The sequence below is a fragment of the Acidovorax sp. GW458-11-26-14-TSB4 genome (assembly GCF_059423865.1).
In genome coordinates, this window is record NZ_JBWKYR010000021.1 from 1 (window position 1) to 57,222 (window position 57,222).

The window sequence follows — 57,222 nt, forward strand, 5'->3', positions numbered from 1 at the left end:
CCTTCTCTTTGGTGACTTTCTCTTGGCGGCCCAAGAGAAAGTTACTGCGCCGCCGGGCGCACATCCCGGCTCCCGCCCTCAACCCACAGCAGAAGCCACCATAAGCCAGACTATCAGCCCAAACCACCAACAGCCATGTACTGCTCCCGCCAAGGCTCAAACGGCAAGGTATCCGCCGCCTCAATGGCCTTCTGCGCAGCCACGGAGTCATGCGCCATCTGCTCATACCGCGCCTGCTGCACATCGCTCCAGGGCAAGGCCAGCAAGGTGGCCTGCGCCTTGGCCGACTGCTGGAAGGCAAAGCGCTCGAAACTGCTCTCATGGTCCTGCACCATGCTGGCCAGCACCCGCGCCGAGGGTGTGCGCTCCGGCGCGTCCATCAGCGCACGCGCATCGCGCAGGGCATCACTGTAGTCCGTGGTGCCATGCGTGGCATCCAGCGCGGCAGCCAGTGGCACGCACTCGGCCAGCACCTCGGCGCCCCAGGTGGTCAGCGCCACATCCTTGCCATTGCGCTGCAGCTGCAGGCCCGGCTCGCGGCCGCGCTCGGCCGTGAGGTGCTGGTTCTGCTTGAGCTCAGCGATCTCTTCAGGCGTATCGGGCGGGCTGTCGGACAGCAGGCAGTGCAGCAGGAACACGTCCAGCAGGCGCATGGTCTGCGCCGTGATGCCCACGGTGACGAACGGGTCCAGGTCCATCAGCCGCACCTCGACATACTCCACCCCGCGCTCGCGCAGCGCATGCAGCGGCCGCTCGCCGGTCTTCACCGTGCGCTTGGGGCGGATGGTGCCGTAGAACTCGTTCTCGATCTGCAGCAGGCTGGTACCGAGCTGGTTGTAGTCGCCGCCGGGGTTGCGCACGCCCACGGTCTCGTACGCCGGGTAGGGCCGGGTCAATGCTTCGTGCAGCGAGTTGGCGTACCCCTGGAGGCCGTTGTAGCTCACGGCCAGCGTGGCCTGGGCGTCGCTCTGGTAACCGAGGCGGCCCATGCGCAGCGAGGTGGCGTGCGGCAGGTACATGGCCTGGCCCTTGTCGCCCAGGGCCTGCAGGCGGTGCTCGCGCCCCTGCACGAAGCAAGGGCACAGCGCGGGCGAGGCGCCGAACAGGTACAGCAGCACGAAGGCGTGGCGGCGGAAGTTGCGGATCAGCGCAAAGTAGTCATCGCTGCCCACGCCGGGCAGCGACCAGTTGTAGTGGATGCCCGAGATGGTCTGCATGCGCCGGCCATAGCGGTGGCCCAGGCCCATGCGGTAGACGCTCTTGGCACGGCCGATGTTGGAGCTGCCATAGCGGCCGATGGGAATCGTCTCGTCCGTGGGCAGGCCGCAGGGCATGCTCGACGCCCACATCAACTCGCCGCCCTGGGCCTGCAGCGCGCGGTGCACGAACTGGTGCACCTCGGCCAACTCGTGCAGGCATTCGTCCACGCCCTTGTGGGCGCCGGTGATCAGCTCCAGCTGCGATTCGCTGTAGTCGGTGGTGATCAGCGGGTGCGTGAGCGCCGAGCCCAATGCCGCCGGGTGCGGCGTGAGCGCCAGCCCCCCGCTGGGCAGCACGCGCAATCCCTCCTTCTCGATGCCGCGGCGGATGCCTGCCAGTGCATCTGCGGGGTAGGCGGCCAGTCGTTCCTGCAAAGTTCTCATATCTTTATTACCGATCTCGTATCGGGGCGGAACTTAGCACGCCGCGGGATTGCGCGTGTGGATCTGGCTTAAACCCTGGCCGCCATGGCCTTGCTCACCTCGTTGGTCCCCTGGGCTGCACCGCTTTGTGGTACTTGTTCGCCCGCCCGTTCGGTCACTTCCGAGAGGCGTGCGGCCAGTTGCTCGGGGGTCTCGGGCCCCATGCCTAGGTGAATACCCTGGGTCAGCGTGATGTGCGCCGCCTCGAAGGTGCCCGCACCCGCGCACAGGATGGTGCGCGTGGGCGCGCTTTCGTGCGCCAGCACCAGCATGGCGGGCACCACGGCCTCGGGCTTCAGGGCGTCGAGCACCTCCTGGGGCATCAGGCCTTCGGTCATGCGCGTAGCGGCCGTGGGCGCCAGGGCGTTCACGTGGATGTTGTACTTGGCGCCCTCGATGGACAGGGTCTGCATCAGGCCCACCTGCGCGAGCTTGGCCGCGCCGTAGTTGGACTGGCCGAAGTTGCCGTACAGGCCCGTGGACGAGGTGGTCATCACGATGCGCCCGTACTGCTGGGCCACCATGTGCGGCCACACGGCCTTGCAGCAGTGCGCGGCGCCCATGAGGTGCACGTCCACCACCAGGCGGAAGTCGTCCATCTCCATCTTGGAGAACGACTTGTCGCGCAGGATGCCGGCGTTGTTCACCAGGATGTCCACCCGGCCCCAGGCGTCGACGGCCTGCTGCACCATGGCCTGCACGGCCGCGTAGTCGGTGACCGATGCGCCATTGGCAATCGCCTCGCCACCGGCCGCGATGATCTCGTCCACCACGGCCTGGGCCGCGCCCACCGAGCCGCCCTTGCCGTCCACGGCGCCGCCCAGGCATTGACCAGCACCTTGGCGCCGCGCGCCGCCAGTGCCAGTGCATGCTGGCGGCCCAGGCCGCCGCCGGCGCCCGTGACGATGGCCACGCGGCCCTTGAAATCGATACCCATGGTGCATGTTCTCCTGTGGTTGTTGGCTGCGCAGCGACTGTACGCGACATCCCCCCGCAACCCCGTACCGTGCGTGACTGCCTGGTAGCACAATCGCCCCTGGCGGGCATGCATGCGCCCCCGTTTTTTTCCCGAAGGATGATTCCCATGAAAGCAACCTGGAACGGCGTGACCATCGCCGAAAGCGACGACACCGTGGTGGTCGAAGGCAACCACTATTTCCCCGAAGCCTCGCTCAAGCGCGAGTACGTGACCTTCAGCAACCACAAGACCATGTGCGCCTGGAAGGGCCAGGCCAGCTACCTCTCGCTGCTGGTCAACGGCGAAATGAACACCGACGCGGCCTGGTTCTACGCCGACCCCAAGCCCGAGGCCGAGGAAATCCGTGGCCGTGTGGCGTTCTGGAAGGGCGTCAAGGTCGAGGCCTGACCCTGCGGCACCCAGGCCGCAGTTATCCCTGCCCACATTGGACAATCATGTGGATAAGTTTTGGCAAGTCGTGTATGGCGCCTCCAAGTGCTTGATTTGCAAGGACTATCCCTGCATCGCCTGATTTTTGGGCAGCCACCGGGAGCACCGGCATACGGGTTATCCCTGGGCACACTGGACAACTGCGGGGACAACTCGGGACAACTGCTGTATGGCCAACGCAAGCCATTGATTTGAAAGAACAATCCTTGCGCCGCCCGTTTTTTGGGCAGTCCCGGAAAACACGCGGAACCCGGTTATCCCTGCCAGCCCTGGACAATCATGTGGATAAGTTTTGGCAACTTCTGTATGGCCACGCCAAGTGCTTGATTCACAAGGGCAAGCCCCGCATTGCCTGTTTTTCAGGCAAATGGCGGGGGTTATCCCACCCGGCACTGGACAATCATGGGGATAAGTCGGGACAAGTGCTGTACAGGCAGGCCAAGTGCTTGATTTGTAAGGACTATCCCTGCATTGCCGAAAAACAAGGCAGTTTTGGCAAAGCCCCTCCAAGCCTGGATTTGCTTTCAATTTGATAGCATCCGCCATCCCTTTTGTCCACAACCATGACCGCACCCGCCCTCCCCTGCAGCCCCGCCTCCGAGCGCAACCAGGCCCCCATCCTGGCCGTGTTGCGCGGCCTGCTGCCCGACACCGGTGCCGCGCTGGAGATTGCCAGCGGCACGGGGCAGCATGCGGCCTTCTTCAGCGCCGCCCTGCCCGGCTGGAGCTGGCAACCCACGGACCTGAAGGACGAGCTGTTCTTCGCGATCGCCGGCTGGGCCTTGCAGGCCGGTGCCGCCAAAGTGCTGCCCGCCGTGCGCCTGGACGTGCGCTCCAGCGTCTGGCCCGATGGCGGCGCGCCCTTCGCCCAGCCCTTCGACCTGATCTACTGCGCCAACATGCTGCACATCGCACCCTGGGCCTGCTGCGCCGGGCTGATGCAGGGCGCGGCGCGCCACCTGGCGCCTGGTGGCCGGCTGGTCACCTACGGGCCCTACATCGAAGACGGTGTGCCCACCTCGCCGGGCAACCGGGGCTTTGACGCCACCCTGCGCGCGCAGGACCCTGGCTGGGGCATCCGCCACCGCGCCGATGTGGAACGCGAAGCCGCAGCCGCCGGCCTGCACCTGGCCGCGCGCCACGCCATGCCGGCCAACAACCTTCTCCTGGTGTGGCAACGCACCGCCGACACCCGCGATACCGCATGAACCAGCCCGCCATCCCCTTCTTCACCGCCCGCATCGAGCCCGATGGCGCCCAGTGCGACGCCTGGCCCGAGCAGCCGCTGCTCGTCTCCATGGAACAGGGCGGCATCGACTGGCCCAGCTCCTGCCGCAACGGCACCTGCCGCACCTGCATCGGCCAGTTGGTGGAGGGGCGTGTGCGCTACGAGATCGAATGGCCAGGCCTCTCGCCCGAAGAGAAGGCCGAGGGCTGCGTGCTGCCCTGCGTGGCCTACCCAGAATCCGACGTGGTGATCCAGGGCAGCATGATCTGACCTGGCGCAAGGCCATCCGCATGCACTCGACTGCCGGGTGCATTAAAATCGGCGCCTTCCGGGGCAATAAGCCCCGTCGACGTGCGGCTACGCCGCATCGCATGTTCTTTGGGCGGTTTCTTGGGGGTGCACATTGCGCTGCAGCCTCCAGCCACGGGAACCTGCGCTGCACCCGCCTGCCAGCCGTCCCCACAGAAAGCCCTAGCCCTCCATGAACACCCCCCTCACCCCCGTGCCGATCTCGCCCGTCGAGGACATCGTGGCCGAGATGCGCGCCGGCCGCATCGTCATCCTGGTCGATGAAGAAGACCGCGAGAACGAAGGCGACCTGGTGCTGGCCGCCGACCATGTCACGCCTGAGGCCATCAACTTCATGGCCCGCTTCGGCCGCGGCCTGATCTGCCTGACCCTGAGCCGCGAGCGCTGCGAGCGCCTGCGCCTGCCGCCCATGGTCACGCGCAACGGCACCAAGCATTCCACCGCGTTCACCGTCTCCATCGAGGCGGCCGAGGGCGTGACCACCGGCATCTCCGCCGCCGACCGCGCGCGCACCGTGCAGGCCGCCGTGGCACCCGAGGCGCGCGCCGAAGACCTGGTGCAGCCTGGCCACATCTTCCCGCTGCAGGCGGTGGACGGCGGCGTGCTCATGCGTGCCGGCCACACCGAAGCCGGCTGCGACCTGGCCGTGATGGCCGGCTGCAGCCCCGCCTCCGTGATCTGCGAGATCATGAAGGACGATGGCACCATGGCCCGCCTGCCCGACCTACAGCTGTTCGCGGCCGAGCACGGCCTGAAGATCGGCACCATCGCCGACCTGATCGAGTACCGCAGCCGCAACGAAACCCTGGTCGAAAAGGTGGGCACGCGCACCCTGCAGACCGCCGCGGGAGAGTTCACCGTGCACGCCTTTCGCGACAAGCCCAGCCAGGCGGTGCACCTGGCGCTGGTCAAGGGCCAGTGGGGAACCGACGACGTGGTGCCCGTGCGTGTGCACGAACCGCTGTCGGTGTTCGACGCGCTCGAAGTCAACCGCTCCATGCACTCCTGGGGCCTCGATTCGAGCCTGCAATACCTGGCCACCCAGGGCAAGGGCGTGGCCGTGCTGCTCAATTGCGGCGAAACGGCCGAGCAACTGCTCGAACAGTTCGAGGGCACGGCACGCGCCGCCCAGGCGCCCGAGCGTGGCCGCATGGACCTGCGCACCTACGGCGTGGGCGCGCAAATCCTGCGCGAGTGCGGCGTGCACAAGATGCAACTCATGGGCCAGCCCCGCCGCATGCCCAGCATGGCCGGCTACGGCCTCGAAATCACCGGCTTCATCCCCAAAGAGTAAAAGAACAGGATCACCACTATGTTTGGCGCAGAAAAAGGAACAGCAGACAGGCTGGACGGCAAGAAGCTGCACATCGGCATCGTCCAGGCCCGCTTCAACGAAAGCATCACCAACAGCCTGGCCGCGGCCTGCCGTGCCGAGCTGCTGGCCCTGGGCGTGCAGGAAAAGCACATCAAGCACGTGCTGGTGCCCGGCGCGCTCGAAGTGCCCGTGGCCCTGCAGGCGATGTGCGAGGCCGACGAGTACGACGCGCTGATCGCCCTGGGCTGCATCATCCGCGGCGAGACCTACCACTTCGAGCTGGTGGCCAACGAATCGGGCGCGGGCGTCACGCGCCTGTCGCTCGACTACCAGATCCCGATCGCCAACGCCATCATCACCACCGAGAACATGGAACAAGCCATCGCCCGCCAGACCGACAAGGGCACGGACGCGGCCCGTGTGGCTGTGGAAATGGCCAACCTGCTGGAAGACCTGTCATGAGCGAAAACGACTACGGCAACGACGACAGCGGCGCCAGCGCCAGCAGCAGCCACCCGGCCAAGCGCCCGCCCAAGCAGTCGCGCACCGGCCTCAAGAGCACCGGCGTGCGCAAGGCGGCTTCCAAGTCGGCGCGCAGCCGCGCGCGCGAATTCGCGCTGCAGGCGCTGTACCAGCACCTGGTGGGCGGCAACGCGCCCGAGGCGATTGACGCCTTCACGCGCGACCTGGCGGGCTTTCACAAGGCCGACTCGGTGCACTACGACGCGCTGCTGCACGGCAGCATCCAGATGGCCGCCGACATGGACGCGCTGATCACGCCCCTGCTGGACCGCAAGATGGCCGAGATCTCGCCCATCGAGCACGCCGTGATGTGGATCGGCGTGTACGAGTTCCAGCACTGCCTGGACGTGCCCTGGCGCGTGGTGCTCAACGAGTGCATCGAACTGGCCAAGGAATTCGGCGGCACCGATGGCCACAAGTACGTGAACGCCGTGCTCAATGGCCTGGCACCGCGCCTGCGCGCCGCCGAAGTCGCCGCCGACAAGGCCTCGGGCGCCAGCGCAGCAGCAGCAACGCCTGCGGACGACGGCGCCCAGGCCTGAGCGGCCAGCCACCTACGTACCTACCCGCTGCGGGCCCCACCGCAGCGCGGCCTTATACCCCGCCACGCCGCAGCACTGCAGGCAAGGCACGACCCACCGGACCACCATGAAGTTCTCCTCGCGCGCCGAGCGCATCGAACCGTTTTACGTGATGGAGGTGGCAAAGGCCGCCCAGGCCCTGGCGCGCGAGGTGGCGGGCACCAGCGAGCCGATGATCTTCTTGAACATCGGCGAGCCCGACTTCACCGCCCCGCCCCTGGTGCAGGAGGCCGCCGCCCGCGCCGTGCGCGACGGCGCCACGCAGTACACCAACGCCCTGGGCCTGGAGCCCCTGCGCGAGCGCATCAGCGCCTGGTATGCACAGCGCTTCGGCGTCGATGTGCCGGCACGGCGCATCGTGGTCACGGCGGGCGCATCGGCCGCGCTGCAGCTGGCCTGCCTGGCACTGATTGAATCGGGCGACGAGATCCTCATGCCCGACCCGAGCTACCCCTGCAACCGCCACTTCGTGAGCGCGGCAGAAGGCAAGGCCATGCTGCTGCCAACGACAGCGGCCGAACGCTACCAACTGAGCGCCGAAAAGGTGCGCGCCGCCTGGACCGACAAGACCCGCGGCGTGCTGCTGGCCTCGCCGTCCAACCCCACGGGTACCTCCATCGCGCCCGGCGAGCTGCGCCGCATCCACGAGGTCGTGCGCGCGCACGACGGCATCACGCTGATCGACGAGATCTACCTGGGCCTGTCGTACGAGGAAGAGTTCGGCCACACGGCGCTGGCCATCGACGAGAACATCGTCAGCATCAACAGCTTCAGCAAGTACTTCAACATGACCGGCTGGCGGCTGGGGTGGATGGTGGTGCCCGAGGCCATGGTGCCTGTGGTCGAGCGTCTGGCGCAGAATTTGTTCATCTGCGCGAGCACGGTTTCGCAGCATGCGGCGCTGGCCTGCTTCGAGGCCGAGAGCATTGCGGAGTACGAGCGGCGGCGGGCGGAGTTCAAGGCACGCCGGGATTTCTTTATTCCTGCGCTGCAGTCCATGGGGCTGTCGGTACCCGTGATGCCCGATGGCGCGTTCTATGCGTGGGCCGATTGCACCGAGGCTGCTTCTCGGCTGGGTGTGAATGGCAGTTGGGATTTTGCGTTTGAGGTGATGAAGCGCGCGCATGTGGCGATTACGCCGGGGCGGGATTTCGGGACTGCGGAGACGGAGAGGTTTGTGCGGTTCTCCACGGCAAATTCGATGGCGCAATTGGAGGAGTCTGTTGCTCGGTTGCGTCGTTTGTTGGGGTGATCTGGGTAGTGGTTGCTTCGGTTCTTTGCTTGAAGGCGGAGGCCGGGTCTCGGTCCGGCTCCCGCCCTCTGCCAAGGCACACGGCATCCACACGCGCCGGCGCACCAACCACGAGGCCAGCACATGCCCTTTGAATTCCCAATCAGGGTCTATTTGGAGACTCTGAAACGAGCGTGGTGACGGTATGGACAGCGCACCTGCGCGCTGGTAGCCCATGGACAATCGATGACCTATGACAAACCTGCAAGACCAATCAGCGAAGATTTTCGAAATAGAACTGAAGGTCCGGGACTACGAATGCGACATGGACCACGTAGTGAACAATGCGGTCTATCTGAACTACCTGGAACATGCCCGCCACGAGTTGCTGGAATCGAAGGGGCTGAAGTTCGGGGAACTGTCCCAACGCGGAATCAGCCTCGTCGTCACGCGAATTGAGATCGACTACAAAGGCTCATTGGTCAGCGGCGACAGATTTGTAGTGCGCACTGCGCTGCAGCGCAGCGGGCGAATCCGGTTTCTCTTCAACCAAAGCATCTACCGCATTGCAGACAATCGCCCCATGCTGAATGCGGTGGTGACCGGCACAGCGTTGAACGCGCGCGGTCGCCCGGAATTTCCAGCCGAACTCGAACGCGCCTTTGACTGAGCTTGTGCTCGGTTGAATCCCCGTTGAAAACCGTTGGCACCTGGCCCGGCGAGCCCTCCCAAGAACCTGTTCCAGTGTGATGCCTCAGAAGTGGGCATCAGATGATGGAACTGGCCGCCCGCGCCACGGATGCCAGGACGGTGCCCGGCGCTTTTGTGCCACACAAAGGGAGTGGGATCCTGATTGGAAGTTCGTTGAAGAAAGAAATCTGCCGAAATGGCTGCCAGGCTAGGCGCAAAGCACAGCCATGCCGGGTGGCATGGCGCGCATTTGTAACGACGCATGGCGGCGATTGTCGGGAGATTTATTCAACGAATATCCAACTCGGGACACTAGGTGAGCCGGTCCATGCGCCATGCTGCAGGGGTGGCGCCCGTGATCTTGCGGAAGGTACGGCCAAAGTGGACCGCGTCCGCAAAACCAGTGGCTTCGGCAATGTCCTCCAGGCAGCCATTGGTGTTCAACAACAGGTCCCGCGCCCGCTCGACGCGGGCCTGCAACTGCCACTGGTACGGCGCCAGCCCCGTCGACGCCTTGAACGCGCGGCTGAAGTGCGACTGCGACAGGCCCGCCAGCTTTGCGAGTGTCTCCAGTTCCACCCTCGCCGGCATCTTCGCCTCCAGGTAGCTCATCGCATCCCTGAGCTGGATCGCCGAAAGCCCGGCCTCGCTCCCTTTGGACTCCTTGGGTCGTTCGAACAGCCTTGCCGCAATCGCGGCCGTCAGCGAGTCACCGTACAGCTGGGCGGTGGGGTCGGAGTCGTTGATCGCATCGGTCAGCAGCTTGATCAATGTCCACAGCCGGTCATCAAAAAGGCGGAGCCGAGGAACGTCGGCCTGTCCCAGCGATTCAGAAATGCCCAGACGCGCCTGGAGCCGGTCCAGGTCAAAGCTGATCGCCGTGCACTTGACATAGCGGGTATCCGCAGAGTGGCCCCACAGCTCCTGTTGCGCCGGCGCGAAATACATGTGCCGGGGCTTGTAGCCCACCGGATTGGGGATATTGGCAGCCGCCCTGGTCTCGGCGTGGTCCCGTCCGACCTCTTCGAGCAGAGCGCCGAGTCGGGTGGACTCCTCGTGGCCCTGCATGGGAAACAAAACCCTGCCCGTGCAGGTGAACTCATTCAGATCGACGGTCACGCCGTTCCAGCAACGGCTGGAGGTCGTCAGCATGGCCATGTTCTCTGGAAGTTCAAATTCGTCTGGCATACGGGATGAGAGGGCGTGTGACACGCCCTCAAGGCGCATCTCGTTTCTAGGGTTTGGCGCTCAGACCGCTCCGCAGAGCAAATCAATTCCAAGCGTATCTTCACATCCTTGCTTGTGCTACGGTAGACCTAAATTTGCGAAGCTGTGTCGCAAAAACAGGAACGCCAAATGGACATCGATGAATTGCGAACTTTCGTGGAAGTTGCCGATGCGGGAGGCATCACTGCGGCCGCCACGCGTCTTGGCGTTGCCAAGTCCATCGTCAGCCGCCGGCTCATCCGGCTTGAGGCGCAGTTGGGCGTTCAGTTGCTCGCCCGCACCACAAGAGGTGCATCCCTCACGGAGGCGGGTGCGACGTTTCGCGACTATGCGGCCCGAGTGTGCGCCGAGATAGAAATTGCCAGAGAGACGATCCTTCCCGCCGGGGAACTGCGCGGCCGCTTGCGCGTGGCGGCACCGCTGTCCTTCGGCCCGACCCACTTCGCGCCGGTACTCGCCGAGATGGCGAGCCGGCATCCACAGCTCCATATCCAGACCTGCTACAGCGACCGCTTCGTCGACCTGGTCGCCGAAGGCTACGACTGCGCCATTCGCGTCGGCCATCTCCCGAACTCCAATCTGGTGGCCCAATGTGTAGGACCGGTTAACGGAAGCCTGGTGGCAAGTCCAGCCTATATCCAAGCGCACGGCGCGCCTCAAACACTCGACGAACTCCTGGACCACGAAGCGCTGATGCAGGGCACGGAAAACTGGCAACTGATGAATGAAGACCAAGTGGTATCCGTTCGGCCCCAGGGCCGCTTCAAGGCAGACAACGGCATTGCGCTCCTCGCCGCAGCAGTGGCGGGGATAGGCATCGGTTACCTGCCTTTTGGACTCACGCGCCCCCACCTGGCTAGCGGGGCATTGGTGACGATCATGCCGCGGCATCCAACCCGGCCGGCAGGCGCTTACGTGGTGCGCCCGCCAGGCCAGCATCCTGCGCGCAAGATCCGGGTGCTGACAGAAATGCTGAAGGACTACTTCAGCAAGTTTCCCGACTTCGGCCATGGCATGCCTCCCCCTTGAGCAGGCCCTAACAGGCCTGGCAATCAAGCCCCCTCGGAAGGCACCCGCTCTGTTCAAAGCCAGTGCGTGTTCCGGTTCGTACGCCGGTATGTAGTGTCCCGAGTTGGAAATTCGTTGAATAAATCTCCCGACAATCGCCGCCATGCGTCGTTACAAATGCGCGCCATGCCACTCGGCATGGCTGTGCTTTGCGCCTAGCCTGCAGCGATTTCGGCAGAATTCTTTCTTCAACGAACTTCCAACCCAGGACACCAGGTCCTGGGCAGAGTATCTGCCTCTCGTGCAATCCCGACGACGCGGGTGGCTGCTGCCCTGTCGTTGGTGCTGACCAGGATGGCGCATGCGTCCTTGCTCCGGCCGCATGAAGAAGGCTCAGAAGACTTCCATCTGCGCAGAAGACCTTGAACCCATGGGGGCGTGGGCCTCCCTGGTGTAGAACCACCGTTCAAAGCACTGTCCGAAAGTGCTTCACTCAGTCCGAAAGCGTGGGGTCGGGTCGCCCGGGGCCTGGGGCCATGCGCAATTCCGACTGGACTTGCGAGTATCAGTCAGTGACCCAGCTGGGCCGTGGGCGGACACTTTTCACAGTCGATAGGCGAGCGGAGAGATCGGATCCGGCATCTCCCGACAAGCAGCTGGTCACGCGCTTGCGGGCGCCGGCCACGAGGCCCTTGCCAACGACTGCCAACGCTCAACTCCACCACCCACCATGAACAGACTCAGACGCATCCTTCTCGCAGCCGCCACCGCCAGTTGCGGCCTGGCGCTCCAGACTTTCGCCAATGCAACCCCCGTCAAAACCAACGCAAACCCCATGACCTCAAACCAATACATCACTGCCAACGACGGTACCCAGCTCTACGTCAAGGACTGGGGCCCCAAGAACGGGAAAGTGGTCGTCTTCAGCCACGGCTGGCCTCTGAACTCGGACAGCTGGGAATCGCAGATGCAATTCCTGGCGGAGAACGGCTACCGGGTGATTGCCCACGACCGCCGGGGCCATGGTCGCTCAGGCCAGCCCTGGGAGGGCAACACCATCGACCAGTATGCCGACGACCTGGACGCCGTTCTGCGCAAATTCGACGTGAAGGGTGTCGTACTGGTCGGCTTCTCCACGGGTGGCGGCGAAGTCGCGCGCTACGTCGGGCGCCACGGCACCGCACGGGTAGCCAAGGCCGCACTGGTCAGCGCCATTACGCCCATCATGGGCAAGACGGGCACGAACCCCGATGGCGTGCCCACGGAAGTCTTTGACAGCCTGCGCAAGGGATCACTGGACAACCGCTCCCAGTTGTACAAGGACATCGCGAGCGGTCCCTTCTTCGGATTCAACCGTCCCGGCGCAAAGCCTTCCGCCGGCTTGATCGACAGCTTCTGGGCACAGGGCATGCAAGCCGGCAGCAAAGCCACGTTTGACTGCATCAACGCGTTCTTCTACTCCGACTTCCGGGAGGATCTGAAGAAGTTCAACATCCCGACACTGGTCGTTCACGGCACGGACGACCAGATCGTGCCGATCGAGACGACGGGGCGTGCGGTAGCCAAGCTGGTTCCCGGTGCGCAACTGATTGAGTATGCGGGCGGTCCGCACGGCATCACCGATACGCACAAAGACCAGTTGAACAAGGACCTGCTGGCCTTCGTGAAGAAATAAGACGAAAGCCCGTGATGCACAGCATCCGGGCTTTCACATTTTTCATCCAGCACAACGATTCAAGCCGATGGCCGGGGGACCAGAACCATGAAGGCAGCGGTGTACGACAAGGCAGGCCCCCCCGGTGTCCTGAAATACGTGGAACTACCCGATCCTGCAGTCAAGTCGGATGGCGTGCTGATCTCCGTGGAAGCCATATCCATCGAGGGTGGCGACCTCATCAACCGCCGCCTCAACACGCCGCCCCATCCATCGTGGACGCTGGGATTTGCCGCGGCGGGCGTCATCCAGGCGGTTGGATCGTGCATTGAGAATCGAAAGATCGGTGACAGGGTTGCGGCCTTCGACATGCATGGCTCGCACGCGGAACTGTGGGCTGTTCCGGCCACCCGGACATGGCTCATACCTGACGGCGTCGCAACCCGGGACGCTGCCGTTTCAACCATTGCGTTCGGCACGGCGAACCACTGCCTGTTTGCCAGAGCCGGCGTGCAGCGCGGCGAAACGGTCTTGATCCAGGCGGCTGCGGGTGGGCTGGGCGTCGCTGCCGTGCAGCTCGCGGCACTTGCGGGCGCGCATGTGCTCGCAGTGGCGAGCGGAGCCGCACGATGCAGAAAGCTGCAAGCGCTGGGAGCCTATCACGCCATCGATAGGGCGACCTGCGATGTGGTCGGCGAGGTCAAACGCATCACCGGCAACCGTGGAGTCGATGTGGCGCTGGACCCCATCGGAACCACATTGCACGATTCCATCGCTGCGCTGGCCCCTGAAGGGCGCCTGGTCTTTGTCGGAAATGCGGGCGGCGGGGCCATGGATGTGGATCTCTGGGCGCCCATGCAATCCAACCAGGCACTTTTCGGCGTGTTCATGGGTACGCTGTTCGAGAAACCCACGGTCTGGTCCATGGTGGACAGGATGTTCAAAGCGCTCGCCGCCAAACGCATCCAGGCTGTGATCGACAGAACGTTCCCGCTCTCCCAGGCGGCGTTTGCCCACGAATATGCAGAGCGGGAAAAGCCCTTCGGCCGCGTGGTCCTGAGGCCCTGATACGGATTCGCCTTCAACCGTATGACGTCGTTGGTCCGCCTTGCCGTGCTGCAGCGACGACGCCCATCCAGCCTCGCAGGCGCGCCGCCGGACCAGCGGGCCGCACCACCAGGTGAGCAATTCGAACTGTCATCCGCAGGATCGGACAGTGACGGGTCCAGGCGGCCTCGGCAACATGGATGTCGCGCACTTTCTCAACGGTGCGGCCGTGTATTTCCTCAACCCCAAGGCGCGCAAGCGTCCAATACGCCAAGGAGCTTTTCCATGTCCAAGACTGGCCTCAACGCACTGCTTCGTCCCGAAGACAGCATCGTCGTGCTGATCGACCACCAGCCGTACCAGTTCACGAACCTGAACAGCCACGATCCCTCGACGATCGTCAACAACGTCGTCGGCCTGGCCAAAGGCGCCAAGGTCTTCAATGTGCCGTGCATCCTCACCACGGTGATCGAGGAACGCGGCGGCTACCTGATCAAGCAGCTGCAGGACGTCTACCCCGACCAGAAGCCCATCAACCGTACCTTCATCAACACCTGGCAAGACCCGAAGGTAACGGACATCGTGAAAAAGAGCGGCCGCAAGCAGCTCATCCTCGCAGCACTCTGGACCGAAATCTGCCTTGCCATGCCGGCCATCCAGGCACTGGGCGAAGGGTTCGAGGTATTCGTCGTGACCGATGCATCGGGCGGCGTCTCGGCCGAATCGCACGACATGGCGGTGCGTCGCCTGGTCCAGGCTGGCGCTGTTCCCATCACGTGGATGGCCGTCATCAGCGAATGGCAGCGTGACTGGGCCCGCGAGGACACCGCGGTTCCTCTCACAAGCGTCGTGGCGGAACACGGTGGCGGCAGCGGCATCGCCTATGCCTGGGAAGTGCAGCTGCTCGAGTCTGCAGCCAAGGCGGCAAAGGCCGGCAAGTAAGACCTCCATGGTGGTGGCGGGTCTGCGCCCATCCCGTTCTTCGGTTCGCCGGACTGCTGCTTTGCGCAGCGAGGTCCCGTAGCGGGCAAGGGGCAGGCGGCGCGGCTTGCCCATCTGATCTGGCCCATCGATGTGAACAGTCGCGGCCGCATGCCGGGCCGCGCCGCAGCGGTTTGAAAGGAGAAAAAACATGAACCCAGTCAAAGACCTGCCAATTGCTGCCGACGAAAGCGTTCGCCGCGTCGCCTTCAGGACGGTCGGCAATACACACGGTCCGGTCACTCGTTTGATGAGCCCCTCGGACCTGGGCCATATGCTCAAGCCCTACGTGTTCCTCGACCTTTTCGACATCGACCTTCACAACCCGCGGACGGGCTTCTCCATCCACCCGCACTCGGGGCTGGCAACGATCACCGTCATCACCGAGGGGGACCTGCGATTCGATGACCCGACCGACGGAAGTGGCCACATCGGCTTCGGCGGATTCGAGTGGATGCGCGCGGGCAACGGTGTGTGGCATGGCAAAGAGCTCTCCGGCGGGACGACTCCGAGGGCCAAGGGATTTCAGCTCTGGATTGCGTTGCGCTCCGACCTTGAACACGAGTCCGTGGACAGCCAGTACGTTGAAGCCAGGCGCGTCCCGACCACCGGACCCGCGCACGTGATTCTGGGCAGCTATGAAGGCGCCCGCAGCCCGGCACGCGCACCACTGGGTGTGACTTACCTGCTGGTGAGGCTTGCCGCCGGCACCCAGTGGACGTTCACGCCACCGTCGACGGAGCCGATCGCCTGGCTGGCGGTCTCCAGCGGTGCCCTGGCCGGAGAGACTCCAGCCGATGCTGGCGAGATGCTCATCTTCGAGGAGGGGCTTCAGCCCATCGGCTTGAAGGCCAGCCCCGATGCCGACGCGATCTTCGTGATCGGATCCGCCACACCACACCCCCATGATCTGCACCTGGGAAGCTACTCCGTCCACACCTCTGCAGACTCGCTGGCCAAGAGCGAGGCCAACATCGAGCGCTTGCGGCTGCTCCTGGTAGCCGCCGGCGACCGGCGCACCGCCGGTGGCTCGATCCCGGTCTTCAAGGAATGAGCCACCTGGTGCGCGCAGCGCGCGGCCTTGATCCCTGATTGCCTGCACAGGGGCCACTCCCGGGACGGACTCCCCCGAGCTGCGGGTATCGCCATCAGCACACCGCCTTCGTTGGGGCGCATGGACGCCACCGGACCTGAACCAGACCAAACCACGGAACCTGCGCATGCGCCGAGCTGCCCGCCTCCTGCTTCCACTGCTGCGATATGCCTGCACTGTAGCCGCCATGGTGCTGGCAGGCTGCTCGACCCTGCCGGACGAAGGCCCCCGGACCTACACCACGGCCCTTGCAGCCCCCGGTGCAGCCGTGGCACCGCTGGACCACCTGGCCCAGGCGTCCATGGACGGTGCAGAGCCGGGCCACAGCGGATTTCGCATGCTGCTCGGGCCGGCCGGCCTGGAGGTGCGCCTCGCCCTGATGCGCCGGGCCCAGCGGTCCCTGGACCTGCAGTACTACCACCTGCACGATGACGTGACTGGGCGGCTGGTGCTGCGCGAGCTGCGCGATGCTGCGCAGCGCGGGGTGCGTGTGCGGTTGCTGCTCGATGACCTGTACACCGATGGGCTCGAACCCCTGCTGCACGGCCTGGGTGCCCATCCCAATGTGGAGGTGCGTCTCTTCAACCCTTTCCCCACGCGCGGCAGCGTGGGCCAGCGGTTTGCGGCGGCCCTGCTGGATTTTGCGCGGCTCAACCGGCGCATGCACAACAAGATGTTCGTGGCCGATGGCGCCATGGCGATTGCCGGCGGCAGGAATCTGGGCGACGAGTATTTCCTGCGCAGCTCGCAATTCAATTTCTTTGACTACGACGTGCTCATTGCCGGCCCTGTCGTCCCCCAGATGGCCAGCCTCTTCGACGAATACTGGAACGCGATGCAGGTGCGCACCCTGGGCTCGGTGCAGCCCCCGGCGCAGCCGCCTGACGTGCTGCGCCAGGCCTTCGCCGCGCGGGTGGACGGAGCGGACACACCGTCCCCGCCCCCCATCTCGGGCATCGACCGGCAAGGACGCCCCGCCCCGAACGAGGAATTCGCCGCTGGCCGGGTGGGCATGGTGTATGGCCAGGCCCAGGCCTTCGCGGACTCGCCCGCCAAGGCCTGGGGCGACATGGAGGTTGCGCAGCTGCGCACCGGTGCGCTGCTGGACAACAACCGCCATCTTCTGAGGACGGAATTCCAGAACGCGCGCCATGACATCGCCATCGCGTCGCCCTACCTGGTTCCCGGCGCACAGGCGCTGGCGGGTGCACGCGCCAACATCGCGCGGGGCGTGAAGATCAGCCTGCTGACCAACTCCCTGGCCGCTACGGACGAGCCGGTGGTGCACACCGGCTACCGGCGCTACCGTGACAACATGCTGCGCGCCGGCCTGGAGATTTTCGAGCTGCATCCAACGCTGGGGCAACAACTGCTCTTGCCCGGCGAGATGCAAGGCACGCCGTTGCGCCTGCACAGCAAGGCCACCATCATCGACCGCGAGCGCCTGTTCATCGGCTCGGCCAACTTCGACCCACGCTCGGACGCGCTGAACACCGAGTTCGGCATCTTCATACGCAGCCCCGCGCTGGCCACCGAGGCGCATGGCCTGCTGCAGCTTCTCCAGCAAAGGGCGTCCTACCAGGTCCGGCTCAAGAAGGACAGGCAGCGCGATCTGGAGTGGACGCGCACGGATGCGCAGGAACGCACCGAGGTGCTGGAACACGAGCCGGGCGCCGACCCGTGGACACGGTTGAAACTCTATATCCAGTCGATCTTCATTCCAGAATCGCTTCTGTAGACAGCGCCCTTGAACTGCCCGGGGCGCCAGGCCATCGCGCCGCGGTCTGCAGGCTGCGCTGCAAGGCGCCGTGTTCGCGCCGATGCCCCTGGCATCGATCTCTTGACGGGTCCATCGCACATCCCCGACCGAGGCACCCTGGCTGGCGCATGCCGGTGATCGCGCCGACGGGGGCTTGCAGCAATTTCAGACGGGCAACCGCAAATTCGGTCAGTGCCTTGGAAAGCCGCGTCGCGCATAGTTTGCATGCGCCTGGCGAGTCCAGCGTGGTGCAGGGCAAGCCGGCGTATGGCCTGCGGATTGTGCTGCTTGCCCCGGGGTACCCCGCATGCAGCAGCGCGGACATCCTGAACGCGCTGGTGCGCATGGCAGCAAGCGAGCAAGACCGGGCAAGCCCTGCCCCAACCTTTTCCCAACCTTTCAACACCCAGAGAAAGCAAGCCATGACAATCCACTCCACCCTTCTCGGCGCAGCAGCACTCGTGCTGGCATTGGGCACGTCTTCGATCAACGCACAGACCGAGTCGCGCGACCAGGTGAAGTCCGAAACCAAGGCCGCCAATGCCGCAGGGGCCATCCCCCGCGGCGAAAGCACCAACCAGCAGCCCAAGCTCGACTCCGCCAAGACGCGCGCGGACCGCAAGGCCGAAACCGCTGCGGCCCAGCAGCGCGGCGACATCGCGCGCGGCGGCGAGGCACACCCGGTCGATGGCAAGGTCAAGCCCACCACCGATGGCCGCAACCGCGCGGACGTGAAGGCCGAGACCAAGACGGCCGTCAAGGCGGGGCAGATCACTTCTGGCGAGAAGAACTGACCCGGCTTGCAGTCCATGCAACGTGCTGCCCGCATGGACTGCCTGACCTGCGGGGAGGCCGCGCCAACCATGGGCACCGGTGTCCGCCCCGCCGCCCCTTGCCTCTTTCCATGGAACGCAAGACGCATGCTGCACACCCTGACCGGCCTCTTGTGCAGCATGGCAGAAAGCATCCAGCGCGCAGGGGCCGCGAAGGCCCTGAAGTCCTTGACCCGGTGCTGACCAGCACTGCAGCCACGCCAGCGGAATAGCCAGCCCTCGGCCCATGGCGGCGCCTGCCTTTCGACGACATGGCGCCCCCCACCTTCCCGCACCCTGCGCAGCCGCCTTTCCGTGGCGCTATCATTTTGCGCAAGGCGCTGCCTGGAAGGGAACAAAACCAGCGGCATGCTGGTCCCACAGCCAGCCAGGCCACATACGCCCCGCCAGGCTCGGCGATGAACTCATTGTTACCGCCAGGCTGCCGGAGGCAGGCCGCGCATCGTTGACAATACTTCAGCAAGCGCTCCTGAAACCAGAGCAGCGAATGACCGACAATTCGCCCGCACTGCCCAGTGAAGGCACCATCCGCATCGACAGGTTGGACGCCCACCCCCTGCGGCCCGCGAGAATACCGAGCCCTTTCTGCACCAACTCTCATCACCGTCATCCTCAACCACATGAATTCGCAAAACATGTCCATCCTTAGCCTGGTGCTGCAGGCCAGCTGGGTGGTGCAACTCGTCATGCTGCTGCTGCTGGTCGTCTCGGTCGCCAGCTGGGCCGCCATTTTCCGCAAGCTCTTTGCGCTCAAGCGCATCAAGGCGCTCAACGAGGACTTCGAGCGCGACTTCTGGTCCGGCACCAGCCTCAACGACCTGTTCGCCAGCGCCGCGCAGAACGCCAAGAACGCCGGCCCCATGGAGCGCATCTTCGCCAGCGGCATGCGCGAGTACCAGAAACTGCGCGAGCGCCGCATCACCGACCCCGGCACGCTGCTCGACGGCGCGCGCCGCGCCATGCGCGCCAGCTTCCAGCGCGAGATGGACGTGGTCGAGTCCAGTCTGTCGTTCCTGGCCACGGTGGGCTCGGTGTCGCCTTACGTGGGCCTGTTCGGCACGGTGTGGGGCATCATGCACGCCTTCACCGGCTTTGCCGGCATGGAGCAGGTGACCCTGGCCACCGTGGCCCCGGGCATTGCCGAAGCGCTGGTGGCCACCGCCATCGGCCTGTTCGCCGCCATCCCGGCCGTGATCGCCTACAACCGCTTTGCCCGCGACATCGACCGCGTGGCCACGCACCAGGAGACCTTCATTGAAGAGTTCTCCAACATCCTGCAGCGCAACCTGGGTGTGCAGCACCACGCTGCGTCGTCGGCGTCCGGCCACTGAGCACGAGAAGGGAGCCCCACCATGCCCGCCATGGCATCCCGCGGCCGAGGCCGCCGCACCATCAACGAGATCAACATGGTCCCGTTCATCGACGTGATGCTGGTGCTGCTCATCATCTTCATGGTGACAGCACCCATGCTCACCCCTGGCATGGTCGACGTCCCCAAGGTCGGCAAAAGCAAGAACTTGCCCAAGGTCGTCGCCCAGGTCGTCGTGAACAAGGACGGCTCGCTGCAGCTCAAGACCCCCGAGGCCACGCGCACCATGAGCCAGCGTGAAATCGGTGACGCAGCACAGCGCTGGCAGAAAGACCAGACCAAGGAGACAGCAGTGGTCATCACCGCCGACAAGGGCGTGCAGTACGAAAGCGTGGTCAAGGCCATGGACGCACTGCAGAAGGCCGGCGTCCAGCGCGTGGGACTCTCGGTCAAGCAGGGCGGCTAGCCAGGACAACGCTTTGGGGGCCTGGCACGTTGTGTGTATGCGCCCGAGCCGGCGCAGCCCCACTGGCTGACACGCCCACCCCTTCCACGGAACCGACGAACAAGAAAAGCGCTCCACCCCTTCCATGCACGCCCACGACGATCGCGACCAGTTTGCGCCCCCTGCCCCACCCGCCCGCCTGCGCGCCATCTCGCTGGCGGTGCTGGTGCACCTGGCGCTGATCGGTGCACTCACCTGGGGCGTGAACTGGAAGTCCAGCACCGACCAGCCCGCCGTGGAAGCAGAGCTCTGGTCCGCCGTGCCGCAACAGGCCGCACCGCCCGAGGTGACGCCGCCCACACCGCCCACGCCCCCGGCACCGCCGCCCCCCGAACCCCGGCCCGTGCCCGCGCCGCCCCCTCCACCGCCCCCGCCCCGCACGCAGGACCCGGACGAGCGCGAGGCCGAGATCGCCATCGAGCGCGAGAAAAAGCGCCTGGAGCAGGAGAAAAAGGCCCGCGCCGAGAAGCTCGAGCGCGAAAAGCGCGAGCGTGAGCGCAAGGAAGAAGAGCGCGAAGAGCGCCTCGAAAAGGAAAAGAAGGAAAAGCTCGCCGAACAGAAGAAGGCCGAGCAGGAAAAGCAAAAGAAGCTGGCCGAGGAAAAACGCAAGGCCGAAGACGCCAAGGAGGCGCGCGAGGCCAAGGAAGCCAAGGAGAAGGAAGCCGCCGCCAAGAAGCAGCGCGCCGAAGCCGAGGCCAGGCAACTGGCCGCCCAGCGCGAGGCCAACCTGCGCCGCATGCAGGGGCTGGCGGGTTCCGAGGGCAACGAAAAGTCCACCGGCAATGACGTCCGCAACGCCGGCCCTTCGGGCAGCTATGGCGGCAAGGTGGCCGCCAAGGTCAAGCCCAACATCGTCTACCCCGACGCCGTCTCGGGCAACCCGCGCGCCGAAGTCGAGGTGCGCCTGGCGCCCGACGGCACCATCGTCGGCAAACGCCTGGTGCAGTCCAGCGGCAACAAGGCCTGGGACGACGCCGTGCTGCGCGCCCTGGAAAAGACCGAGACCCTGCCGCGCGACGTGGACGGGCGCGTGCCGCCTTCGCTGACCATCGGGTTCCGGCCGCAGGACTGACCGGCGCACCTGCACATTGAACCCATGGCACTACAGCGCCCCCCCCTGCCCACTCCTTGCGTACATCTTTGCAGGCTGGGTCGCCTGCTGCGGCATCTCGGTGGCCCAGGACATCCAGTCGCCAGCAGATCCAGCCGGAATACCTACGGCAACCGGCGAGGCCCACAACGGACCGCCGCAGTACCCCGTGCTGTCCAAGCGAATGGGTGAGCAGGGCCGTGTCGAAGTGAAGGTATTGATCGACACCCAGGGAACGCCCTTGAAGGCAGAAGTCGCCCGCTCCAGCGGCTTTTCCCGACTCGATGCATCCGCGGTGGATGCCGCCATGCGCTGGCGCTACCAGCCGGGCCGCCGCAATGGCATAGCGGAGCCGATGTGGATGCTTATCCCCATCAATTTCATCCTGGAAGGCGTCAAGTCCGTCCCATCCCAGTAACGCGGCGGCCTGTTCACGGTGACTGTCCAGGGGGCAGCCAAGAACCGCCCAGGCGCAAGCCCTGACGCCCAACAAAAAACCCGGTGGCCACCATGGCAGCCACCGGGTTCTTGCATCGCTTCTCAGCGGGGCCGCCCTCCCGTGGGCCCGCCCCTCGCTCTCTCTTATGTAACTACCTGAGAGCGGAGAACAAAACTCAGCGAAGCGGTTCTGGCCAGGCGATGCGTCGCAGGCAGTACGGGTAGTACGACAAGACGCAGCAACGACGCCGGAAGAGTTTTGTTAGCCGCTCTTATCGGTCGCGCCGCTCCATGCGGCGGTTCAGGTTCAGGGCGCCCAGGGTGCAGGCCACGCCCGACAGCAGGTACACCGTCACGGCCAGCAGGCCGAACTGGGCCGACAGGCCCAGGGCCACCAGGGGGGCGAAGGCAGCGCCGATGATCCAGGCCAGGTCGGCCGACAGGGCGGCGCCCGTGTAGCGGTACTTGGGCGAGAAGTTGGCCGTCACCGTGCCCGATGCCTGGCCGTACGAAAGGCCCAGCAGCACAAAGCCCAGCAGCAGGAACATGGTGCTGCCGACTTCGCCCGAATTGAGCAGCACCGGCGCCATGAAGCTGAACACGCCGATCAACACCGCCATGCCGCCCAGCAGCTTGCGCCGGCCCAGGTGGTCCGACAGCCAGCCCGAGACCATGATGGCCCCGGCCGCCAGGAAGGCGCCGACGATCTGCACGCCCAGGATCTGGGTCACGGGCTGGTCGGTATACAGCGTGATCCACGACAGCGGGAACACGGTGACCAGGTGGAACAGCGCAAAGCTGGCCAGTGCCGCAAAGGCGCCCAAAAGCACGTTGCTGCCTTCGTCGCGCATCACGTTGTGCACGGGCACGGGCTGCAGCTCGCGGTCCTGCAGCAGCTCGGTGTAGGACTGGCCGACCACCAGGCGCAGGCGTGCGAACAGGGCCACCACATTCACGGCAAAGGCCACGAAGAAGGGGTAGCGCCAGCCCCAGGCCAGGAACTCCTGCACGGTGAGGTTGGCATACAGGTAGGCGAACAGGCCGGCCGCCAGCACAAAGCCCACGGGCGCGCCCAACTGGCCGATCATGGCGTACCAGCCGCGGCGGTGCTTGGGTACCGACATCGCCAGCAGCGACGGCAGGCCATCCCACGAGCCGCCCAGCGCCAGCCCCTGGCCGATGCGCAGCAGCAGCAGCACGACGATGGCACTGGTGCCGATGCTCTGGTAGCCCGGCAGGAAGGCCATGCCCACGGTACACGCGCCCAGCAGGAACAGCGAGATCGTCAGCTTGGTGCCCCGCCCCCAGCGCCGCTGGATGGCCATGGAGATGGCCGTGCCCACGGGGCGCACCACGAAAGCCACGGCCAGCAGCGCAAAGGCCGCCAGCGTGCCGTCCAGGCGCGTCATGAAGGGGAACAGGAACGACGGGAACACCAGCACGCAGGCGATCCCGAAAACGAAGAAGTCGAAGTACTCGGAAGACCGGCCGATGATCACGCCGACGGCGATCTCACTGGGGGTCACGTCCTCATGCGTGTCTGCATGCGAGAGGGAAGCGGAGTTCTCTTCATATCCCATCGAGGGGAAGGTGGCAGATGCGGTACTGCTCATGAACAGGGGCTCCTTTTGTTGTGTAACTGATACACCCACGTTTTACACCCAGGCGAAGCCCCCGACAAGTGCGGTTTCACCCAGAGCCATGCAGGACAAACCCTTGACCTGGATTCACGGTATTGACCGGGAGCACCAAACAGGAGCAAAAACTTGACCTTGGACAAAATGTCCAATGGACAAATTCGCACGCTCTATTACATTGAGCGCCAAATTGTCATTCGCGTTTACCCCTAAGAACCGGCAGGGAATCTTTTTGTAACCACAAAGAGACACCGAGCAGGCACCGAACGCAACTTTGGGTCCTTTCATATGCCAAATCCTCCCCGACTTCGCGGGTCTGCATGGCTGCCTGTGGTGGCGCTCACGGCGCTGGCCGCCAGCCTCACCGGATGCAGCAAGGCTGTCGTCCTCAACCCCGCAGGCGATATTGCCTCGCAACAGGGCCACATGGTCATCCAGGCCACCTTGCTGATGCTGATCATCATCGTGCCGGTGATCGCCCTCACCCTGTGGTTCGCCTGGAAGTACCGCCAGAACAACACCGCCAACACGGAAGAGGACTACGACCCCGACTGGCACCACTCCACCACGCTGGAGCTGGTGATCTGGACGGTGCCGCTGCTCATCATCATCGCGCTGGGCGCGCTGACCTGGATCGGCACCCACAAGCTCGACCCCTACCGCCCGCTGGACCGCATCTCGGCCACCAAGCCGCTCGAAGCCCAGGCCACCCCCATGGTGGTGCAGGTCGTGGCCATGGACTGGAAGTGGCTGTTCTTCTACCCCGAGCAGGGCATTGCCACGGTCAATGAGCTGGCCGCCCCGGTGGACCGCCCCATCCTGTTCAAGCTCACGGCCACCTCCACGATGAACGCCTTCTACGTGGCTGATCTGGCCGGCATGATCTACGCCATGCCCGGCATGCAGACCGAGCTGAACGCCGTGATCAACAAGCCCGGCGTGTACCCCGGCATCGCCTCGCACTACAGCGGCTCGGGCTTCTCGGGCATGACCTTCAAGTTCCACGGCCTGAGCACCGGCGACTTCGACCAGTGGGTGGCCAAGGCCAAGACCGAAGGCAAGGCGCTGGACAAAGCGACCTACCTGAACCTCGTCAAGCCCAGCGAGCGCGACCCCGTGCAGCGCTTTGCCAGCGTGGAAGACGGCCTGTACGACAAGGTGCTCAACCGCTGCGTCGAAGACGGCAAGATGTGCATGCACCACATGATGTCCATCGACGAGCGCGGTGGCGAGGCCTACATGAAGGCCATGGGCCTGAACCTGCCCCAGGACGTGTGCACCGTGGACAACGCCGGCCAGGTCGTGGCCGCGCTCGAAGCGCGCCACGCCACGGTCTACGACCGCACCCTTTCCCGCCAATGATCCGCGCCTAAGAGACTGACACCATGTCCACCTCACCCGTTGTAACCGAACCGCATTGGGCCCTGGGCCGAATCACCTGGGACTCCATACCCATGGCGCACGAGCCCATCGTGCTGGTCACCTTCATTGGCGTCGTGCTGGGCGGCCTGGCCGTGCTGGCCGCCATCACCAAGTTCCGCCTGTGGGGCACCCTGTGGCGCGACTGGATCTGCAGCATCGACCACAAGAAGATCGGCATCATGTACATGATCCTGGGCGTGGTCATGCTGCTGCGCGGCTTTGCCGACGCGCTCATGATGCGCCTGCAGCAGGCCATGGCCTTTGGCGACAACATGGGCTACCTGCCGCCGCACCACTATGACCAGATCTTCACCGCCCACGGCGTGATCATGATCTTTTTCGTGGCCATGCCGCTGGTCACGGGCCTCATGAACTACCTCGTGCCGCTGCAGATCGGCGCGCGCGACGTGTCGTTCCCGTTCCTCAACAACTTCAGCTTCTGGATGACCACCGCCGGTGCCGTGCTGGTGATGGTGTCGCTGTTCCTGGGCGAGTTCTCCACCGCCGGCTGGCTGGCGCTGTCGAACCTGGGGGCGCAGAACCCCGGGGTGGGGCTGGACTACTACATCTGGGCACTGCAGATCGCGGGGGTGGGCACCACGCTCTCGGGCATCAACCTGATCGTGACCATCATCAAGATGCGCGCACCCGGCATGGCCCTGATGAAGATGCCCATCTTCACCTGGACGGCCCTGTGCACCAACGCGCTGATCGTCGCCTCGTTCCCCGTACTCACCGCAGCCTTGGTGCTGATGTCGCTGGACCGCTATGCCGGCACCAACTTCTTCACCAACGACCTGGGCGGCAACGCCATGCTGTACGTGAACCTGATCTGGATCTGGGGCCACCCTGAGGTCTACATCCTGATCCTGCCCTGCTTCGGCATCTTCTCCGAAGTGGTGGCCACGTTCTGCAAGAAGCGCCTGTTCGGCTACACCTCCATGGTGTACGCCACGGTCGTGATCACCATCCTGTCGTACCTGGTGTGGCTGCACCACTTCTTCACCATGGGCTCCGGCGCCAGCGTGAACACCTTCTTCGGCATCACCACGATGATCATCTCGATCCCCACGGGCGCGAAGATCTTCAACTGGCTGTTCACCATGTACAAGGGCCGCATCCGCTTCGAGCTGCCCATGATGTGGACCGTTGCCTTCATGGTCACCTTCGCCATCGGCGGCATGACCGGCGTGCTGCTGGCCGTGCCACCGGCCGACTTCGTGCTGCACAACAGCCTGTTCCTGATCGCCCACTTCCACAACGTGATCATCGGCGGCGTGCTGTTCGGCCTGTTCGCCGGCATCAACTACTGGTACCCCAAGGCCTTCGGCTACAAGCTCGACCGTTTCTGGGGCCTGTGCTCGTTCTGGCTGTGGGTGGTGGGCTTCTACGTCGCCTTCATGCCGCTGTATGTGCTGGGCCTGATGGGCGTCACGCGCCGTGCCAACCACTTCGAAGACCCCTCGCTGCAGATCTGGTTCGTCATCGCCGCCATTGGCGCCGGCCTGATCGCCCTGGGCATCGGCTGCCTGCTGATCCAGATCGTGGTGAGCTACCTCAAGCGCGAACAGCTGCGCGACCACACCGGCGACCCATGGGACGCCCGCACGCTGGAGTGGGCCACCTCCTCGCCCCCGCCGGACTACAACTTCGCCTTCACCCCCAAGGTGTATGAGATCGACGCCTGGTGGGACATGAAGAAGCACGCCTATGCGCGCCCCCTGACTGGCTTCCAGCCCATCCACATGCCGGCCAACACCGGCTCGGGCGTGATCATCTCGGCGCTGTCGCTGGTGCTGGGCTTTGCCCTCATCTGGCACATGTGGCCGCTGGCCATCCTGTCCTTCGCGGGCGTGGTGCTGGTGTCCATCATCCACACGTTCAACTACAAGCGTGACTTCTACATCCCCGCCGCGCAAGTGACGGAGACCGAGAACCTGCGTACCCAACAACTGCGCGCCGCCCATGTCTGATATCACCTACAACCAAGCCGCCGCCCCCATCACGGCGGGCGGCCCCACGGGCGCCACGCTGCCGCGCCGTGAATACCACCTGGCGCACGAGCCCCATCCCGAGAACGGCACCGCGCTGGGCTTCTGGCTCTACCTGATGAGCGACTGCCTCATCTTCGCCGCGCTGTTCGCCACTTACGGCGTGCTGGGCCGCAGCTACGCCGCCGGCCCCACCGGCGCGCAGCTGTTCGACCTGACGCTGGTGGCCATCAACACGGCCTTCCTGCTGCTGTCGTCGATCACCTTCGGCTTCGCGATGATCAAGAAGCAGCAGAACAACGTGAACGGCACGCTCTTGTGGCTGGCCATCACCGGCGTGTTCGGCCTGTGCTTTCTGGGGCTGGAGCTGTACGAGTTTTACCACCTGATCCACCAGGGCGCGGGCCCCCAGCGCAGCGCCTTCCTGTCGGCATTCTTCACGCTGGTCGGCACCCACGGTCTGCACGTCACCTTCGGCCTGATCTGGCTGGTGGTGCTGATGATCCAGATCAGCAAGCACGGCCTGATCCATGAGAACAAGCGCCGCCTGATGTGCCTGTCGATGTTCTGGCACTTTTTGGACGTCGTCTGGATCGGCGTCTTCACCTTCGTGTACCTGATGGGAGTTCTGTAATGGGCGCCGCACAACACACTGCACACGCCGGCCACGATGACCACGGCCATGGCCATGACGACCACCATGGCGACGTGGGCCCGCACAGCTCGTTCTCGGGCTACATGGTCGGCTTCGTGCTGTCCATCATCCTCACCGCCATCCCGTTCTGGCTGGTCATGGCCAAGGTGATCGCCGACCGCAACACCGCCGTGCTGGTGCTCGGCGCCTTCGCGGTGGTGCAGATCCTCGTGCACATGGTCTGCTTCCTGCACATGAACGGCAAGGTCGAGGGCGGCTGGACGCTGCTGTCCACCATCTTCACCGTGGTCTTCGTGGCCATTGCCATCAGCGGTACGCTGTGGGTCATGTTCCACATGAACGCCAACATGATGCCGGGCCACCCCACGCCCACCCCGCCCACCCAGACGGAGAGCGGCGCAGCAGCGGGCCACCACACCCCTTGATGGGTGCAGCGCCCCGACGCTCCACGACGACGCGGGGCGGGGCGCACACCAACCCTTGCGAAGCGGCCGCCCACAGCGGCCGCAGCCGTTTTGGGGCCGTGCAATCGACTGAACAAAGGAACCACCGATGACCGCAACCCAGGCAGCCCCTGCAGCCCCCCGGCACTGGCGCCGCGCCATGCTGCTGGTGCTGGGCATCGCCCTCTTCCTGGGCTTTGTGGCCCTGGGCACCTGGCAGGTGCAGCGGCGGGTGTGGAAGCTCGATCTCATCGAACGCGTGGACCAGCGCGTGCACGCCGCCCCCGTGGCCCTGCCCCCGGCCACCGAGTGGCCCGGCATCACGGCCGAGAAGCACGAGTACCTGCCCGTCACCGCCAGCGGCCAGTGGCTGCCCGGCAAGACCGTGCTCACCCAGGCCGTCACGGCCCTGGGCTCGGGCTTCTGGGTGGTGAGCGCGCTGCAGCAGGCCGACGGCACGCAGGTGCTGGTGAACCGCGGCTTCATCCCGCAGGACCAGCGCGCCGAATGGGCCGGCAAGACCGACAACATCGGCCCCGCCACCGTGCAGGGCCTGGTGCGCATGAGCGAGCCCAAAGGCGGCTTCCTGCGCAGCAACGACCCCGCGGGAGAACGCTGGTTCTCGCGCGACGTGGCGGCCATCGCCCAGGCACTGCAGCTGCCCCGCGCGGCGCCCTTCTTCATCGACGCCGGCCTGCCCCAGCGCGGCGTGGCCAACCCCACGGCGGAAGCGGTGGAAGTGGCCGGCACCGCCGCCGCCACGGCGGGCACCACCTGGCCGCGCGCGGGGCTCACCACCATCCGCTTTGCCAACAGCCATGCGGTGTATGCCCTCACCTGGTACGGCCTGGCGCTGATGGTGCTGGGCGCGGGCTGGTTCGTGGTGCGCCATGAACAACGCCGAAGCAGCAGCGCGGCCCGGTAGGTAGACTCCGTTCGTCCTACCCGCCCGATATGCCCCTCCATCGCCTCGTCAAAAGCGCCGAGTTGTTGCGCAACCCGCGCGCTGCCGATGCCGCTGCCGGCATCAAGAACCTGCAGCAGCTCATCCAGCTGCGCTGGATGGCCGTCATCGGCCAGGTCTTCACCATCGAGGTGGCGCACCACAGCCTGCGCCTGACCATCCCCCTGCACCAGATGCTGATGGTGGTGGGCTGCCTGGCCGTGTTCAACGTGGTCAGCCTGCTGCGCCTGCGCACAGGCGTGCAGGTGCGCAATGTGGAGCTGTTTCTGGCCCTGCTGGTGGACGTGGCCGTGCTCACCACCCAGCTGTATTTGAGCGGCGGCACCAGCAACCCCTTTGTGTTTTTGTACCTGCTGCAGATCGCGCTGGGCGCCATTCTGCTGCGCGGGGCCTATATCTGGAGCATGGTGGCCATCAACACCGCGTGCTTTGCCCTGCTGGCCAACTACCACCTGCCGCTGGAGCTGCCGCAGGATTTGCACCAGGGCCTGTCGAGCCTGTACGTCATTGGCCTCTTGGTGTGCTTTGTGCTCAACGCCATTCTGGTGGTGGTGTTCATCACCCGCATCAACCTGAACCTGCGCGAGCGCGACGCCCGCCTGGCCGCCGCGCGCAGGCGCCGGGTGGAAGAAGAGCACATCGTGCGCATGGGCCTGCTCGCATCGGGCGCCGCGCACGAGCTGGGCACGCCGCTGTCCACCCTGGCCGTGATCCTGGGCGACTGGGCCCACGACGAAGAGTTGATGGGCGACGAGGTGCTGCGCGAAGACATCGCGGAAATGCGCACCCAGGTGCAGCGCTGCAAGAGCATCGTGAGCGGCATCTTGCTGTCGGCCGGCGAGGCGCGCGGCGAAGAGTCCGAGCAGACCACCGTGTGCAGGTTTGTCGATGCCCTGGCCGAAGAGTGGCGCACCACGCGCACCATGCCTGCGTTTTCGTACCGCAACGACTTTGGCGAAGACACGCCCATGGTGTCGGACACCACGTTGAAACAGATGGCTTTCAATGTGCTGGACAATGCACGCGATGCCTCGCCCCAGTGGGTGGAACTGGTCATCACCCGCGACGATGCCGCCGAGGCGCCTGCGCTGTGCATCACCGTCAACGACGCAGGCCCCGGCTTTGCGCCCGGCATGCTGGACCACCTGGGCGAGCCCTACCAGTCCACCAAGCAGCGCCCCGGCAGCGGCCTGGGCCTGTACCTGGTGATGAACGTGGCGCGCACCCTGGGCGGCAGCGTCACGGCCCGCAACCGCACGGGCGACGGCGAAGGCAGCGGCGCACAGGTCAGCATCCGCCTGCCCCTGGCGGCGATTGCGATGCCGCGCGGGCACCGGCCTGCGTGATGGCTGCGAATTGCGTTGGATGGACAACAAAACGAACTAGCAACTTTTGTAGCCAGACAAAATCGAATTCGTACTAGTACAAAACCCGGACCCGAGCGCCATGGACGAAACCACCACAAGCAGCAGCAGCCCCGCAGCAGACGCGTCCCCCAAGGACGCGAAAGAGAACAAGCGCCAGCTGCTCATCGTGGAAGACGACGAGGCCTTTGCCCGCACCCTGGCCCGCTCGTTCGAGCGCCGCGGCTACCGCGTGCTCCAGGCCGCCAGCCTGCCCGAGGTGGAAGTCCTGCTCAGCCAGCACACCCCCGGCTACGCCGTGGTCGATTTGAAGCTCAAGGGCGACGCATCCGGCCTGGCCTGCGTGCAAAAGCTGCACGCCGCCAGCGAAGCCATGCTCATCGTCGTGCTCACCGGCTTCGCCAGCATCGCCACCGCGGTGGAGGCCGTGAAGCTCGGCGCCTGCCACTACCTGGCCAAGCCGTCGAACACCGACGACATCGAGGCCGCGTTTGGCTTGAAAGCCGGCGACACCGAGGTGGACGTGACCAACCGCTCCAGCTCGCTCAAGACGCTGGAGTGGGAGCGGATCCACGAAGTGCTGGCGGAGACGGGGTTCAATATCTCCGAGACGGCACGCCGCCTGGGCATGCACCGCCGCACCCTGGCGCGCAAGTTGGAGAAGCAGCAGGTCAGCTGAGGCAACAGCAGCCTCGGCCACCCCCGGTCACAGCGCGCGCCCATCCAGGAACACCGTGCCCAGCCGCCCCCGGTGCACAGGCAGCGCCATGGTCTGCGGCCACTTTGCGGGCGGGTGCTGGATCCGAAGCTGTACAACCGTGCCCTGGACCTAGCCGACCACCGGACATTGAAGGCGGGCGTCCACCATCAGGCTGGTCTTGTTCACCAAGCGGTTGGACAACACCGTGCACTGCACGCTGCCCACGGCCTGCGCGCCGTGGTTGCGCTCCGCATAGGTCAGGACACCCCAGGCCCCGCCGCCGAAGGCGCCCACGCACACCAGGGACAGCACCAGGTAAAAAGCGGCCGGATGCCTGAGCATGAACCCGGCGATCAGCGCTTGGGTGCCCTAGGCATGTTCCTGCAACAGATCCCGCTCGAGCTCCGTCCGCCCGTGCCATGACCCACGTACCAAAAAAAACGCCCACCGGTACGGGTGGGCGTTGTCTTGGTATGTACCGGCTACTGCATGTCGTAGACCCGCTTGTAGCGATAGCTGTTGAGCATTTCACCGAGGCTCTCGGCGGTGGTCGCACCCACTCCATAGCCGATGAAAAAGGCGGTGCCTGACAAGTGGCGCATGTCCTGGTTCGCAAACAGGGTGGAGGACGTGTGTTGCAGGCGGTCTGCCCAGGCCAGCGGGTTCAGGGGATCGAGGCGCTCGAAGACGGGCGCCGAGTAGGTGTACATGGTGCCGTCGGGCGTGATGGCCACAAGGTAGGGATGCCCCTGGGCGCCGAGGTGCTCGGGCTTGATCTGTATGTGCGCGGACAGCGTCAGGCGCGTCAGGGTGCCCGTGGCCACCATGGTGCCCAGCCGCGGTGCAGCCGCGCCTTCGAACACCACGGGCAGCGGCGACAGTTGGTCCTGCCCCACCGGCCCCACACCCAGTTGCCCTACGCGATTGCGACCCCAGGCCAGGAGCGTGCCGTCGGTGGTGAGTGCCAGGGAGTGCTCGGCGGATGCCGCGACCTGTGCGTACCCGCCTCCAAGGAGCTGCGGGCTGACGCTCTCCGTGCGGGTGGCATTGCCCAACGCGCCCCAGTTGTTGTAGATGCCCCAGGCCCAGACCGTGCCATCGGCCTTCAGTGCCAGCGTGTGGCCGCTGCCTTTGGCGACCTGGCGGTAACCGCCGCCCACCAGTGCGGGGGCATCGATCCCGCCCCATTGCCAGAGGGTTCCATCCTCCTTCACGCCTGCGGCCGAGTAGGGGCCCAAGGCCAGTTGCACAAAGCCACGGTCGACCGGGCCGGCGCTGCCGTAGCCGTTCATCCAGTTGCCCATGGTGATCATGGCAAAGGGGTCCCAGGGCACAAAAAGAAACTGTATGGCGCCGTCTCCCAGCATGAACAACACGTTGTAGCGGCTGTTGAGCATCTGCAGGTAGCCGGGTGGCAGCCGGTCCAGCATGTCGTCGCCACCGGCACTGGCTTTGATGAGGTTCTTCATATGCCCCCAGTACCAGACAGCGCCATCCGCCTTGCTGGCGGTATCCGAGGTCATCAACTGCGCAAAGCCACTGCCCACCTGCACCGGCCGGGTTGCGTTCAGGACCTGGTTTTTCAGCTGCACCGCCCCCCACATCCACAACGTGCCATCGGTCTTGAGGGCCACCATGTAGGTACCGCCCACCGCCACCTTCGCGAAACCGGTGCCGACGACCTGCACGGGTCGGTCGGCATTCACCATGGAGCCATTGCCCAACTGCCCGCTCTGGTTGTCGCCCCAGGCCCAGAGCGTTCCGTCGCTGAGCACGGCTGCGGAGTTTTGAGCGCCCGTGGCCATATGCACCACCGTGGCGGCGTGCACGCTGCTGCCCACGCCCACCGCCAGGGCGAGCAGCAGCCAGAATTTGAGGGCCAGAGGCGCCAGGCCGCGGGACACGGTGGTCCGCAAGCGATGTCTTGCAAAAGTCGAAAGAAATCTCATGAGAAAACCCATCCTTGGAAGTGTTGGTGAAACCCGCCGAAGCCCAAATGGGCCTTTTCACAAAGGCCGTGCGCAACACCCTGAAAGCGGACATTGCATTGAGATCTACCTACCGACTATTGAATGTCGTAGACCCGTTTGTATCGATAGCTGTTGAGCATTTCACCGAGGCTCTCGGCGGTGGTCGCACCCAGTCCATAGCCGACGAAAAAGGCGGTGCCAGACAGGTGGGTCAGGTCCTGGTTCGCAAACAGGAGGGAGGATGTGCTTTGCAGGTGGTCGGCCCAGGCCAGCGGGTTGGCGGGATTGAGGCGGTCGAAAGCGGGCACCGTGTAGGTGTACATGGTGCCGTCGGGCGTGATCGCCACAAGGTAGGGGTTCCCCTTCGCGCCACTGGCGAGGTGCTCGGGTTTGATCTGTACGTGCGCAGACAGCGTCAGGCGGGTCAAGGTCCCTGTGGCCACCATGGCGCCAAGTCCCGGTGCATCGGCGCCTGCGAACACTACGGGTTGCGGCGACAGTTGCTTTTGTCCAACCGGCCCCACACCCAGTTGCCCTGCGTTGTTGTTGCCCCAGGCCAGGAGCGTGCCGTCGGTGGTGAGTGCCAGGGAGTGCCCGCCGGCTGCTGCCACCTGTGAATACCCGGCTCCAAGGGACTGAGGGGTTTCGCTGCCCGTGAGGGTGGCATTGCCCAGTTGACCCCATACGTTGTCGCCCCAGGCCCAGGCCGTGCCATCGGCCTTCAGCGCCAGCGTGTGGACGGCACCCTTGGCGACCTGGCGATAGCCGCCGTCCACCAGCACAGGGACTTCGCTGTCTTTCCACTGCCACAGGGTTCCATCCTCCTTCACGCCTGCGGCCGAGCGGGAGCCCAAGGCCACCTGCACAAAACCACGGTCCACCGGGCCGGCGCTGCCGTAGCCGCCCTTCCATCCAGGGTACATGTCCGAGGGGTTCAAGTGGACATGAAGAGACTGTATGGCGCCGTCTCCGAGCACGAACAACACGTTCTTGGCGGTATCGTTGACCATCTGCAGGTAGCCGGGCGGCAGCCGGTCTAGCGTGTCGCCACCGGCACTCGCGTCGAAAAGTCTTCTCGCATGGCCCCAGTACCAGATGGAGCCGTCCGTCTTGCGGGCGGTGTCTGAGTTCATCAGATGCGCAAAGCCGCTGCCGACTTGCACCGGCCTGGTTTCGTTCAGGGTCTGGTTTCTCAGCTGCACCGAGCCCCACATCCACAATGTGCCATCGGTCTTGAGGCCCACCATGTACGGTCTGCCCACGGCAATCTGGGCGAAGCTGCTGCCGATCTGCACGGGTCTGTCCGCACTCACCGTGGAGCCATTGCCCAACTGCCCGCTCTCGTTGTCGCCCCAAGTCCACAACGTTCCGTCGCTAAGCACCGCTGCGGAATTGGTATAGCTCGTGGCCATATGCACCACCGTCGCGGCGTGCACGCTGCTGCCCACGCCCACCGCCAGGGCGAGCAGCAGCCAGAATTTGAGGGCCAGAGGCGCCAGGCCGCGGGACACGGTGGTCCGCAAGCGATGTCTTGCAAAAGTCGAAAGAAATCTCATGAGAAAACCCATCCTTGGAAGTGTTGGTGAGACCCGCCTAAGCCCAAATGGGCCTTTTCAGAAAGGCCGTGCGCAACACCCTGAAAGCGGACATTGCATTGAGATCTACTTACCGACTATTGAAGGTCGTAGACCCGCTTGTATCGATAGCTGTTGAGCATTTCACCGAGGCTCTCGGCGGTGGTCGCACCCAGTCCATAGCCGATGAAAAAGGCGGTGCCCGACAGGTGGGTCATGTCCTGGTTCACAAACAGGAGCGAGGATGTGTTTTGCAGGCGGTCGGCCCAAGCCAGCGGGTTGGCGGGATTGAGGCGGTCGAAAGCGGGCACCGAGTAGGTGTACATGGTGCCGTCAGGCGTGATCGCCACGAGGTAAGGGTGCCCCTTGGCGCCGCTGGCAAGGTGTTCGGGTTTGATCTCCACGTACGCGGTCAGCGTCAGGCGGGTCATGGTCCCTACGGCCACCATGGTGCCCAGCCCGGATGCACCCGCGCCCTCGAACACCACGCGCACCGGCGACGATTGCGTGATTCCCACCGGCCCCACGCCCAATTGCCCAAGGTCGTTGCGACCCCAGGCCAGAAGCGTGCCGTCGGTAGTGAGTGCCAGGGAGTGGTGGGCAGATGCCGCCACCTGTGCATACCCGGCTCCAAGGGGCTGCAGGGTTTGGGTATCCGTGAAGGTGGCATTGCCCAACTGGCCTTGTGTATTGGAGCCCCAGGCCCAGGCCGTGCCATCGGCCTTCAGCGCCAAGGTGTGGAGGAAACCTTTGGCGACCTGGCGATAGCCGCCGCCCACCAGCGCGGGGGCATTGCTAGAGCTCCATTGCCAGAGGGTTCCGTCACCTTTCACGCCTGCAGCTGAGTAGTTGCCCAAGGCCACTTGCACAAACCCACTGTCCACCGGGCCGGCGCTGCCATAGCCGTACTTCCAGAGGACCCAGTTGTTCACGTCCCATTCTCCCAAGGGCACAAAACCAAACTGTATGGCGCCGCCGCCTAGCACGAACAGCACGTTGTTGCGGCTATTGACCAATTGCAGGTAGCCGGGTGTCAGCTGGTCCAGCATGTCGCCACCGGCACTTGCCTTGACGAGTTTTTTCACATGACCCCAGTACCAGACAGAGCCATCCGCCTTGCTGGCGGTGTCCGAGGTCATCAGCTGCGCAAAGCCACTGCCCACCTGCACCGGCCGGGTCTCGTTCAGGGTCTGGTTTCTCAGCTGTACTGAGCCCCACATCCACAAGCTGCCATCGGTCTTGAGGGCCACCATGTAGGTATCGCCCACGGCAACCTGGGCAAAACCGCTGCCGATCTGCACGGGTTTGTCTGCACCCACCGTGGAGCCATTGCCCAACTGCCCGTTCTGGTTGCCGCCCCAGGTCCACAGCGTCCCGTCGCTGAGCACGGCTGCGGAGTTTTGAGGGCCCGTGGCCATGTGCACCACCGTGGCGGCGTGAACGCTGCCCAGGCCAACCACCAGGGCGAGCATCAGCCAGAATTTGAAGGCTACAGGCGCCAGGTGGCGGGAGACTATGAATCGCAAGCGATGCGGTGCAAAGGACGAAAAGAATCTCATATGAAAGCCCATCTTTGAAATATTAGTGGAATCTGCCGAAGCCAAAACGAGCTTCTCCAGAAGATCCGTGCGCAACGATTGAACGATGGGCACGCCCCGGTGACAGCCTCCCCTCCCTGAAATCTGGCGAATGTTTTTTACGATCAGCAGAGGCGCCTCTCAAGCGCCATCGTATTGCGCAGGCCCTCGAAAAGCGGTGACTCGCATCACAGCCGTCAGGAAAACAAATCGTCACAAAATCAGAGGAGGGAGGCCATCTTTTCAGCAGCGTGCTTGCCTCGGTAATCCAGACGCAGGCTCGCTTCACAGACCCATGATCCGCGATCAATATGGTATGAGATGACCAATGCATTTTTCAGGTCAGTTCTGACCCGATTACCAAGTGATGGAACTGCGCTAACGAAACGCCCACCGACACGGGTGGGCGTTGTCTTGGGATCTATATACCGGCTATTGAATGTCGTAGACCCGCTTGTAGCGATGGCTGTTCAGCATTTTTTACCCCGGCTCTCGGCGGTGCTTCGAAGGCCCTTCGGGTTGCCCGGAATGGGTGTGAACAGGCCCTGCTGGCCAGAAAACACACGCCTACGCGCGATCGCAAGCGCCGTTCAATCCAATGCCTGGCACGGGCAATACAGATACATGGCGAGCAGCTTGGTTGCCTACCGCGCAGGCACCCCACCCTGCCACTGCCCCCAGTTCCGCACGATGTGGTCCACCACCCGCGTGCCCACCAGCGCCACGTTCTCCACCGTCTCCGCAAAGCCCCCCGCCGTTTCGCCCGGCGCAGGGTCCAGGTGCTGCAGCGTGGTTTCCTTGGGGTTGCCCTGGTCAAAATTGACCGCCCCACGCAGGCTCATCAGGCGGTCGGTGCCGTGGGTGCGCTTGACCACCAGGGCAATGGCGGCGGCCTCCATTTCGGTGATCACGTAGTCGTCCGCCCCGTAGAGCTTGGCGATGTACTGCGCCTGGCGGGACATGCCGGGGCCGTGGAAGAAGGTGTCGCCGGTCATGTGGGTGCCGCTGGTGACGGCGGGGCTGCGACGGGCCGCTGTGTCGGGGTAGCGCAGGCGGTAGGTACGGGCGCTGTCCGAATCCTTGAGGGGCACGTCCACCGTGAGGTTCATGGCCCAGTCCACCAGCAGCGGGTTGAGCTGAAAGCGGCGGTATTCCTCATAGCCCTTGCGCGGCATGAAGGTGGGCGCGCCGGGGGTGTTTTCTTCAGGCGCCCAGCGGTGGCCCAGGTCGTAGTCGACCAGCCAGGTGCCCCAGCTCACGTCGCCAATGGTGCCGCGCTGCGGCGGCGTGCCGGCCACGCCGGAGATCACGTAGTAGGCCTGCGCAAAGTCGAACTTCGGGTTGAGCAGAATGGCCTGCATGGACGACGACGAGTTGACCTTGCCCATGCCCAGCACGGCGCCGCACACGCCGTCGGCGTTGCAGTACACGGGGCCCAGGGCTCCGGGCACGGTGATGGGGGTGGCGTCTTTCCAGTAGCGCTCGTACCAGTGCTGGAACTCACCCGCGCGGTCGCCGGTGTTCTTGCCGATCTCGAACATGGCGGCCACGAAGACCTTGACGCGGATGGGTGCGGTGCTGGTGGTGGTCGTTGCCGAGGGTGCCGTGGAGCAGCCGGCTATGGACACTGCTGCGGCCAGGGCCAGCAGCAGCCTGCGCGCGGGTTGGAAGGAGTGGAGGAAAGAGAGCATCGAAGGCACCTTGGCTAGGAAGAGTACGAACACGGCCATGCATTGCCTGGCACAGGCCAGCAGCATCGCAAGATGCACGCCATTTTGCGCTTGGTGGAGGGATCGCTACACAAATGCAATGCATTGAGGGCCAACCCTAATGCACATGAATTAATTCAAGTGCATTATTCACCCAATGACGCCAGCACTTGTCTCGCCTGCCGACGACTCATCGTCGCTCGCCCCCTCCCCCGCCGACCCGCAAGCCACCCGCACCCGCCTGATCGAAGAGGCCATGCGGCTCATGGCCCGCGAGGGCATGAATGCGGTGTCGCTGCGCCGCATCGTGATCGCGGCGGGGGCGCAGAACCCTTCGGCGCTGCACTACCACTTTGGTGGGCGCGATGAGTTGATCGAAGCGATCACCAACTTCTTGCAGCAGTGGCTGGAGCCGCGGGCCTGCGCGCGGCTGGAGGCGCTGGCCGACCAGCCGGGTTACACCGTGCGCGATGTGGTGGAGGCCGCCTTTGGCCCGGTGATCGCCATGCTGAGCGAGCCCGCGCTGGGGCGCGATGCGGTCAACTTCATCGGCCGGCTGGGGTGGGACTATGGCGAGAAGGGGCAGGAGATCTCGGCCGCCCTGCACCGCCGCACGCTGGAGCTGACGCTGGCGCGGCTGCAAACGTTGATGCCTGGTGTGGGGCGCGAGACGATTCAGTTTCGCCTGCTGCTGACCATGAACGCGGTGTACTACGGCATCTCGTACCGCAGCTACATGCGGCGCTCGCCGTTCGGAGCGATGGAGTTGGCGGCCAAGGGCGATGAAGAGCGCCAGCAAGCTGAGTTTCTGGACTACCTCGTAGCGGGGTTGAGCGGCCCTTAGCCCCCTGAACAACCTGTGACGAATCACGCGTGTGCATTGCCTGGGCAATGCACCTGCAGCGCCAGCCTGCGCCCATTTTTCCTTTTTCACCCAACAACCACTGTGGAGACAACGATGACGAAGACAAGCCAGAAACACAACAGCACCACCCGCATGCCCCTGCGCCGCACCCTGCTCAGCCTGGGTCTGGCCGCAGCCCTCACCGCCTGCGGCGGTGGCGGGCAGGCGCTGGTGGATGGCGGTACCGGCACGGGCGAGTTCACCATCAGCACGCACGAGCTGGCCAGCCGCGCCAAGGCGGCGCGCACGCCGGGCACGGCAGGCGTCACGGTGGCGGCGGGCAGCAAGCTGGCCACACAGTTCGGCGCGGCGGGGCCGGACCTGAACCGGGTGCGCTACACACGCTATGGGCTGGCGGCCAATGCGGGCAAGCCGGTGGATGCGGTGCTGGTGGCTATGCCTGGCACGCTGGCGGCGTCGCACAGCTACCTGATCCTGGCCGAGAACCTGGTGCGCCGCATGTGGGCCGACCACCAGGCGGTGGTGGAGGTGTGGGGGGTGGACCGCCGCTCCGTGGCGCTGCAGGACATGGAGGGCCTGCAGACAGCAGAGCGCGAGCGCGATGCGGCGCTGGGCCTGAACTTCTTGTATGGCGGCGAACTGGGGCTGCCGCTGCCAGCCAAGCTGGCGCGGCGCGCGGTGTTCCATGAAAGCCGCGAGATCCCATTTTTGGCGGACTGGACGCCGCAGGTGCATTCGCTGGACCTGGACGCGGTGGTGAGCGCGGCGCACACGGTGGCGCGCGATGGCAATGTGTTTTTGGGCGGGCATTCGGCGGGCACGGGCTTTGTGGCGCGCTATGCGGCCACGGACTTCAACCTCACCGGCACGGGGCCGGCGCAGCCGGGCTACGCCAAGCTCAAGGGGCTGGTGCTGTTCGAGGGGCCGGGCGGTGCGCTGGCAACGAGCGCACCCACGGCGGCGCAGCTTGATGCGGTGGTGCGCGCGGCCGATGGCGGGCTGTATGCGGCTGTGGCGGCGGGGACCGAGCCGGGCTTTGTGTCGCGCCCGGGCCTTACGCCGCGCGTGAGCGCATCGACCGAGATCGCGGGCATGCAGATGGCCTTCGAGGGCACCATCAACGGCACGCAGGCGCTGCTGCAGGCGGACCAAGGGGGCGTGGCGGGCAACAACGTCTACAACCGGGTGGCGGACTTCACCAAGCGCGATTTCCCCGTGACGGCGGGCGCGGCCATCGGCACCTTCATGGACGATGACAACCTGCAGCGCACGGTGTTCTATTCCGTATCGATGGGCGCCCTGGGCCCGGCGCGGGCCGACGGCCTGCGCACCTGGCTGGACAATACCGACCCGCTGCCCGCCAGCGCGTTGCGCGACTTCGGCCCGCAGCCGGCCACGCTGGTGGCCAACCCGCCCGCCTGGGGCAAGGAGGTGGAGCCCACCAACCTCAAGCGCATGTCGCGTGCGCTGTACCTGGGCAACACCACCTACAGCGACTGGTACTACCCCAGCTCGGGCCTGCTGCTGGGCAATGCCGAGGGCAGCGGCGGCGCCAACCTGGGGCTCGATACCAGCGCCCTGTCGCTGCCCGTGGCCCAGGGCGGGCGCGGCCGGGCCGACATCGTGAACCAGACGCAGGCACGCAAGATCAACATCCCCGTCATCGCGTTTGGCGGCACCAATGGCCTCACGCCCGTGGCCGGCATCTGGCGCGGCTTTGCCGAGGCGATTGCGCCCTGCGCCGCGCCCAGTTGCAAGGCCGGCGTGGCGCGCACCCCCGCAGGCCAGGCCACGCTGGTGGCCAACCGCCAGTACGGCGGGGTGGACGGCGGCTTCGAGGTGCACATGAGCGAGGGCTATTCGCACGTGGACATCGTGACGGCCGATGACGATGCGACGAACAACGTGATCCGGCCGCTCGCGGCATTCCTGCAGCGCAACGCGAGCGCGGGGGGTGGCAAGTGATGCGCAGCAGTGGCCTTGCCGCCGCAGCGCTGCTGGCCCTGGGCGCCGCGGCCCATGCGGCAGAGCCCGCCCCGCTGGACTGCCTGGGCCCGGTGCAGCACGAATCGCCCGCACCCGGCTCGGCCGAATGGAAGCAGCGCGATGCCGACAACATGGCCTGCGCACGCCAGCGCATCGACGATTTTGCGCAGCAACCCGCCTCGCTGTTCACCCCGGGCAAGACACCCGCGCTCGACGCCTACCGCAACCCGGCCAGCCATGCCGACAAGCGCTTTCGGTACACCGAGGCGAGCACACCAACTTCCGCATCGGGCAAGCCGATTGCGGTGGAGATCTACCGCCCCTGCGCCGCAGGCACCTGCACCGGCCTGCCGGCGGGGCTCAAGACTTTCGAGCCGCCCTACCCTGCGGTGGTGATCGTGCACGGGGGCTACAGCTCCAAACGGCTGCACCGCTCGGCCGCGCAGGTGCTGGCCGAGGCGGGGTACATGACGATTGCGCTGGAGACCACCGCGCCCATGGGCACGCACGGGCCCGATGCGCAGAGTGTGGTGGACTGGGTGTTTGCCACGCCCAAGGCGCCGGTAGCAGGCGCCAACTTCTTCCCGCACTGGGAGCAGCTCGACACGCGCATGGTGGGCATTGCCGGCCACTCGCAGGGCGGCAGCACGGCCAGCCTGATCGGCCAGGCGGACAAACGCATCCGCGCCATCGTGGCCTGGGACAACCTCACCGCGCTGAAGACCGGCTGGGTGGACAAGATCGGCATGGACCCACCGGCCGACCTGGCCCTGCGCACGCCCGCGCTGGGCATTGGGGCGGACTATTACTTCAAGGTGAGCCCCACCACCGAAGCGCCCGAGCCCGCCAAGGCCAACACCCAGGGCGGCCGGGGCCGGGGCGCAGAGCCCCACCCCAAGGACCTGGGCTACCAGGAGCTGAAAGCCGCCGGCGTGGACACCATGCTGGTGGTGCTGCGCGCAGGCACGCACCTGGACTTTTCGCTTTTCGGCGGGCAGGCCAGCCGCTATGGCGAGAGTGTCATCAACTACTACACGCTGGCCTGGTTCGACCGCTACCTGAAGGGCGCGCACGACCCGGCGCTGGCAGCCGATGCGTTCAAGCGGCTCACGGCCCCAACCTTCGACGACTCTGCCGACAGGCACAACATCAGCCAGGGGCTGTACGACAAGGTGGCCGCGGGGGATTCGGTACTGAAGGGCAACCGCCCCTACCTGGTGGGCGGCACGCCTGTGCGTGACCGGCTGTCGTTCTACTTCGCGTCGCGCTGCGCGATCACCAAGCCAGGCAGCACGGCGCGGGTGGGGTCGGAGGACATGCGGGCGGCGGGCTGCCGGTGAGCCGAGTGCAGCGGGTGGCCGCCATCACGCATGAAAAGCGAATCGCAAGAACTTTGGCGTGTGGGCGAAGTCCACCACCTGCCGTGAGGCACCTCGCTGCCCGCCCCGGCAGGCACCATCGTTCAACCACTCACATCACCATGCACCCATCCAAACTGCTCGCCATCGCCGCGCTCGCCATCACCCTCGGGTTGCCGGCATTCGCCCAGACGCCCGTCAGCCCGACCACAGACCAGGCGGCGCAGCTCGCCAGCAGCGACCCCAAGATCGCTGCCAACAAGCGCCTGGTGTATGACTTCTGGCGTGAGGTCTTTGAGTCGGGCCAGGTGGCATCGGTAGAGAAGTACGTGGCCGAGGGCTACATTCAGCACAACCCCAATGTGCCCAACGGCCGGGCTGCGCTGGTCGGCTTCATTGCAAGCCGGCATGCAAGCCCCAAGCCGGTGGAAGACCGCATCAAGGCGCCCCTGGTATCGATCACGGCCGAGCGCGATCTGGTGACGCTCAGCTTCGTGCGCGAGTACCCCGATCCGAAGGACGCATCGAAGAAGTACACCACCACCTGGTTCGACATGTTCCGCATCGAGAACGGCAAGATCGTGGAGCACTGGGATTCGGCCCTGCGGCAGTAAGGCGAAGCCGGCGCATGGCATGTGCGGGTGGGTGTTGCCCGCTGAATTGATGGGTGCAGCAAACGCCTGCACGGCCCAGGTCAGTGACAATGGCACCCCTTTCTCCCGGACATGCCTGTGCACAATTCGCCCACCCCGCCAAAGCCGCCCGCACGCAGCTGGTCCCACGCCCGGATCACGGCCACCGCCGAGCAGCGGCGCGTGCTGGACTCCACGGCGCCGGCAATCATCATCAGCGCGCTGGCGGGCACAGGCAAGACGACCACGCTGTGCATGAAGGCCTGCAACCTGCTGGCCAGCCTGCAGGGCCAGCGCGAAGCGGCGGCGCCGCCACGCATCCTGGTGCTGGCGTATTCGCGCGCCGGGGTCACGGCGATACGCGACCGCATGCTGCAGCTGCATGGCGCCGTGCCGCGCAGCATGGAGGTGCTGACCATGGAGCAGCTGTGCGAGGCCGTGCTCAAGGAACAGGGCGACCCGGTGGAGCGGCTCGACGACCCGGTGCGCCGGCGCTTTCTGATCCTGCAGGCACAGCAGGCGCTGCGGCTGGAGCTGGAGCGCAATGACGGCAGCGGTGGCAGTGGCGGTGAGGGCATCGACGACGCCCTGCTGGGGCAGAACGTGGACATCGATGCCTTCCTGGCCTTCGAGGCGCTGGCCAAGAAAAAACTGCTGGAGCGCGAGGTGGAAGATTCGGGCCTGGACCTGCGCGCGTTTTGCGAAGACCGCGACCTGGATTACGGCCTGTGCCGCCTGTACGGGCAGTACGAGCGCATGCGCGTGGGCATGAACCACGAGCCGCGCTTTTATGCCGAGGGCGACTGCACCTTCGAGCTGTGCCGCCAGCTCTCTGCGCTGGACTGGGACCAGCCCTTCGAGTGGCTGCAGGGGCGCTACAGCGCCGTGCTGTTCGACGAGCTGCACGACCTGAACGAGGGCGCGCTGACGGTGCTGCGCAAGCTGGTGCAGGGCGGCAATGGCTTCTTCGTGGGCGCGGGGGATTTCAACCAGCACATCCACGAGGGCTCGTTTTCGGTGTTCGGCGGCGGCATGGAGCGGGTGCGCGAGTGCCTGCCGGCCGACACCGAGGTGCTGCAGATCAACACCACGCGCCGCTTTGGCGCGGAGATCTGCGCGGCGCTGAACCCCTTGTTCGGCGTGGAGTTCGCGCCGGTGCCGGACAGCTCCGACGCCTTTGCCCACCTGGCCTATGACAGCGATGAGCAGTGCGCGCAGCAACTGGTGGACCTGCACACCCAGATCGTGGACGGCTGGGGCGCACTGCAGGGCGAGAAAGGCCAGCACGCCTCGCTGAACGTGGTGCTGCGCAACCCGCAGGACAGCATCCTGCTCGAATGGGTGTTCGGCCACGAGGGCGTGCACTACGGCTGCCAGGGCATGGCCCCTTTCTACCTGCGCCGCGAGGTGGCGCTGACCCTGGTGCTGATGTGGGCCCTGCTGGGCGACGACGGTGAGCGGCACCTGACGCCCGGCATCGTGGGCGCGGCGGTGGAGGGCCTGCTGCACTACGGCCGCCGCGCCCCGCGCAACGACACGGTGGACCCGGATGTGCTGGCCCAGGGCCAGTTCGACAGCGCGGCCTGGGCCGGCCTGCCCGGCGCCGACGAGGGCAGCAAGCTGGCGGCCACGCTGCACGGCAGCACCCTGCGAATGCGCCGCTACATCGCGCACGGCACGATGAACCCGACCGCCCCCGAGCTGGCCGATGCCTGCGCGAAGACCTTGGCGCTGGAACCTGCCGCGCGGGCGGCGGTGCTGGCCGATGCCGGTGCGTTCTGTAGCCACCCGCTGGTGCGCAGCATCTTTGTGGATGCGCCCATCAACGGCCAGGAGCGCAGCGCCTGCATGGCCAGCCTGGAGGCCCTGGCCCGCCTGGCGCACGGCCTGCCGGTGGCCGAGCTGCTGGGCCGCCTGACGCTGCTGGCGACAGCCAGCATTGCCATGCACCAGTCCAGGGAGCCCATCAGCCTGCGCCTGCTGAGCGTGGAAGCCTGCAAGGGCCGCGAGTTCACGTTTGTGGCCGTACCCTTCGTGGAGCGCGGGCGCTTTCCCGGCCCCGCGTCGCACCAGCAGGCTTATCGCGAGCGCAACATGCTCTACGTGGCCACCACGCGGGCGCGGGCGGCGCTGTGGGTGCTGGAGAGTGCGGCCAAGCCGGTGTGGCCGGGGCCTGTGTAGCTGTGCGTATTTCGGTCACTGCTGGACAGTTCGGGGCGAATTCAGTTGAACGCCGGGAACGGCGTGAACTGGACACACAGATCGGCTCTCGTGGACATTCCCAGGTCGTTGACGATGAGCATCTGGTCAGCTTCGCTGATTCGCCTTCTTGGGTAATACAGGGCAGGAGCGCGACCATCTAGTGTCCTGAGTTGGAAGTTCGTTGAAGAAAGAAATCTGCCGAAATTGCTGCAGGCTAGGCGCAAAGAACGCCATGCCGGGTGGCATGGCGAGCATTTGTAACGACGCATGGTGGCGATTGTCGGGAGATTTATTCAACGAATTTCGAACTCGGGACACTAGGGGACGACCTGGCACTGCCGTGGCTCGACCAAATGATGTCCCCGGTCCGATCGATTTGTACGTAGTGCAATTTCTGCCGTTGCATATTTGGAATGTATCGTCTGCCCGCCAGATCGGCACATAGCTATTCACATATTGAGAGACAAAATTTCTTGCGTCCGCTGGGTTGATATTGTCCGAACAATTCCGGCAGAGATATTTCCCCCAGTAGGCAGCACTAGCGGCAATTGCGATCAACGCGACTGCCAAAATTAAATACTTCTTTGACTTTATCCATTTTTCCTCCCGATAGAACCGATTATTGATTTGGACTCGCTCTTGCCGCTCTGAATCTGAGCTGCTGTGAGTCCAATTTCTGCATTTTTGAGGTAGCCGCTGTCCAGCAGTCGTTTGCGACTCTCCTCATCCCTGCCCATCGCGTAATGCCACGCAACTTTGTACGCATATGACTTTGCCGGGTCATAAACATCGCTGAACGGCTCGTCGGCCCGCTCAGGTGAAGGTGGCCTACCGTAAAGAGAAGCCAGCGTGGCCAAGGCTGCTGTTTGCCCGTTCTTGGCAGCTAGCTCAAGAAAGCCAATCGCCTCCCTCTGCCATGCTTGAACAAGGGGGTTACGCAAAGTCTGGGTGCCTTCAGCTCCCCAGTGTCCATCTGGGCCGAGACTGACAAAGTCAAACATGGCGTTGACATCCCCAGCCTGCGCGCGTTCACGGACAATGTTCAGGCGGATTACATAGTCGGCAGAGGACAACCTCACGCATTTCTTCTCGTGAACCTCGATGACTTTGGCAATTGCTTCCATCTGTGGCGTGACGCCACCCGTACTTTTCAAATTCTGAAGAACCTTATCGAGTCCCTGGCCGGTTGAACAAAAGCTCAGTCCCGCCAAGACCTCGTCCTGCAAATCCTTGGATTGAGGCTGCTTCGCGTACTCTTCGAGTATTTGCCATACCGGCCGCGTAGGTTCAATCCCAGTCGGAAATCCTAAGCTGGTTTCCGATTGGACGGCGGCAGCCTCCGGCGGAGCTACAGCTACCTCAGAAGCTTGCGCGATTGTTGGCGCGACGCGCTGAGTATCTGAAGTTAGGTCTCGCGTTGGTGGGAGGGGTTCTTTTCCACCTGTCCAAAGCCAATATCCTCCCAAGGCCATAGCAATAGCGCCTGCCCCCCAAATAGCCATTTTTATTTGTGTCATGCCTGTACCTTACTGGAACAAGATACGGCCACGCAACAACGACGCCAGGAGAGGTTTGCCAGTCGCCGTCACCGCGACGTGAAGCCGTGCCAGGCCAGCGCATCCGCCACCATGTAGACCCCCAGCGCCAGCAGCCCCACCATCAGGCAGCGCCGGAACCACACGGCCGACATGCGCTGGCGGATGCGGGTACCCAGGGCCATGCCCAGCAGCGCAGGCAGCAGCATCCAGGCCGAAAGCACGAGGGCGGACGCAGGATAGCTGGCATTGAGCGCCAGGCCGCCCGCCAGCGCGATGGTGGAGACGGTGAAGCAGATGCCCATGGCCTGCACCAGCGCATCCTTGTGCAGGCCCAGGGTCTGCAGGTAGGGCACGGCGGGCACGACGAAGACGCCGGTGGCGGCGGTGAGCCCGCCGGTGACAAAGCCCACCAGGGGCGACAGCCAGCGCTCCACCTGGGGCGTGACCGCCGGCAGGCGTGCGCCCAGCAGGCCCCAGCCGCCGTAGGCGATGAGCGCCACGCCCAGCAGCGCACGAGACCAGGCACCCGCCGGCGCGCCGATGGCCCAGGCCCCGAGCCAGGTGCCCGCGCAGATGCCCAGTTGCATGCCCGAGAGGCGGCGCAGCAGCGGCATCAGCGTGCCCCAAGGCCGCAGCTGCCAGATGTTGGTGATGAGCGAGGGCACGATGAGCAGGGCCGCGGCCTCGGCGGGCGCCATCATCAGCGCCAGCAGGGCCATGGACACGGTGGGCAGGCCCAGGCCCACGATGCCCTTGATGCCGCCTGCCAGCAAGAAGACAGCGGCAGCGCCGAGCAGCCAGCCCCAGGCGGCGCCGCCGAACAGCAGGCCTGCCGTCATGCCTGTGGCCCCGCGTACCGCACAGCAGGTGCATGACAATGTGAAAAGCGTACTGGATGCATGGCGGGCGTCTCCGTCGGTGGCCCGCTCGGTGCGGCGGGTGGTGCACGCCATTCTTGGCAATGCAGGCCCTGCTGAAAATGCGGAATGCGCCCCACTCAGCCTCAGGCTGGGCCGAAGGCAGGCACCAGCGTTTGTGGTACGTTGCGCTCCATGCGCTTTGACCTGACCGATCTGCGGCTGTTCGTGAACGTGCACGAGGCCGGCACCATCACCGGTGGGGCCGAGCGCAGCCACATGGCGCTGGCCTCGGCCAGCGAGCGCATCCGCGGCATGGAGGACGCGCTGGGCGTGCCCCTGCTGCTGCGCGCGCAGCGCGGCGTGCAGCCCACGCCGGCCGGCCACACCCTGCTGCACCACGCGCGGCTGGTGCTGCAGCAGATGGAGCAGCTGCGTGGCGACCTGGGCGAGTACGGCGCAGGCCTGGCGGGCCATGTGCGCGTGCTTTGCAACAGCTCGGCGCTGAGCGAGTACCTGCCGCAGGCGATCGCGGGCTTTCTGGCGCGGCACCCGCGCATTTCGGTGGACGTGGAGGAACGCTCCAGCCAGGAGGTGGCCGACGCGGTGCGCGCCGGCCTGTGCGACATGGGACTGGTGTCCGACGCGGTGGACCTCGAAGGCCTGGCCACGCGGGTGCTGCGGCCCGACCCGCTGGTGCTGGTGGTGCCGCAGGGGCACGAGCTGGCGGCGCGCCGCAGCGTGGCGCTGGCCGAGGTGGCGCACCTGGACTTCATCGGCCTGGCCGAAGGCAGCGCGCTGCAGGCGCTGGTGGTGCGTCAGGCGCAGCGCCAAGGGCAGCGGCTGCGCTACCGGGTGCGGCTGCGCCAGTTTGAGGCGGTGTGCCAGCTGGTGGGCCTGGGGGTGGGCGTGGGCATCATCCCGCACGCGGCGGCAGTGCGCCATGCGCGCGCCCAGCGCGTGAAGGCCGTGCCCCTGTCCGATGCCTGGGCGGACCGCCGGCTGGTGCTGTGCCTGCGCAAGCTGGATGATCTGCCGCAACATGCGCAACAACTGGTACAACACCTGGAACAAGGCCCCGCTCCCACATGACCCAAGCCACCGACCTGGAAACCACCTACCGCGCCTACATCGCCTGCCTGAACGCGCAGGACTGGGAGCGCCTGGGCGGCTATGTGCATGCCGAGGCCACGCACAATGCGCGGCCCCTGGGGCTGGCCGGCTACCGGGCCATGCTGGAGCAGGACTACCGCGACATCCCCGACCTGCATTTCCACGTCGCCCTGCTGGTGGCCGATGCGACCCACGTAGCGGCGCGCCTGCAGTTCGACTGCACGCCCGCAGGTGAGTTTTCGGGCCTGCCGGTGAACGGGCAGCGCGTGCAGTTCACCGAAAACGTGTTCTACACCTTCCGGGATGGCAAGATCGCCGAAGTGTGGTCCGTGATCGACAAGACAGCGATCGAATCGCAACTGTGATGCAGAACAACAAGCAAGCACCATGAGCTATGACCTTCGTATCTGGGAGCAGCCGGCCGGTCGGGCCGCTCCTGCGTCGTTTGAAGACACCCTTCGCATCTGGTTCGAGATGGAGCTGGAGGCACGGCCCGGGCCGCACCCGAAGTTCACGGCACTGGCGGCGCAGATGGCGGCCTACAAGGGGTGTGGCGAGGCGCCCTGGGCCAGCGACCCGGTGGCCGATGCGAAGGGCTGCACCAAGGCCGTGTGGACCTTCCCGTTGCCCGAAGCCAACCGCATCCAGCTGCTGCGCGTGGTGGCCAAGCTGGCCAATGCGCTGGGCCTGACCGTACTGGACGACCAGCAGGGCCTGGCCCTGGTGCCGCCCGACCGCGTGCTGCCGCCCGAGCGGTCCGGCTTCTGGCTGGAGACGGCGCAGGCCGTGGAAGAACCCGCCCGCGAGGCGGCAGCCCCGCTGTCCCTGGCGCTGCAGGCCTCGCGCGACGAGATGCGCGCTGCGCTCAACGCCCTGCTGCTGCAGCACGGCTTCATTGCACCCCGGCTGGCGCTGGGCCTGCCGTACTACCGCGCGCAGGCAGAGGCCACGTATTTCCGGGCCACCCCGGCCGGGGGCCAGAGCGTCACGCTGCTGAGCACGACGGTCAACAACGCACCCTGCCTGGCCGTCGACATCAATGTCTTCAGCGAAGAGATCGCCAGCATCCAGCGCGCCATCTTTCCGGAGCAGGACGAGATGTTCTTCCGGCGCCAGATGAGCTTCTGGGTCGGCATCTTCCAGGGGGTCTATGCCTATGTGCCCGTGCGCACCCAGGCCGAACTGCAGCGCATGGTGAACGAGGTGCAGGACCCGATAGGCCCGATCCTGGAGATGACCCGCACGGCCCCGGACCTGCAGGCCGTGATGTCGGGAACGCCCGCTTTCCCATTGCCTGCGGCCAAGAATCCCCAGGCCCCCAAGAGCCTGGCGGAGCATGTGCACCAGAGCGCCGGCTACGCAGCGCTGATCAGCGCCTGGCTGTATGGCGGCAAGCAGTTCCAGGCGGTGGCGCAGTACAAGCGTGCGAGCGACGAACGCACAGCGGCAGCCGCCATGAAAGCCACCGCGGTCCAGCGGGTGGACCGGGTGCTGGACTACCTGCAAAAGAACGTGCAGCGCAAGGCGTAGGCCTTGCGCAGGCACGGCCTCAGCGCGTGGCCCGCTCCAGCAGCCACTGCTCGGCCTCGGCCTGCTTCTTGAAGCGTGCCCAGTCGAGGGCGGTCTTGCCGTGCGCGTCCTTGCGCGCCAGGTCCACGCCGCGCGCCGCGAACCACTTCAGCGCCTCGACCCTACCCCGGCTGGCAGCCAGCATGGTGGGCGTTTCACCGCGGCTGGCGGGTGCGGGCTCGTCGATCAACTGATCGCGCGCCGCCAGCCACTCCAGGCATTCGATGCAGCCGCTTTGCGCGGCCATGTGCATGGGACCCCAGTCCCAGCGGTTGCGCGCCGACAGGCCGGCCCCGGCCTGCACCAGGCGCTGGGCTGCGGCCAGGTGGCCACCGTAGAAGGCGCGCAGCAGGGCGGTGTCGCCGCGCTCGCTGTCCTTTTGGGTCTGGCGCAGGTCGGGCTGGGCACCAGCGGCCAGCAAAGCCTCGATGTGCTCCATCTGGCCGCGGTGGGCGGCCAGCATGAGCACGCTGGAGCCGTTGGGCGCCAGCAGGTTGGGGTTGGCCCCGGCGGCCAGCGCGGCGCGCAGGGCCGGGGCGTCGCCAGCGTTCTGTGCATCGAGCAGGCGGCCGTCCACGGCAGCGTATGAGACCGACGGCATGGCATTCGTGGGGGCTGCCGCAAGCCTGTCAGGCTTCGGCGCCCAGAGCACCCAGGCCAGCGCGGCAGCCAGCACCACCGCGCCCCAGCCCGGGCGCGAGTGCGCCGAGCGCGCAGGCCGCGCGGCGCCGGGGCTGAAGCGGCCCCGGCGGTGGCCCCAGGCCTGGGCGACCGACTGGCCCAGCGCCATCGCCCCGGCATCGCCGGCAATGCCGGGAGTCAGGCGCGCCAGCCCACCATCGGCGACGCGGGCGTACACCGCGTAGTAGCGTGTTTCGCTGCCGCCGCTGCCGGTGGAGTACAGCAGCTTGTGCACCAGCGCCTGGGTGGCCTGGCCCGGCAGGGCCCGCGTGCGCGACCATACCCAGGAACGGCAGCGCACGCGGATGCCTTCGTCGCGCACGGCCAGCTCCCAGCGGCGCGTGGCGGCATGCAGCGCAAAGGCCAGCAGCGCCCACCAGGCTATGCCGGCAAAGAACCAGGACCGCGGCAGCACCAGGCCCTGGGCGCCCCAGCGGTCGTTGATGGCGCCCTCCACCACCAGGCCGGCCAGCACGAGGGCGGCCGCCCAGCGCCAACCCGTCTGGCTGAAGCGGTAGTGCCAGCCATCGGCGGCTTCCTGGAGCGTGACCGAGGCGGGCAGGACCACCGGGGTGTCCGGGCCGTCTTCCGCATCCTGCGCGTTCTGGCCTGCAGCATGGGCGGCCGGTATGGGGGTTTCCCGCTTCCAATCGGCGCGCCGGTCGAAGCGGTCCGGCGCTTCACTGCCCGCAGCGCCAAAGCCCTGCGGCGCGGCCTGCACGGGCAGGTCGTAGGTCAGTTCCACCGAGCCGCCGGGGCCGTGCAGCAGCTCCAGCCGCCAGTCCACGCGCTCGCCCGAGCGCTGGGCGCCATGCGGCGGCGCATCGGCCGGCAGATCGAAGCGCGCGACCAGCCGCAGCCCGCCATCGGCGGTGCGCTGCATGCGCGCCGCTTCGGTGAAGGACTCCACGCAGCGCTCGGGCGAGCCGGAGCTCGATTCGTCCACCCGGTACTGGGCCAGGCGCAGCTGCGGGCGGTTCTCTTGCTGGTGGGCGGCGGCGCGCTCGGGCAGCAGCAGCGTGAGCTCCACCGGGTGGCCTGCGCGCGGCCGGGCCGGCAGCGCCGTGAGCGCCGCGCCCGCATAGCGCCAGGCCTGGCGCGTCTGGTGCAGGGACAGGCCGATCAGCCCCAGCCCCACCATGACGAAGATGGAGATGAAGGCCTTGGCGTACCAGGGGGCGCTGCCGCTGGTCCACAGCATGGCGGCCATGGGGAAGGCGATGCCGCACCAGAAGACGGTGAAGAACCAGGTGGCGCCCGCCGACTTGCTGGCCGCGCCCTTTTGCAGGGGCTCGGGCGCAGCGCCCAGTTCTGCCTCCTCCTTCCTGCCTCCGCCCAGCAGGATATGCACGAAGAACCAGCCCGCCACCAGGCCCACGCCCGTGAAGACCAGGGCAAAGGGCACGCGGAACACCTGCAGCGCCCAGCGGATGGAAGGGTCGATAAGGGCCTGCGCGGGCGCCTGTGGGTTGACCATGATGGTGATGGCTTGCCCCCGGGACTGGGCACTTTGCAGCAGACCGTGCCAGTGCTGGTGCCAGTCGCCGATGTTGTCGGCGCCGGCCTCGGGGTCGAGCCCCACCCGGGTGCCCTCGTACTGCCGGCCCGCGAATTCGTAGCGGTAGCGGGCATGCACCCGGTAGGTGGTGCCGTCGCTGGACGTGTGGTGCTTGAGCTCGGTTCCCAGCACCTGGGCCGCCACCGGCTGCCAGCTGCGCACCTCCAGCGCCGCCCGGAGCGTCTGCGCCAGGGGCTGGATCCCTGCGAAGTAGCCGCCCAGGCCAAAGGCCGCTGCGAAGAGCCCGCTGAACAGCAGCATCCCCAGGCGCTTGCCCAGGGTGTCTATCTTCTCGGGGTTGTTCTCTCTTGCCATGGATGTCCCTCCATTTCTTTTGTTGTTGTTATGGGCGAAGAATGCAGGCCGACCATGACAATTGCATGACAAACCAGTGGCGAATGTGTTGCAAATGCGTGGCAGCTCAATGGTGCGGCAGCGCCTGCAGGTAGGCGCAGAACATGTCGGCCATGGCGTCGGCATAGGCGGTCATCTCGGCCTCGGTGCGCGGGCTGGCGGAGAAGCGGCTGCCCAGCGCGGCCATGGTTTCGGTGACCATGTCGCCCGCCAGGGCGCGCTGCGCGGCGGGCACCTCGGGCAGCAGCTCCTGCATGAAGGCCTCGATGATGCCGTCGGCATTGGCACGCATGGCCTGCGCCTCGGGTGCGTCGCGGTACAGCGGGGCGGCGTCGTGCAGGGCGCTGCGCATGCCGGCCTCCTCGCACTCCGAGCGGATGAAGGCGTGCACCAGCGTGCGCACGCGCGCCAGCGGGGGCCGGCTGGCATCGCTGAGGATGCTGCGCAGCATGTCCTGCGTCTGCTGCCACTCATCGGCCTGCAGGCGGAACAGGATGGCCGCCTTGTTGGGGAAGTACTGGTAGACCGAACCCACGCTGACGCCGGCCTTCTCGGCCACGCGGGCCGTGGTGAAGCGCGCCGCCCCTTCCTTGGCCAGAACCTGAACAGCAGCCTGCAGGATGGCGGCCACCAGCCCGGCCGAGCGGGCCTGCTGGGGCTGCTTTCTCGAGGAGATCTGGGGATGGCGGGGTTCGGTCATGGGGGTCCAAAAGGGCAGCAGCGAATGCGACTGGTGAATGCGACGAATTCATCGCATACTCAAAACGCGACGAATTGATCGCATTCTAAGGGGGTGCCTACCAGGCGCTTCCATCCAGGACAATTCCATGAACACACTGCACACCCTTCCCCTGGCTCCCCTGCTGGAGCGTCTTTTCCAGCAGGCCGATGCGGCCACCAGCCCGGCCCTGGCCGGCATCTCGCGCGAAGAGCGCGAACGCCTGATGCACAGCAAGACCGAGTACCTCGATTTCTACAGCCGCATCAAAGACCTGTGGCTGCCGGTGTCGCGCAGCACCGGCACCCTGCTCTACCTGCTGGCACGCAGTACGGGCGCGCACCACGTCGTCGAGTTCGGCACCTCGTTCGGCATCTCCACCCTGCACCTGGCCGCGGCGCTGCGCGACAACGGCGGCGGGCACCTGATCACCAGCGAGTTCGAACCGGGCAAGGTGGCCCGGGCGCGCGAACACTTGGCCCAGGGCGGCCTGGACGACCTGGTCGAGGTGCGCGAGGGCGATGCCCTGCACACCCTGGCCAGCGGCCTGCCCGATGCCATCGACCTGCTGCTGCTCGACGGTGCCAAGGCGCTGTACGCCGACGTGCTGGCGCTGGTGGAGAAGCGCCTGCGCCCGGGCGCGCTGATCGTGGCCGACAACGCCGACTTCAGCCCCGACTACCTGGCGCGCGTGCGGGCGCCGGGCAGCGGCTACCTGAGCGTGCCTTTCGGCGGCGATGTGGAAGTGTCGATGCGGCTGGGCTGATCGGGCACGAAAAAAGCGGCTCCGGGGAGCCGCTTTTTCGTGAGGGGATCGATCAACGATCCCCTGGGGTGCCTCTATCAGGCAGTGACGCCGTCTGCCACGTCCTTGAACTCGGCGATCTTGTCGAAGTTCAGGTATTGGTAGATCTTGTCGCCGTTCTGGTTGATGACGCCGATGTCGGCCAGGTACTCTTCCTTGGTGGGGATGCGGCCCAGCTTGGAGCAGATGGCCGACAGTTCCGCCGAGCCCAGGTAGACGTTGGTGTTCTTGCCCAGGCGGTTGGGGAAGTTGCGGGTGCTGGTGGACATCACCGTGGCGCCTTCCTTCACCTGGGCCTGGTTGCCCATGCACAGCGAGCAGCCGGGCATTTCCATGCGCGCGCCGGCCGCGCCGAACACGCCGTAGTGGCCTTCTTCGGTGAGCTGGTGCGCGTCCATCTTCGTGGGCGGGGCCATCCACAGCTTGACGGGGATGTCCTTCTTGCCTTCGAGCAGCTTGGAGGCTGCGCGGAAGTGGCCGATGTTGGTCATGCACGAACCGATGAACACTTCGTCGATCGCGGCACCGGCCACGTCCGACAGCGTCTTGGCGTCATCGGGGTCGTTGGGGCAGCAGACGATGGGTTCGGTGATCTCGGCCAGGTCGATCTCGATGATGGCGGCGTAGTCGGCGTTCTCATCGGGGGCCAGAAGCTGGGGGTTGGCCAGCCAGGCTTCCATGGCCTTGATGCGGCGGCCGATGGTGCGTGCATCGGCGTAGCCCTGGGCGATCATGTTCTTGAGCAGCACGATGTTCGAGTTGATGTACTCGATCACGGGTTCCTTGTTCAGGCGCACCGTGCAGCCGGCGGCAGAGCGCTCGGCCGACGCGTCGGACAGCTCGAACGCTTGCTCGACCTTCATGTCCGGCAGGCCTTCGATTTCCAGGATGCGGCCGGAGAAGATGTTCTTCTTGCCCTGCTTGGCCACGGTGAGGTGGCCGGCCTTGATGGCGTACAGCGGGATCGCGTGCACCAGGTCGCGCAGCGTGACGCCGGGCTGCATCTTGCCCTTGAAGCGCACCAGCACCGATTCAGGCATATCGAGGGGCATCACACCCGTGGCGGCGGCAAACGCCACCAGGCCGGAGCCGGCGGGGAAGCTGATGCCGATGGGGAAGCGGGTGTGCGAGTCGCCGCCGGTACCGACGGTGTCGGGCAGCAGCATGCGGTTGAGCCAGCTGTGGATGATGCCGTCGCCGGGCTTGAGGGAGATGCCGCCGCGCGTGCTGATGAAGTCGGGCAGCTCGTGGTGCATCTTCACGTCCACGGGCTTGGGGTAGGCAGCCGTGTGGCAGAAGGACTGCATCACCAGGTCGGAGCTGAAGCCCAGGCAGGCCAGGTCCTTCAGTTCGTCGCGCGTCATGGGGCCGGTGGTGTCCTGCGAGCCGACCGAGGTCATGCGCGGTTCGCAGTACGTGCCGGGCACCACGCCCTGGCCTTCGGGCAGGCCGCAGGCGCGGCCGACCATCTTCTGCGCCAGCGTGAAGCCCTTGCCGGTGGCGGCAGGCACTTGCGGCAGGCGGAACAGCGTGGACGGCGCCAGGCCCAGGGCCTCGCGCGCCTTGGCCGTGAGGCCGCGGCCGATGATCAGCGGAATGCGGCCGCCGGCGCGCACTTCGTCGAACAGCACTTCGCTCTTGACTTCGAATTCGGCGATGACCTGGCCGTCCTTGAGGGCCTTGCCGGCGTAGGGCAGCAGCTCGATCTCGTCGCCCATGTTCATCTGGCTCACGTCGAGTTCGATGGGCAGCGCGCCCGCGTCTTCCATGGTGTTGTAGAAGATGGGAGCGATCTTGCTGCCCAGGCAGACGCCGCCGAAGCGCTTGTTGGGCACGAAGGGAATGTCTTCACCCGTGAACCACAGCACGCTGTTGGTGGCCGACTTGCGGCTGGAGCCGGTGCCGACCACGTCGCCGACGTAGGCCACCAGGTTGCCCTTGGCACGCAGGTCTTCGATGAACTTCACCGGGCCGCGCTTGCCGTCTTCTTCCGGCGTGATGCCGTCGCGCTTGTTCTTGAGCATGGCCAGGGCATGCAGCGGGATGTCGGGGCGGCTCCAGGCGTCGGGTGCGGGCGACAGATCGTCGGTGTTGGTTTCGCCGGTGACCTTGAGCACGGTGAGCTTGATGCTCTGGGGCACTTCGGGGCGGCTGGTGAACCACTCGGCATCGGCCCAGCTTTGCAGCACGGCCTTGGCGAAGGTGTTGCCCTTGTCGGCCTTTTCCTTGACGTCGTGGAACTGGTCGAACATCAGCAGCGTCTTCTTGAGCGCTTCGGCGGCGACGGAGGCCACGGCCGCGTCGTCCAGCAGGTCGATCAGGGGGGTGAGGTTGTAGCCGCCCAGCATGGTGCCCAGCAACTGCGTGGCCTTTTCGCGGCCGATCAGCGTGCACACTTCGGTACCGTGGGCCACGGCGGCCAGGTAGCTGGCCTTGACCTTGGCGGCGTCGTCCACACCGGCGGGCACGCGATTGGTGATCAGGTCCACCAGCGTCTCACCTTCACCGGCGGGCGGGTTCTTGAGCAGCTCGATCAGCTCGCCGGTCTGCTTGGCCGTCAGGGGCAGCGGTGGGATGCCCAGCGCGGCGCGCTCGGCCACATGGTCACGGTAGGCTTTCAACATCATTTCTCTCCGGTTGCGTTCTAAAGTGGGGTGGTTGCGCCGCGGCTGCAAGGGCCGGCGGCGCGGGGTACCGTGTCTCGTCGGCTCTCGTTATTTGGTGGCCGTGGCCGTGCCGGTGGCGCCAGCCGCAGGCAGCGGGTCGAACACGCTCTGGGGCGGTGCCTTCTTGGCGGCTTCGGCCACCAGGGTCTGCTCGGCGCTCATGCACTCATCGGCCAGGCGCTGGCCCAGCTTCTGGTTCATCAGCATGGACTTGTTGGCGATCTGCAGCCACACGGCGCCGGCCTTCTGGTCTTCCAGGCGCACGGCGCCGGTGCTGGTGACCACGGGGGTCATGTGGTACTTGAAGCCCTTGCCTTCGATGTGAAAGCGCCCGGGGATGGCGGCGTCGGCCGTCACGTTGACGAAGGCGCCCAGCTCGCAGGCGATGCGGCCGGTGTGCACCT

Annotated in this window: 50 protein-coding genes and 2 pseudogenes (1 of these 52 only partly in view); 37 read left to right on the top strand and 15 right to left on the bottom strand. The window is 65.7% G+C overall.

Translation table 11 applies throughout. The features are described from left to right. Positions 1-113 precede the first annotated feature (113 nt). The gene (gshA, locus tag AC07X5_RS27000) at positions 114-1,643 is read right to left on the bottom strand and encodes a glutamate--cysteine ligase (RefSeq protein WP_494772643.1); all 1,530 of its coding nucleotides are present in this window, start codon (positions 1,641-1,643) and stop codon (positions 114-116) included. 68 nt (positions 1,644-1,711) lie between these two features. Further along, positions 1,712-2,619: pseudogene (locus AC07X5_RS27005) on the bottom strand (SDR family NAD(P)-dependent oxidoreductase). Between the two features lie 147 nt (positions 2,620-2,766). Between AC07X5_RS27005 and AC07X5_RS27010 the strand changes: the two are divergent. From AC07X5_RS27010 to AC07X5_RS27050, 9 genes are all read left to right on the top strand, one after another. Beyond that, positions 2,767-3,048 carry a DUF427 domain-containing protein gene (locus AC07X5_RS27010; protein ID WP_409954507.1) on the top strand — a complete coding sequence of 94 codons (282 nt, stop codon included), beginning with the start codon at positions 2,767-2,769 and terminating at the stop codon, positions 3,046-3,048. A gap of 233 nt (positions 3,049-3,281) precedes the next feature. Then, positions 3,282-3,623 (top strand): hypothetical protein, encoded by a 342-nt coding sequence (locus AC07X5_RS27015; protein ID WP_494772644.1) that lies wholly within the window; start codon positions 3,282-3,284, stop codon positions 3,621-3,623. A 30-nt stretch (positions 3,624-3,653) separates the two neighbouring features. Then, complete coding sequence (locus tag AC07X5_RS27020) at positions 3,654-4,298, top strand: DUF938 domain-containing protein (protein ID WP_494772645.1); 645 nt, start codon at positions 3,654-3,656, stop codon at positions 4,296-4,298. Then, positions 4,295-4,588 carry a 2Fe-2S iron-sulfur cluster-binding protein gene (locus AC07X5_RS27025; RefSeq protein WP_494772646.1) on the top strand — a complete coding sequence of 98 codons (294 nt, stop codon included), beginning with the start codon at positions 4,295-4,297 and terminating at the stop codon, positions 4,586-4,588. Before AC07X5_RS27020 ends, AC07X5_RS27025 begins: the two co-directional genes overlap by 4 nt. Before the next feature lie 211 nt (positions 4,589-4,799). Then, positions 4,800-5,921, top strand: a complete 1,122-nt coding sequence (gene ribBA / locus AC07X5_RS27030; RefSeq protein ID WP_409954504.1) for a bifunctional 3,4-dihydroxy-2-butanone-4-phosphate synthase/GTP cyclohydrolase II — start codon at positions 4,800-4,802, stop codon at positions 5,919-5,921. A gap of 18 nt (positions 5,922-5,939) precedes the next feature. Further along, on the top strand, positions 5,940-6,404 hold the full coding sequence (ribH, locus tag AC07X5_RS27035; protein WP_409954503.1) for a 6,7-dimethyl-8-ribityllumazine synthase: 465 nt from the start codon (positions 5,940-5,942) through the stop codon (positions 6,402-6,404). Then, positions 6,401-7,006, top strand: coding sequence for a transcription antitermination factor NusB (nusB, locus tag AC07X5_RS27040; RefSeq protein WP_409954502.1), 606 nt, complete (start codon positions 6,401-6,403; stop codon positions 7,004-7,006). Before ribH ends, nusB begins: the two co-directional genes overlap by 4 nt. 106 nt (positions 7,007-7,112) lie before the next feature. Continuing rightward, positions 7,113-8,297, top strand: coding sequence for a pyridoxal phosphate-dependent aminotransferase (locus AC07X5_RS27045; protein WP_409954501.1), 1,185 nt, complete (start codon positions 7,113-7,115; stop codon positions 8,295-8,297). Positions 8,298-8,529: 232 nt separating this feature from the next. After that, positions 8,530-8,946, top strand: a complete 417-nt coding sequence (locus AC07X5_RS27050) for an acyl-CoA thioesterase (protein ID WP_494772647.1) — start codon at positions 8,530-8,532, stop codon at positions 8,944-8,946. A gap of 332 nt (positions 8,947-9,278) precedes the next feature. Here the strand turns inward: AC07X5_RS27050 and AC07X5_RS27055 are convergent, their stop codons facing one another. Continuing rightward, complete coding sequence (locus AC07X5_RS27055) at positions 9,279-10,118, bottom strand: helix-turn-helix domain-containing protein (RefSeq protein WP_494772648.1); 840 nt, start codon at positions 10,116-10,118, stop codon at positions 9,279-9,281. A gap of 204 nt (positions 10,119-10,322) precedes the next feature. Here AC07X5_RS27055 and AC07X5_RS27060 point away from each other — a divergent pair, with 204 nt between their 5' ends. The 12 genes and pseudogenes from AC07X5_RS27060 to AC07X5_RS27115 all read left to right on the top strand — a co-directional run bounded on the left by AC07X5_RS27060 (position 10,323) and on the right by AC07X5_RS27115 (position 21,890). Beyond that, entirely contained in the window at positions 10,323-11,222 is a 900-nt protein-coding gene (locus tag AC07X5_RS27060) for a LysR family transcriptional regulator (RefSeq protein WP_494772649.1), read from the top strand. A 709-nt stretch (positions 11,223-11,931) separates the two neighbouring features. Further along, on the top strand, positions 11,932-12,876 hold the full coding sequence (locus AC07X5_RS27065; protein ID WP_494772650.1) for an alpha/beta fold hydrolase: 945 nt from the start codon (positions 11,932-11,934) through the stop codon (positions 12,874-12,876). An 87-nt stretch (positions 12,877-12,963) separates the two neighbouring features. Next, entirely contained in the window at positions 12,964-13,923 is a 960-nt protein-coding gene (locus tag AC07X5_RS27070; RefSeq protein WP_494772651.1) for a quinone oxidoreductase family protein, read from the top strand. A 264-nt stretch (positions 13,924-14,187) separates the two neighbouring features. After that, positions 14,188-14,844: a hydrolase gene (locus tag AC07X5_RS27075; RefSeq protein WP_409954495.1), complete on the top strand. Its 657-nt coding sequence runs from the start codon at positions 14,188-14,190 to the stop codon at positions 14,842-14,844. 190 nt (positions 14,845-15,034) lie between these two features. Continuing rightward, complete coding sequence (locus AC07X5_RS27080; RefSeq protein ID WP_494772652.1) at positions 15,035-15,937, top strand: pirin family protein; 903 nt, start codon at positions 15,035-15,037, stop codon at positions 15,935-15,937. A gap of 166 nt (positions 15,938-16,103) precedes the next feature. Further along, positions 16,104-17,714 (top strand): phospholipase D family protein, encoded by a 1,611-nt coding sequence (locus AC07X5_RS27085; RefSeq protein WP_494772653.1) that lies wholly within the window; start codon positions 16,104-16,106, stop codon positions 17,712-17,714. A gap of 443 nt (positions 17,715-18,157) precedes the next feature. Beyond that, positions 18,158-18,529, top strand: coding sequence for a hypothetical protein (locus tag AC07X5_RS27090; protein WP_494772654.1), 372 nt, complete (start codon positions 18,158-18,160; stop codon positions 18,527-18,529). Positions 18,530-18,941: 412 nt separating this feature from the next. After that, positions 18,942-19,217 (top strand): annotated as a pseudogene (locus AC07X5_RS27095) (acyl-CoA thioesterase family protein); the annotation flags it as partial. Next, positions 19,189-19,899, top strand: a complete 711-nt coding sequence (gene tolQ, locus AC07X5_RS27100) for a protein TolQ (RefSeq protein ID WP_494772655.1) — start codon at positions 19,189-19,191, stop codon at positions 19,897-19,899. The pseudogene AC07X5_RS27095 and the gene tolQ, both read left to right, overlap by 29 nt. Before the next feature lie 21 nt (positions 19,900-19,920). Next, a complete protein-coding gene (locus tag AC07X5_RS27105; protein ID WP_494772656.1) occupies positions 19,921-20,343 on the top strand; it encodes an ExbD/TolR family protein in 423 nt (140 codons plus the stop codon). Between the two features lie 124 nt (positions 20,344-20,467). After that, positions 20,468-21,454: a cell envelope integrity protein TolA gene (tolA, locus tag AC07X5_RS27110; RefSeq protein WP_494772657.1), complete on the top strand. Its 987-nt coding sequence runs from the start codon at positions 20,468-20,470 to the stop codon at positions 21,452-21,454. A 100-nt stretch (positions 21,455-21,554) separates the two neighbouring features. Further along, a complete protein-coding gene (locus AC07X5_RS27115) occupies positions 21,555-21,890 on the top strand; it encodes an energy transducer TonB (RefSeq protein ID WP_494772658.1) in 336 nt (111 codons plus the stop codon). A 292-nt stretch (positions 21,891-22,182) separates the two neighbouring features. Here AC07X5_RS27115 and AC07X5_RS27120 read toward each other — a convergent pair whose 3' ends face one another. After that, positions 22,183-23,523: an MFS transporter gene (locus AC07X5_RS27120; protein ID WP_494772659.1), complete on the bottom strand. Its 1,341-nt coding sequence runs from the start codon at positions 23,521-23,523 to the stop codon at positions 22,183-22,185. Between the two features lie 312 nt (positions 23,524-23,835). On the opposite strand from AC07X5_RS27120, the gene cyoA reads away from it, so the two are divergent. From cyoA to AC07X5_RS27155, 7 genes are all read left to right on the top strand, one after another. Next, a complete protein-coding gene (gene cyoA / locus AC07X5_RS27125) occupies positions 23,836-24,909 on the top strand; it encodes a ubiquinol oxidase subunit II (protein WP_494772660.1) in 1,074 nt (357 codons plus the stop codon). A gap of 23 nt (positions 24,910-24,932) precedes the next feature. Beyond that, complete coding sequence (gene cyoB / locus AC07X5_RS27130) at positions 24,933-26,942, top strand: cytochrome o ubiquinol oxidase subunit I (RefSeq protein ID WP_409954484.1); 2,010 nt, start codon at positions 24,933-24,935, stop codon at positions 26,940-26,942. Continuing rightward, positions 26,935-27,594: a cytochrome o ubiquinol oxidase subunit III gene (gene cyoC, locus AC07X5_RS27135; protein WP_494772661.1), complete on the top strand. Its 660-nt coding sequence runs from the start codon at positions 26,935-26,937 to the stop codon at positions 27,592-27,594. The genes cyoB and cyoC overlap by 8 nt, the downstream gene beginning before the upstream one ends. Next, positions 27,594-28,040, top strand: coding sequence for a cytochrome o ubiquinol oxidase subunit IV (cyoD, locus tag AC07X5_RS27140; protein WP_494772662.1), 447 nt, complete (start codon positions 27,594-27,596; stop codon positions 28,038-28,040). The genes cyoC and cyoD overlap by 1 nt, the downstream gene beginning before the upstream one ends. Positions 28,041-28,167: 127 nt before the next feature. Continuing rightward, on the top strand, positions 28,168-28,983 hold the full coding sequence (locus tag AC07X5_RS27145) for an SURF1 family protein (protein WP_494772663.1): 816 nt from the start codon (positions 28,168-28,170) through the stop codon (positions 28,981-28,983). Positions 28,984-29,012: 29 nt separating this feature from the next. Beyond that, on the top strand, positions 29,013-30,368 hold the full coding sequence (locus tag AC07X5_RS27150) for an ATP-binding protein (RefSeq protein ID WP_494772664.1): 1,356 nt from the start codon (positions 29,013-29,015) through the stop codon (positions 30,366-30,368). A gap of 100 nt (positions 30,369-30,468) precedes the next feature. Then, complete coding sequence (locus AC07X5_RS27155; protein WP_494772665.1) at positions 30,469-31,065, top strand: response regulator transcription factor; 597 nt, start codon at positions 30,469-30,471, stop codon at positions 31,063-31,065. A 150-nt stretch (positions 31,066-31,215) separates the two neighbouring features. On the opposite strand, the gene AC07X5_RS27160 is transcribed toward AC07X5_RS27155, so the two are convergent. From AC07X5_RS27160 to AC07X5_RS27180, 5 genes are all read right to left on the bottom strand, one after another. Next, the gene (locus tag AC07X5_RS27160; RefSeq protein ID WP_494772666.1) at positions 31,216-31,428 is read right to left on the bottom strand and encodes a hypothetical protein; all 213 of its coding nucleotides are present in this window, start codon (positions 31,426-31,428) and stop codon (positions 31,216-31,218) included. 140 nt (positions 31,429-31,568) lie between these two features. Beyond that, on the bottom strand, positions 31,569-33,002 hold the full coding sequence (locus AC07X5_RS27165; RefSeq protein WP_494772667.1) for an RCC1 domain-containing protein: 1,434 nt from the start codon (positions 33,000-33,002) through the stop codon (positions 31,569-31,571). 149 nt (positions 33,003-33,151) lie between these two features. Further along, entirely contained in the window at positions 33,152-34,579 is a 1,428-nt protein-coding gene (locus AC07X5_RS27170) for an RCC1 domain-containing protein (protein ID WP_494772668.1), read from the bottom strand. Positions 34,580-34,728: 149 nt separating this feature from the next. Continuing rightward, on the bottom strand, positions 34,729-36,282 hold the full coding sequence (locus AC07X5_RS27175; RefSeq protein WP_494772669.1) for an RCC1 domain-containing protein: 1,554 nt from the start codon (positions 36,280-36,282) through the stop codon (positions 34,729-34,731). A gap of 569 nt (positions 36,283-36,851) precedes the next feature. Beyond that, entirely contained in the window at positions 36,852-37,898 is a 1,047-nt protein-coding gene (locus tag AC07X5_RS27180; protein WP_494772670.1) for a purine-nucleoside phosphorylase, read from the bottom strand. Positions 37,899-38,073: 175 nt separating this feature from the next. On the opposite strand from AC07X5_RS27180, the gene AC07X5_RS27185 reads away from it, so the two are divergent. The 5 genes from AC07X5_RS27185 to AC07X5_RS27205 all read left to right on the top strand — a co-directional run bounded on the left by AC07X5_RS27185 (position 38,074) and on the right by AC07X5_RS27205 (position 44,938). Further along, positions 38,074-38,760, top strand: coding sequence for a TetR family transcriptional regulator (locus tag AC07X5_RS27185; RefSeq protein WP_494772671.1), 687 nt, complete (start codon positions 38,074-38,076; stop codon positions 38,758-38,760). A gap of 114 nt (positions 38,761-38,874) precedes the next feature. After that, entirely contained in the window at positions 38,875-40,746 is a 1,872-nt protein-coding gene (locus tag AC07X5_RS27190; RefSeq protein ID WP_494772672.1) for a hypothetical protein, read from the top strand. Then, positions 40,746-42,107, top strand: a complete 1,362-nt coding sequence (locus AC07X5_RS27195; protein WP_494772673.1) for an alpha/beta hydrolase family protein — start codon at positions 40,746-40,748, stop codon at positions 42,105-42,107. Before AC07X5_RS27190 ends, AC07X5_RS27195 begins: the two co-directional genes overlap by 1 nt. A 140-nt stretch (positions 42,108-42,247) precedes the next feature. Further along, positions 42,248-42,739, top strand: coding sequence for a nuclear transport factor 2 family protein (locus AC07X5_RS27200; protein ID WP_494772674.1), 492 nt, complete (start codon positions 42,248-42,250; stop codon positions 42,737-42,739). A gap of 117 nt (positions 42,740-42,856) precedes the next feature. Then, a complete protein-coding gene (locus tag AC07X5_RS27205) occupies positions 42,857-44,938 on the top strand; it encodes a UvrD-helicase domain-containing protein (protein WP_494772675.1) in 2,082 nt (693 codons plus the stop codon). Positions 44,939-45,549: 611 nt separating this feature from the next. Here the strand turns inward: AC07X5_RS27205 and AC07X5_RS27210 are convergent. Then, positions 45,550-46,476, bottom strand: coding sequence for a hypothetical protein (locus AC07X5_RS27210; RefSeq protein WP_494772676.1), 927 nt, complete (start codon positions 46,474-46,476; stop codon positions 45,550-45,552). A 68-nt stretch (positions 46,477-46,544) separates the two neighbouring features. Further along, positions 46,545-47,336, bottom strand: coding sequence for a sulfite exporter TauE/SafE family protein (locus AC07X5_RS27215; RefSeq protein ID WP_494772677.1), 792 nt, complete (start codon positions 47,334-47,336; stop codon positions 46,545-46,547). Positions 47,337-47,549: 213 nt separating this feature from the next. On the opposite strand from AC07X5_RS27215, the gene AC07X5_RS27220 reads away from it, so the two are divergent. Genes AC07X5_RS27220 through AC07X5_RS27230 form a run of 3 tightly spaced genes read left to right on the top strand, consistent with a single transcriptional unit; the run spans position 47,550 to position 49,997 of the window. Next, positions 47,550-48,446: a LysR family transcriptional regulator gene (locus AC07X5_RS27220; RefSeq protein WP_494772678.1), complete on the top strand. Its 897-nt coding sequence runs from the start codon at positions 47,550-47,552 to the stop codon at positions 48,444-48,446. Further along, positions 48,443-48,832, top strand: a complete 390-nt coding sequence (locus tag AC07X5_RS27225; RefSeq protein ID WP_494772679.1) for an ester cyclase — start codon at positions 48,443-48,445, stop codon at positions 48,830-48,832. Before AC07X5_RS27220 ends, AC07X5_RS27225 begins: the two co-directional genes overlap by 4 nt. Positions 48,833-48,854: 22 nt before the next feature. Continuing rightward, positions 48,855-49,997, top strand: coding sequence for a hypothetical protein (locus tag AC07X5_RS27230; protein ID WP_494772680.1), 1,143 nt, complete (start codon positions 48,855-48,857; stop codon positions 49,995-49,997). Positions 49,998-50,016: 19 nt separating this feature from the next. Here AC07X5_RS27230 and AC07X5_RS27235 read toward each other — a convergent pair whose 3' ends face one another. Beyond that, complete coding sequence (locus AC07X5_RS27235; protein WP_494772681.1) at positions 50,017-52,590, bottom strand: ankyrin repeat domain-containing protein; 2,574 nt, start codon at positions 52,588-52,590, stop codon at positions 50,017-50,019. 106 nt (positions 52,591-52,696) lie between these two features. After that, positions 52,697-53,329 (bottom strand): TetR/AcrR family transcriptional regulator, encoded by a 633-nt coding sequence (locus AC07X5_RS27240; RefSeq protein ID WP_494772682.1) that lies wholly within the window; start codon positions 53,327-53,329, stop codon positions 52,697-52,699. Positions 53,330-53,456: 127 nt separating this feature from the next. Here AC07X5_RS27240 and AC07X5_RS27245 point away from each other — a divergent pair, with 127 nt between their 5' ends. Then, complete coding sequence (locus tag AC07X5_RS27245; RefSeq protein WP_494772683.1) at positions 53,457-54,113, top strand: O-methyltransferase; 657 nt, start codon at positions 53,457-53,459, stop codon at positions 54,111-54,113. A gap of 77 nt (positions 54,114-54,190) precedes the next feature. On the opposite strand, the gene acnB is transcribed toward AC07X5_RS27245, so the two are convergent. Together acnB and AC07X5_RS27255 are read right to left on the bottom strand one after the other, a co-directional pair. Beyond that, on the bottom strand, positions 54,191-56,776 hold the full coding sequence (acnB, locus tag AC07X5_RS27250) for a bifunctional aconitate hydratase 2/2-methylisocitrate dehydratase (RefSeq protein WP_494772684.1): 2,586 nt from the start codon (positions 56,774-56,776) through the stop codon (positions 54,191-54,193). 90 nt (positions 56,777-56,866) lie between these two features. Beyond that, a protein-coding gene (locus AC07X5_RS27255) for a hypothetical protein (RefSeq protein WP_494772685.1) crosses the window boundary here: on the bottom strand, positions 56,867-57,222 show its 3' portion. The gene runs 322 nt beyond the window's last position; only the last 356 of its 678 coding nucleotides appear in the window; its start codon lies off the right edge, out of view; its stop codon occupies positions 56,867-56,869.

Coding starts and splice junctions, on each gene's coding strand:
- gshA (WP_494772643.1), bottom strand. CDS start 1,643: ATGAGAACTTTGCAGGAACGACTGGCCGCCTACCCCGCAGATGCACTG.
- AC07X5_RS27010 (WP_409954507.1), top strand. CDS start 2,767: ATGAAAGCAACCTGGAACGGCGTGACCATCGCCGAAAGCGACGACACC.
- AC07X5_RS27020 (WP_494772645.1), top strand. CDS start 3,654: ATGACCGCACCCGCCCTCCCCTGCAGCCCCGCCTCCGAGCGCAACCAG.
- AC07X5_RS27025 (WP_494772646.1), top strand. CDS start 4,295: ATGAACCAGCCCGCCATCCCCTTCTTCACCGCCCGCATCGAGCCCGAT.
- ribBA (WP_409954504.1), top strand. CDS start 4,800: ATGAACACCCCCCTCACCCCCGTGCCGATCTCGCCCGTCGAGGACATC.
- ribH (WP_409954503.1), top strand. CDS start 5,940: ATGTTTGGCGCAGAAAAAGGAACAGCAGACAGGCTGGACGGCAAGAAG.
- nusB (WP_409954502.1), top strand. CDS start 6,401: ATGAGCGAAAACGACTACGGCAACGACGACAGCGGCGCCAGCGCCAGC.
- AC07X5_RS27045 (WP_409954501.1), top strand. CDS start 7,113: ATGAAGTTCTCCTCGCGCGCCGAGCGCATCGAACCGTTTTACGTGATG.
- AC07X5_RS27050 (WP_494772647.1), top strand. CDS start 8,530: ATGACAAACCTGCAAGACCAATCAGCGAAGATTTTCGAAATAGAACTG.
- AC07X5_RS27055 (WP_494772648.1), bottom strand. CDS start 10,118: ATGCTGACGACCTCCAGCCGTTGCTGGAACGGCGTGACCGTCGATCTG.
- AC07X5_RS27060 (WP_494772649.1), top strand. CDS start 10,323: ATGGACATCGATGAATTGCGAACTTTCGTGGAAGTTGCCGATGCGGGA.
- AC07X5_RS27065 (WP_494772650.1), top strand. CDS start 11,932: ATGAACAGACTCAGACGCATCCTTCTCGCAGCCGCCACCGCCAGTTGC.
- AC07X5_RS27070 (WP_494772651.1), top strand. CDS start 12,964: ATGAAGGCAGCGGTGTACGACAAGGCAGGCCCCCCCGGTGTCCTGAAA.
- AC07X5_RS27075 (WP_409954495.1), top strand. CDS start 14,188: ATGTCCAAGACTGGCCTCAACGCACTGCTTCGTCCCGAAGACAGCATC.
- AC07X5_RS27080 (WP_494772652.1), top strand. CDS start 15,035: ATGAACCCAGTCAAAGACCTGCCAATTGCTGCCGACGAAAGCGTTCGC.
- AC07X5_RS27085 (WP_494772653.1), top strand. CDS start 16,104: ATGCGCCGAGCTGCCCGCCTCCTGCTTCCACTGCTGCGATATGCCTGC.
- AC07X5_RS27090 (WP_494772654.1), top strand. CDS start 18,158: ATGACAATCCACTCCACCCTTCTCGGCGCAGCAGCACTCGTGCTGGCA.
- tolQ (WP_494772655.1), top strand. CDS start 19,189: ATGAATTCGCAAAACATGTCCATCCTTAGCCTGGTGCTGCAGGCCAGC.
- AC07X5_RS27105 (WP_494772656.1), top strand. CDS start 19,921: ATGCCCGCCATGGCATCCCGCGGCCGAGGCCGCCGCACCATCAACGAG.
- tolA (WP_494772657.1), top strand. CDS start 20,468: ATGCACGCCCACGACGATCGCGACCAGTTTGCGCCCCCTGCCCCACCC.
- AC07X5_RS27120 (WP_494772659.1), bottom strand. CDS start 23,523: ATGAGCAGTACCGCATCTGCCACCTTCCCCTCGATGGGATATGAAGAG.
- cyoA (WP_494772660.1), top strand. CDS start 23,836: ATGCCAAATCCTCCCCGACTTCGCGGGTCTGCATGGCTGCCTGTGGTG.
- cyoB (WP_409954484.1), top strand. CDS start 24,933: ATGTCCACCTCACCCGTTGTAACCGAACCGCATTGGGCCCTGGGCCGA.
- cyoC (WP_494772661.1), top strand. CDS start 26,935: ATGTCTGATATCACCTACAACCAAGCCGCCGCCCCCATCACGGCGGGC.
- cyoD (WP_494772662.1), top strand. CDS start 27,594: ATGGGCGCCGCACAACACACTGCACACGCCGGCCACGATGACCACGGC.
- AC07X5_RS27145 (WP_494772663.1), top strand. CDS start 28,168: ATGACCGCAACCCAGGCAGCCCCTGCAGCCCCCCGGCACTGGCGCCGC.
- AC07X5_RS27150 (WP_494772664.1), top strand. CDS start 29,013: ATGCCCCTCCATCGCCTCGTCAAAAGCGCCGAGTTGTTGCGCAACCCG.
- AC07X5_RS27155 (WP_494772665.1), top strand. CDS start 30,469: ATGGACGAAACCACCACAAGCAGCAGCAGCCCCGCAGCAGACGCGTCC.
- AC07X5_RS27160 (WP_494772666.1), bottom strand. CDS start 31,428: ATGCTCAGGCATCCGGCCGCTTTTTACCTGGTGCTGTCCCTGGTGTGC.
- AC07X5_RS27180 (WP_494772670.1), bottom strand. CDS start 37,898: ATGCTCTCTTTCCTCCACTCCTTCCAACCCGCGCGCAGGCTGCTGCTG.
- AC07X5_RS27185 (WP_494772671.1), top strand. CDS start 38,074: ATGACGCCAGCACTTGTCTCGCCTGCCGACGACTCATCGTCGCTCGCC.
- AC07X5_RS27190 (WP_494772672.1), top strand. CDS start 38,875: ATGACGAAGACAAGCCAGAAACACAACAGCACCACCCGCATGCCCCTG.
- AC07X5_RS27195 (WP_494772673.1), top strand. CDS start 40,746: ATGCGCAGCAGTGGCCTTGCCGCCGCAGCGCTGCTGGCCCTGGGCGCC.
- AC07X5_RS27200 (WP_494772674.1), top strand. CDS start 42,248: ATGCACCCATCCAAACTGCTCGCCATCGCCGCGCTCGCCATCACCCTC.
- AC07X5_RS27210 (WP_494772676.1), bottom strand. CDS start 46,476: ATGACACAAATAAAAATGGCTATTTGGGGGGCAGGCGCTATTGCTATG.
- AC07X5_RS27215 (WP_494772677.1), bottom strand. CDS start 47,336: ATGACGGCAGGCCTGCTGTTCGGCGGCGCCGCCTGGGGCTGGCTGCTC.
- AC07X5_RS27220 (WP_494772678.1), top strand. CDS start 47,550: ATGCGCTTTGACCTGACCGATCTGCGGCTGTTCGTGAACGTGCACGAG.
- AC07X5_RS27225 (WP_494772679.1), top strand. CDS start 48,443: ATGACCCAAGCCACCGACCTGGAAACCACCTACCGCGCCTACATCGCC.
- AC07X5_RS27230 (WP_494772680.1), top strand. CDS start 48,855: ATGAGCTATGACCTTCGTATCTGGGAGCAGCCGGCCGGTCGGGCCGCT.
- AC07X5_RS27235 (WP_494772681.1), bottom strand. CDS start 52,590: ATGGCAAGAGAGAACAACCCCGAGAAGATAGACACCCTGGGCAAGCGC.
- AC07X5_RS27240 (WP_494772682.1), bottom strand. CDS start 53,329: ATGACCGAACCCCGCCATCCCCAGATCTCCTCGAGAAAGCAGCCCCAG.
- AC07X5_RS27245 (WP_494772683.1), top strand. CDS start 53,457: ATGAACACACTGCACACCCTTCCCCTGGCTCCCCTGCTGGAGCGTCTT.
- acnB (WP_494772684.1), bottom strand. CDS start 56,776: ATGTTGAAAGCCTACCGTGACCATGTGGCCGAGCGCGCCGCGCTGGGC.